This is a genomic window from Rhizobium sp. Root1334 (genome assembly GCF_001426665.1).
Classification (GTDB): domain Bacteria; phylum Pseudomonadota; class Alphaproteobacteria; order Rhizobiales; family Rhizobiaceae; genus Pararhizobium.
Window position 1 is genome coordinate 456,746 of sequence record NZ_LMEY01000029.1, and the last position, 57,153, is coordinate 513,898.

General features: G+C 60.2%; 53 protein-coding genes (2 of these 53 only partly in view). 28 read left to right on the forward strand and 25 right to left on the reverse strand.

What is annotated here, in order from left to right; all coding sequences use genetic code 11:
- On the reverse strand, window positions 1-336 hold the 5' end (the start) of the coding sequence (locus tag ASD36_RS26980; protein WP_244481941.1) for a mannitol dehydrogenase family protein. It extends 759 nt beyond the left edge of the window; 336 of the gene's 1,095 nt are visible here — the first part of the coding sequence; its start codon is at window positions 334-336; its stop codon lies beyond the left edge, outside the window.
- Between the two features lie 14 nt (window positions 337-350).
- The gene (locus tag ASD36_RS26985; RefSeq protein ID WP_060502495.1) at window positions 351-1,229 is read right to left on the reverse strand and encodes a GntR family transcriptional regulator; all 879 of its coding nucleotides are present in this window, start codon (window positions 1,227-1,229) and stop codon (window positions 351-353) included.
- 266 nt (window positions 1,230-1,495) lie between these two features.
- On the opposite strand from ASD36_RS26985, the gene ASD36_RS26990 reads away from it, so the two are divergent.
- The 10 genes from ASD36_RS26990 (at window position 1,496) to ASD36_RS27035 (ending at window position 12,520) form a co-directional block, all read left to right on the forward strand.
- Window positions 1,496-3,001, forward strand: coding sequence for an altronate dehydratase family protein (locus ASD36_RS26990; protein WP_060502494.1), 1,506 nt, complete (start codon window positions 1,496-1,498; stop codon window positions 2,999-3,001).
- Between the two features lie 30 nt (window positions 3,002-3,031).
- Window positions 3,032-4,051, forward strand: a complete 1,020-nt coding sequence (locus tag ASD36_RS26995) for an aldo/keto reductase (protein WP_060502493.1) — start codon at window positions 3,032-3,034, stop codon at window positions 4,049-4,051.
- Window positions 4,052-4,080: 29 nt separating this feature from the next.
- Window positions 4,081-4,527 (forward strand): RbsD/FucU domain-containing protein, encoded by a 447-nt coding sequence (locus tag ASD36_RS27000; RefSeq protein WP_060502492.1) that lies wholly within the window; start codon window positions 4,081-4,083, stop codon window positions 4,525-4,527.
- Between the two features lie 238 nt (window positions 4,528-4,765).
- Window positions 4,766-5,755, forward strand: a complete 990-nt coding sequence (locus ASD36_RS27005) for an ABC transporter substrate-binding protein (RefSeq protein WP_060502491.1) — start codon at window positions 4,766-4,768, stop codon at window positions 5,753-5,755.
- Between the two features lie 121 nt (window positions 5,756-5,876).
- Complete coding sequence (locus tag ASD36_RS27010) at window positions 5,877-7,430, forward strand: sugar ABC transporter ATP-binding protein (protein ID WP_060502490.1); 1,554 nt, start codon at window positions 5,877-5,879, stop codon at window positions 7,428-7,430.
- Window positions 7,431-7,472: 42 nt separating this feature from the next.
- A complete protein-coding gene (locus ASD36_RS27015) occupies window positions 7,473-8,447 on the forward strand; it encodes an ABC transporter permease (RefSeq protein WP_060502489.1) in 975 nt (324 codons plus the stop codon).
- Window positions 8,448-8,535: 88 nt separating this feature from the next.
- The gene (locus tag ASD36_RS27020; RefSeq protein ID WP_060502488.1) at window positions 8,536-9,555 is read left to right on the forward strand and encodes a zinc-binding alcohol dehydrogenase family protein; all 1,020 of its coding nucleotides are present in this window, start codon (window positions 8,536-8,538) and stop codon (window positions 9,553-9,555) included.
- A 239-nt stretch (window positions 9,556-9,794) separates the two neighbouring features.
- Complete coding sequence (phaZ, locus tag ASD36_RS27025) at window positions 9,795-11,069, forward strand: polyhydroxyalkanoate depolymerase (RefSeq protein ID WP_060502487.1); 1,275 nt, start codon at window positions 9,795-9,797, stop codon at window positions 11,067-11,069.
- A gap of 143 nt (window positions 11,070-11,212) precedes the next feature.
- Window positions 11,213-11,641, forward strand: coding sequence for a DUF2852 domain-containing protein (locus tag ASD36_RS27030; RefSeq protein WP_060502486.1), 429 nt, complete (start codon window positions 11,213-11,215; stop codon window positions 11,639-11,641).
- A gap of 120 nt (window positions 11,642-11,761) precedes the next feature.
- Window positions 11,762-12,520 carry a M48 family metallopeptidase gene (locus ASD36_RS27035; RefSeq protein ID WP_060502831.1) on the forward strand — a complete coding sequence of 253 codons (759 nt, stop codon included), beginning with the start codon at window positions 11,762-11,764 and terminating at the stop codon, window positions 12,518-12,520.
- A gap of 12 nt (window positions 12,521-12,532) precedes the next feature.
- On the opposite strand, the gene ASD36_RS27040 is transcribed toward ASD36_RS27035, so the two are convergent.
- Window positions 12,533-12,733: a YqaE/Pmp3 family membrane protein gene (locus tag ASD36_RS27040; protein ID WP_060502830.1), complete on the reverse strand. Its 201-nt coding sequence runs from the start codon at window positions 12,731-12,733 to the stop codon at window positions 12,533-12,535.
- Between the two features lie 132 nt (window positions 12,734-12,865).
- On the opposite strand from ASD36_RS27040, the gene ASD36_RS27045 reads away from it, so the two are divergent.
- The 6 genes from ASD36_RS27045 to ASD36_RS27070 all read left to right on the forward strand — a co-directional run bounded on the left by ASD36_RS27045 (window position 12,866) and on the right by ASD36_RS27070 (window position 18,716).
- Window positions 12,866-13,546 (forward strand): phosphoribosylanthranilate isomerase, encoded by a 681-nt coding sequence (locus tag ASD36_RS27045; RefSeq protein ID WP_060502829.1) that lies wholly within the window; start codon window positions 12,866-12,868, stop codon window positions 13,544-13,546.
- Entirely contained in the window at window positions 13,543-14,763 is a 1,221-nt protein-coding gene (gene trpB, locus ASD36_RS27050) for a tryptophan synthase subunit beta (protein ID WP_060502485.1), read from the forward strand. Before ASD36_RS27045 ends, trpB begins: the two co-directional genes overlap by 4 nt.
- 4 nt (window positions 14,764-14,767) lie before the next feature.
- Window positions 14,768-15,607 carry a tryptophan synthase subunit alpha gene (gene trpA, locus ASD36_RS27055; RefSeq protein ID WP_060502484.1) on the forward strand — a complete coding sequence of 280 codons (840 nt, stop codon included), beginning with the start codon at window positions 14,768-14,770 and terminating at the stop codon, window positions 15,605-15,607.
- 50 nt (window positions 15,608-15,657) lie between these two features.
- Window positions 15,658-16,572 carry an acetyl-CoA carboxylase, carboxyltransferase subunit beta gene (gene accD / locus ASD36_RS27060; RefSeq protein ID WP_060502483.1) on the forward strand — a complete coding sequence of 305 codons (915 nt, stop codon included), beginning with the start codon at window positions 15,658-15,660 and terminating at the stop codon, window positions 16,570-16,572.
- 127 nt (window positions 16,573-16,699) lie between these two features.
- Window positions 16,700-18,043: a folylpolyglutamate synthase/dihydrofolate synthase family protein gene (locus ASD36_RS27065; RefSeq protein WP_060502482.1), complete on the forward strand. Its 1,344-nt coding sequence runs from the start codon at window positions 16,700-16,702 to the stop codon at window positions 18,041-18,043.
- Between the two features lie 43 nt (window positions 18,044-18,086).
- Window positions 18,087-18,716, forward strand: a complete 630-nt coding sequence (locus tag ASD36_RS27070; RefSeq protein WP_060502481.1) for a GNAT family N-acetyltransferase — start codon at window positions 18,087-18,089, stop codon at window positions 18,714-18,716.
- Between the two features lie 58 nt (window positions 18,717-18,774).
- Here ASD36_RS27070 and trxA read toward each other — a convergent pair whose 3' ends face one another.
- The 12 genes from trxA to ASD36_RS27130 all read right to left on the reverse strand — a co-directional run bounded on the left by trxA (window position 18,775) and on the right by ASD36_RS27130 (window position 36,671).
- Window positions 18,775-19,098 carry a thioredoxin gene (gene trxA, locus ASD36_RS27075; protein WP_037097525.1) on the reverse strand — a complete coding sequence of 108 codons (324 nt, stop codon included), beginning with the start codon at window positions 19,096-19,098 and terminating at the stop codon, window positions 18,775-18,777.
- Window positions 19,099-19,188: 90 nt separating this feature from the next.
- On the reverse strand, window positions 19,189-22,749 hold the full coding sequence (gene addA / locus ASD36_RS27080) for a double-strand break repair helicase AddA (RefSeq protein WP_060502828.1): 3,561 nt from the start codon (window positions 22,747-22,749) through the stop codon (window positions 19,189-19,191).
- Window positions 22,739-25,930 carry a double-strand break repair protein AddB gene (gene addB, locus ASD36_RS27085; RefSeq protein ID WP_060502480.1) on the reverse strand — a complete coding sequence of 1,064 codons (3,192 nt, stop codon included), beginning with the start codon at window positions 25,928-25,930 and terminating at the stop codon, window positions 22,739-22,741. The genes addA and addB overlap by 11 nt, the downstream gene beginning before the upstream one ends.
- Window positions 25,931-25,934: 4 nt before the next feature.
- Complete coding sequence (locus ASD36_RS27090) at window positions 25,935-26,669, reverse strand: nucleotidyltransferase family protein (RefSeq protein ID WP_060502827.1); 735 nt, start codon at window positions 26,667-26,669, stop codon at window positions 25,935-25,937.
- 41 nt (window positions 26,670-26,710) lie between these two features.
- Entirely contained in the window at window positions 26,711-28,198 is a 1,488-nt protein-coding gene (gene tsaE, locus ASD36_RS27095; RefSeq protein WP_060502479.1) for a tRNA (adenosine(37)-N6)-threonylcarbamoyltransferase complex ATPase subunit type 1 TsaE, read from the reverse strand.
- Window positions 28,198-30,678 (reverse strand): PAS domain-containing sensor histidine kinase, encoded by a 2,481-nt coding sequence (locus ASD36_RS27100; RefSeq protein WP_060502478.1) that lies wholly within the window; start codon window positions 30,676-30,678, stop codon window positions 28,198-28,200. Before ASD36_RS27100 ends, tsaE begins: the two co-directional genes overlap by 1 nt.
- Window positions 30,679-31,081: 403 nt before the next feature.
- Window positions 31,082-32,482, reverse strand: a complete 1,401-nt coding sequence (ahcY, locus tag ASD36_RS27105; protein WP_060502477.1) for an adenosylhomocysteinase — start codon at window positions 32,480-32,482, stop codon at window positions 31,082-31,084.
- A gap of 182 nt (window positions 32,483-32,664) precedes the next feature.
- A complete protein-coding gene (locus ASD36_RS27110; RefSeq protein WP_037096716.1) occupies window positions 32,665-32,937 on the reverse strand; it encodes an HPr family phosphocarrier protein in 273 nt (90 codons plus the stop codon).
- A gap of 13 nt (window positions 32,938-32,950) precedes the next feature.
- Window positions 32,951-33,352, reverse strand: a complete 402-nt coding sequence (locus ASD36_RS27115; RefSeq protein WP_037096714.1) for a PTS sugar transporter subunit IIA — start codon at window positions 33,350-33,352, stop codon at window positions 32,951-32,953.
- 146 nt (window positions 33,353-33,498) lie between these two features.
- Window positions 33,499-33,966, reverse strand: coding sequence for a serine kinase (locus ASD36_RS27120; protein WP_060502476.1), 468 nt, complete (start codon window positions 33,964-33,966; stop codon window positions 33,499-33,501).
- The gene (locus ASD36_RS27125) at window positions 33,963-35,717 is read right to left on the reverse strand and encodes a sensor histidine kinase (RefSeq protein WP_244481962.1); all 1,755 of its coding nucleotides are present in this window, start codon (window positions 35,715-35,717) and stop codon (window positions 33,963-33,965) included. The genes ASD36_RS27120 and ASD36_RS27125 overlap by 4 nt, the downstream gene beginning before the upstream one ends.
- A gap of 219 nt (window positions 35,718-35,936) precedes the next feature.
- The gene (locus tag ASD36_RS27130) at window positions 35,937-36,671 is read right to left on the reverse strand and encodes a response regulator transcription factor (protein WP_037097523.1); all 735 of its coding nucleotides are present in this window, start codon (window positions 36,669-36,671) and stop codon (window positions 35,937-35,939) included.
- Window positions 36,672-37,011: 340 nt separating this feature from the next.
- Between ASD36_RS27130 and ASD36_RS27135 the strand changes: the two genes are divergently transcribed.
- The 5 genes from ASD36_RS27135 to ASD36_RS27155 all read left to right on the forward strand — a co-directional run bounded on the left by ASD36_RS27135 (window position 37,012) and on the right by ASD36_RS27155 (window position 40,815).
- Window positions 37,012-38,622, forward strand: coding sequence for a phosphoenolpyruvate carboxykinase (locus ASD36_RS27135; protein WP_060502474.1), 1,611 nt, complete (start codon window positions 37,012-37,014; stop codon window positions 38,620-38,622).
- Window positions 38,623-38,762: 140 nt separating this feature from the next.
- Window positions 38,763-39,197 carry an alternative ribosome rescue aminoacyl-tRNA hydrolase ArfB gene (arfB, locus tag ASD36_RS27140; RefSeq protein WP_060502473.1) on the forward strand — a complete coding sequence of 145 codons (435 nt, stop codon included), beginning with the start codon at window positions 38,763-38,765 and terminating at the stop codon, window positions 39,195-39,197.
- Between the two features lie 85 nt (window positions 39,198-39,282).
- Window positions 39,283-39,750 carry a peptidoglycan-binding protein LysM gene (lysM, locus tag ASD36_RS27145; RefSeq protein WP_060502472.1) on the forward strand — a complete coding sequence of 156 codons (468 nt, stop codon included), beginning with the start codon at window positions 39,283-39,285 and terminating at the stop codon, window positions 39,748-39,750.
- A 5-nt stretch (window positions 39,751-39,755) separates the two neighbouring features.
- Window positions 39,756-40,196 carry a hypothetical protein gene (locus ASD36_RS27150; protein WP_060502471.1) on the forward strand — a complete coding sequence of 147 codons (441 nt, stop codon included), beginning with the start codon at window positions 39,756-39,758 and terminating at the stop codon, window positions 40,194-40,196.
- 7 nt (window positions 40,197-40,203) lie between these two features.
- On the forward strand, window positions 40,204-40,815 hold the full coding sequence (locus ASD36_RS27155) for an alpha-ketoglutarate-dependent dioxygenase AlkB (RefSeq protein ID WP_060502470.1): 612 nt from the start codon (window positions 40,204-40,206) through the stop codon (window positions 40,813-40,815).
- A 3-nt stretch (window positions 40,816-40,818) separates the two neighbouring features.
- Here the strand turns inward: ASD36_RS27155 and coaA are convergent, their stop codons facing one another.
- From coaA to hisB, 7 genes are read right to left on the reverse strand one after another with little or no spacing between them, the layout of a single operon-like run.
- The gene (gene coaA / locus ASD36_RS27160) at window positions 40,819-41,814 is read right to left on the reverse strand and encodes a type I pantothenate kinase (protein ID WP_060502469.1); all 996 of its coding nucleotides are present in this window, start codon (window positions 41,812-41,814) and stop codon (window positions 40,819-40,821) included.
- 5 nt (window positions 41,815-41,819) lie between these two features.
- Entirely contained in the window at window positions 41,820-42,134 is a 315-nt protein-coding gene (locus tag ASD36_RS27165) for a phosphoribosyl-ATP diphosphatase (protein WP_037096695.1), read from the reverse strand.
- An 18-nt stretch (window positions 42,135-42,152) separates the two neighbouring features.
- Window positions 42,153-42,929 carry an imidazole glycerol phosphate synthase subunit HisF gene (hisF, locus tag ASD36_RS27170; RefSeq protein ID WP_060502468.1) on the reverse strand — a complete coding sequence of 259 codons (777 nt, stop codon included), beginning with the start codon at window positions 42,927-42,929 and terminating at the stop codon, window positions 42,153-42,155.
- Complete coding sequence (hisA, locus tag ASD36_RS27175) at window positions 42,926-43,669, reverse strand: 1-(5-phosphoribosyl)-5-[(5-phosphoribosylamino)methylideneamino]imidazole-4-carboxamide isomerase (RefSeq protein ID WP_060502467.1); 744 nt, start codon at window positions 43,667-43,669, stop codon at window positions 42,926-42,928. The genes hisF and hisA overlap by 4 nt, the downstream gene beginning before the upstream one ends.
- A 1-nt stretch (window position 43,670) precedes the next feature.
- The gene (hisH, locus tag ASD36_RS27180; RefSeq protein WP_060502466.1) at window positions 43,671-44,321 is read right to left on the reverse strand and encodes an imidazole glycerol phosphate synthase subunit HisH; all 651 of its coding nucleotides are present in this window, start codon (window positions 44,319-44,321) and stop codon (window positions 43,671-43,673) included.
- On the reverse strand, window positions 44,321-44,794 hold the full coding sequence (locus ASD36_RS27185) for a DUF2628 domain-containing protein (protein ID WP_060502465.1): 474 nt from the start codon (window positions 44,792-44,794) through the stop codon (window positions 44,321-44,323). Before ASD36_RS27185 ends, hisH begins: the two co-directional genes overlap by 1 nt.
- A 27-nt stretch (window positions 44,795-44,821) precedes the next feature.
- Window positions 44,822-45,430 carry an imidazoleglycerol-phosphate dehydratase HisB gene (hisB, locus tag ASD36_RS27190; protein WP_060502464.1) on the reverse strand — a complete coding sequence of 203 codons (609 nt, stop codon included), beginning with the start codon at window positions 45,428-45,430 and terminating at the stop codon, window positions 44,822-44,824.
- Between the two features lie 222 nt (window positions 45,431-45,652).
- On the opposite strand from hisB, the gene hslV reads away from it, so the two are divergent.
- The 4 genes from hslV to ASD36_RS27210 all read left to right on the forward strand — a co-directional run bounded on the left by hslV (window position 45,653) and on the right by ASD36_RS27210 (window position 50,137).
- A complete protein-coding gene (hslV, locus tag ASD36_RS27195; RefSeq protein ID WP_060502826.1) occupies window positions 45,653-46,177 on the forward strand; it encodes an ATP-dependent protease subunit HslV in 525 nt (174 codons plus the stop codon).
- Window positions 46,178-46,222: 45 nt separating this feature from the next.
- On the forward strand, window positions 46,223-47,530 hold the full coding sequence (hslU, locus tag ASD36_RS27200; RefSeq protein ID WP_037096682.1) for an ATP-dependent protease ATPase subunit HslU: 1,308 nt from the start codon (window positions 46,223-46,225) through the stop codon (window positions 47,528-47,530).
- Between the two features lie 196 nt (window positions 47,531-47,726).
- A complete protein-coding gene (locus ASD36_RS27205) occupies window positions 47,727-48,659 on the forward strand; it encodes a DUF1402 family protein (RefSeq protein ID WP_112834683.1) in 933 nt (310 codons plus the stop codon).
- 83 nt (window positions 48,660-48,742) lie between these two features.
- On the forward strand, window positions 48,743-50,137 hold the full coding sequence (locus ASD36_RS27210) for a cytochrome P450 (RefSeq protein ID WP_060502462.1): 1,395 nt from the start codon (window positions 48,743-48,745) through the stop codon (window positions 50,135-50,137).
- Here the strand turns inward: ASD36_RS27210 and ASD36_RS27215 are convergent.
- Window positions 50,100-50,717 (reverse strand): hypothetical protein, encoded by a 618-nt coding sequence (locus ASD36_RS27215; protein ID WP_060502461.1) that lies wholly within the window; start codon window positions 50,715-50,717, stop codon window positions 50,100-50,102. The two genes, ASD36_RS27210 and ASD36_RS27215, sit on opposite strands and share 38 nt — an antisense overlap.
- A 141-nt stretch (window positions 50,718-50,858) precedes the next feature.
- On the opposite strand from ASD36_RS27215, the gene ASD36_RS27220 reads away from it, so the two are divergent.
- Window positions 50,859-52,859 carry a hydantoinase/oxoprolinase family protein gene (locus ASD36_RS27220; RefSeq protein WP_060502825.1) on the forward strand — a complete coding sequence of 667 codons (2,001 nt, stop codon included), beginning with the start codon at window positions 50,859-50,861 and terminating at the stop codon, window positions 52,857-52,859.
- Between the two features lie 109 nt (window positions 52,860-52,968).
- The gene (locus ASD36_RS27225) at window positions 52,969-55,137 is read left to right on the forward strand and encodes a malate synthase G (RefSeq protein ID WP_060502824.1); all 2,169 of its coding nucleotides are present in this window, start codon (window positions 52,969-52,971) and stop codon (window positions 55,135-55,137) included.
- A gap of 202 nt (window positions 55,138-55,339) precedes the next feature.
- Here ASD36_RS27225 and ASD36_RS27230 read toward each other — a convergent pair whose 3' ends face one another.
- Window positions 55,340-56,002, reverse strand: a complete 663-nt coding sequence (locus ASD36_RS27230; protein ID WP_060502460.1) for a L,D-transpeptidase — start codon at window positions 56,000-56,002, stop codon at window positions 55,340-55,342.
- Window positions 56,003-56,183: 181 nt separating this feature from the next.
- On the opposite strand from ASD36_RS27230, the gene ASD36_RS27235 reads away from it, so the two are divergent.
- Complete coding sequence (locus ASD36_RS27235; RefSeq protein WP_060502459.1) at window positions 56,184-56,717, forward strand: MmcB family DNA repair protein; 534 nt, start codon at window positions 56,184-56,186, stop codon at window positions 56,715-56,717.
- Between the two features lie 9 nt (window positions 56,718-56,726).
- On the opposite strand, the gene ASD36_RS27240 is transcribed toward ASD36_RS27235, so the two are convergent.
- On the reverse strand, window positions 56,727-57,153 hold the 3' portion of the coding sequence (locus ASD36_RS27240) for an ActR/PrrA/RegA family redox response regulator transcription factor (protein WP_060502458.1). It continues 158 nt past the right edge of the window; the window shows 427 of its 585 coding nt (coding positions 159-585); the start codon falls outside the window, past its right edge — the gene reads right to left on this strand; the stop codon is at window positions 56,727-56,729.

The window sequence follows — 57,153 nt, forward strand, 5'->3', positions numbered from 1 at the left end:
GTCACCGGTGTTTGAGATCAGCACTTCAGCTTCCGTGGCGACGATGCGCTTGATCGCCTCCCAATCGGATGCCGTGGACAGCGCCCGGGCAACACTTGCCACCTGCTGGATACGATCGATTTCGGTACCCTCGACGATCCCTCGAACGATAACGGGAAAACCGCCCGGGGCCGCCAGCGCCTTCAGCCGTCCGGCGCGTTCCGCCGAGCCTGTGGTCTGGACGACAGTGATCTTGCCGAGTGCCTCACCCTTTTCCAGCGCCTCGCTGACAAAAAGGTCGGCATGGGCTTGCAGGAAGCGGCTGGTTCCAAACTGGACGATGGGTGTGATCATCATATTGGTGAATCCGGCTATTGAATGGATTGGAGCAGGGTTTCCCGTGCCGATTTCAGATGGCGGCGGCAAGCTGTCTCGATGCGTGCCGGATCACGGGACCGTAGCGCGGCGATATAGTCGAGATGTTCTTCGAGCGCCCGGGCATTGCGCTCACGCGCATTCGTCTTGTTCCACTGATAGTGATAGTGAAAGACGATGGTGATGATGTCGTAGAAATCGACGATGAAGCGGTTGCTGGACGATGTGTGCACCAGGAGATGGAAACGCTCATCGAGTTCCGAGAATTCCTTGTAGCGATTGTCGATGTCGGCAAGGATTTCGTGATGCAGGGTCTCGATCCGGTTGAGGTCCGCCCAGGCCGGATGATCGGGGGCAAGAGCAGCAAAGCTGGCGGCCGAGCGCAACTCGAACATTTCACGGACTTCCGTCAGTTCCAGCGCAAATTCACGGGTAAACCCCTTGAGGATCCAGTGGCTGTTCGGGCGTTTCTCGATCAGGCCGAAGCGGCTGAAACGGATCAGGAATTCGCGTACGCTGGTCGTGCCGGTACCGATATCGCGGGCCAGTTCCAGCTCGTTGATCTGCATGCCGGGCTCGGCGCCGCCGGCCAGAATCCGGCGCATGAAACTGCGCTCGATGATATCGGACAGCGAATCGGTTTCTTCCGCCGGATAATAATCCTCCGGCTTCGGCTGGCGCAGAACCACCTTTGCCCGCTTGTCCCAGGCCAGCAACTGCAGCTCTTCCATGCGCGTCAGGATGGCGCGGATGGTGGTGCGGCTGACGCCGAGCGTCGTTCCAAGCTCGGGCTCGGACGGCAGGCTGGAGGTTTCCGCCAGCAGCTTGAGGCAGCGGTTGAAGGCGTCCTTGAAGACGGTATTCTGTTTCGCCATGGCTGTATCGACCAGATAGGAGTTTCTGTCAGCCCAACTGGGGGCAGGTTTTCAGGCTGCTCTATCCGGTCCGTTTGATCCTGTCTTCGATTTTGCTCTTGCGGTTCACGTGTTTCGTCCCTGATTTTGTTTTGGTGCAGTGGTTGCGGATTGGTACCGCGCCGCGGCCCCATAATACCCATTGACGGCAAACTGTCTATTGTGGATAAAAGACAAAATGAATGACAGGCTCATTCGGATAAAAACCGTCCAGGGAGATACCAAGGGTGACCGCACCTTCCTTCATCGTTTTGTCGCCGGAAGACAATATCGCCGTCGCGTCGCTGGCCATCGAGGCAGGTGGTGAACTGCCGGGCGGCGTCCGCGCAAACGGCAAGATCGATCCCGGCCACAAGGTGGCGATCCATCCCGTCCATATCGGTGAACCGGTGGTGAAATACGGCCAGGCGATCGGCCGTGCGACCATCGAGATCGCCGCGGGCGACCATGTCCATTCGCACAATCTCGCCTTCGATCAGGACCGGTTGTCGATCGGCGCGCCGGTGCCGCCGGAAGCCGCCAGCATCGCGGACAAGGCCCGGACGTTCATGGGCTATCGCCGGGCCGACGGCCGTGCGGCGACCCGCAATTTCATCGGCATCATCGCCAGCGTCAACTGTTCCACCACCGTCTGCCGTGCCATCGCGGAGGAGGCCAACAAGGTCATCCTGCCGCGTTATGACGGCATCGACGGTTTCGTCCCGATCGTCCATGATCAGGGCTGTGGCATGAGTTCGACTGGCGATGGCATGAAGAACCTGCACCGCACCCTTGCCGGCTATACGCGCCATGTAAATTTTGGCGGCGTGCTGATGGTCGGTCTCGGCTGCGAGGTCAACCAGTTGACGCTGTACGGTCAGTCGGGTGCCGGTGCCGGCAAACGGCATTTCAATATTCAGGATGCCGGTGGTTCGCGCCGCGCCGTCGCCCGCGCCCTTGGCGTGCTCGAAGAAATCGCCCAGGAGGTCGGGACGGCGAAGCGCACCGCGATCCCGGTCAGCGAAATCATCGTCGGACTGCAATGCGGCGGCTCGGATGGGCTTTCCGGCATCACGGCGAACCCGGCTTTGGGTGCGGCAGTCGATATTCTCGCCGGTGCCGGCGGTACGGCTATCCTGTCGGAAACCTCGGAAATCTATGGTGCCGAGCATTTGTTGCGCAGCCGCGCTGTCAATGATGGTGTCGCGGAAAAGCTCGACGGGTTGATTACCTGGTGGGAAGAGTATGTCGCCATGCACGGCGCATCGCTCGATAATAATCCTTCGCCGGGCAACAAGCGCGGTGGCTTGACGACCATCCTTGAAAAATCGCTGGGGGCCGTCGCCAAGGGCGGCCGGTCGCCGCTGACGGCGGTCTATCATTATGCCGAACGCGTGACGGAACATGGCCTCGTCTTCATGGATACACCCGGCTACGATCCCGTCTCGGCGACGGGGCAGGTGGCGGGCGGCGCCAATGTCATCACGTTCACAACCGGCCGTGGCAGCTGTTTCGGTTCGCGGCCCTGTCCGTCGATCAAGCTGACCAGCAACACGGCGCTCTATCGCGCCATGGAAGAGGACATGGACATCGATTGCGGCACCATCGCTACCGGCGATGCAACGATTGCCGGGATGGGCCGTGAAATCTTCGACCTGATCATCGACACGGCGTCCGGCAAGAAAACCAAGAGCGAGCTGTTTGGTTACGGCGACAATGAATTCGTGCCCTGGCATCTGGGCGCGACACTCTGACGGGGAACTGTCGGAGCGGAGGAGAAGATCATGCAACTCAGAAAAATCGGCCGGACGGATCTGTCCGTCACCGAATACAGCTTTGGCACGGCGCCGCTCGGCGGCATGTACCGGGCCTGCCCGCGTGAAACGGCGATGGAAACGCTGGAGGCTGCCTGGTCTGCCGGGCTGCGGTTCATCGACACCGCGCCCTGGTACGGCTTCGGTCTTGCCGAACGCCGCGTCGGTGATTTCCTGCGCGACAAGCCGAAGGGCAGTTATGTTCTGTCGACAAAGGTCGGCCGACTGCAGCGGCCTGTACCCGACGACAAAGTTCCAAGCTACGGTTTTGTCGATCCGCTGCCGTTCGATACCGATTACGACTATTCCTATGACGGCATTATGCGGTCGGTGGACTTCAGCTATGCCCGTCTCGGCCTCAACCGCATCGATATCCTGTTCGTCCACGACATCGGCGTCTACACGCATGGCGCCGAGCGTAACGCGGTCTATCTTCGCCAGCTGCTGGATGGTGGTTTGAAGGCGCTGGAACAGCTGAAATCAAGCGGCGCCATCACCGCCTATGGGCTGGGTGTCAACGAGGTGCCGGTCTGCCTCGATGTGATGCGCGAGGCGGATATCGACTGCATTCTTCTGGCCGGGCGCTATACGCTTCTCGATCGCACCGCCACCGCCGAACTGTTGCCGCTGTGTGAGAAAAAGAAAACATCGCTGGTGGTTGGCGGCGTATTCAATTCGGGTATTCTGGCCACCGGTCCGGTCGAGGGATCGCATTTCGACTACATGCCGGCGACGCCGGACGTGCTCGACAAGGTGAGGGCGATGGAAACGATTGCGCGATCACAGGGACTGCCATTGGCGGCACCCGCCATCCAGTTTCCGTTGCAGAGCCCAGCGGTCGCCTCTGTCCTGCTCGGTACGGCCAAACCGTCGAGCCTGATGCGCAATATGGAACTGACGGAGCAGCGTCTGCAGCCGGGTGATTTCACGGCCTATGACGCACATACGCTGGTCGCCCCGGAACTCGGCACGGATGCCGTCCGGGTTTAGCCGGCTTTCAAGAGACAAAGGAAAACCGAATGCTCAAGGGAATACATCCATTGCTCGGCCCGGAATTGCTGCATGCGATCCGCACGATGGGGCATGGGGACGAAATCGTCATTGCCGATGCCAATTTCCCGGCCAGCAGCATGGGTCCAAAGGTCGTGCGCGCCGATGGTGTCGATGCGCTGGGTATTACCGAGGCCATTCTGGCGCATATGCCGCTCGACACATTCGTGGATGAATCCGCCTGGCGCATGGAAGTTGTCGGTGACCCGCAGGCGGTGCCGGAGGTCTGCGTCGAATTCCAGAATCTGGTCACCAAACTCGCCGGTGATTTCAAGGTCGTACCGATCGAGCGCTTTGCCTTCTACGAGCGCTCGCGCAAGGCAGCCTATATCGTCGCGACGACCGAATTCCGGCTGTATGGCAATATCATCCTGAAGAAGGGCGTTGTGCATCCGCAGGAACTCTACCGCGTCTGACGCGGCATACAACCCGGCCCATGGAGGTGGGCCGGTTCATCTTCGTGATGAAAAACAAAGACTTGGCGTTGGGAGGAAAACAATGTTCAAGGGAAGTTTCGAACGCTTGCAATTTCGAAAATGCTGAGATAGCTTGCCAAAGCGAAATGTTTTTTATGGATAAAAGATCGAACTGTTAGCGTCTTGCAGCCCGGTCTGAGGAGAACTGAACAAGACGTTGTTGGAGGAGAACAACACCATGACCCTTATGAAGAATATCCTGTCCCGTCGCGCTTTTACCAGCCTGGCCGGCGCTGCAGTCTTTGCAACCATGATGCCGGTGGCGTCGTTCGCGCAGGACGTCACGATCCCGATCATCGTCAAGGATACGACATCGTTCTACTGGCAGATCGTTCTGGCGGGCGCCCGCGCGGCCGGCAAGGATCTCGGCGTCAACGTGCCAGAACTCGGCGCTCAGTCGGAATCGGATATCAACGGCCAGATCACCATTCTGGAAAATGCCGTTGCCGGCGCACCTGCTGCCGTCGTCATCTCGCCGACCGAATTCAAGGCGCTCGGCAAGCCGATCGATGAGGCGGCCAAGGCCGTGCCGATCATCGGCATCGATTCCGGCGCCGATTCAAAAGCGTTCACGTCCTTCCTGACTACCGACAACACACAAGGTGGCCGCATCGCCGCTGACGGTCTTGCTGCCGCCATCAAGGAAGCAACCGGTAAGGAAGAAGGCGAAATCGCCATCATCACCAGCCTGCCGGGCGTCGGTTCGCTCGATCAGCGCCACGAAGGCTTCGTCGAAGTCATCGCAGCCAAGTATCCGGGCCTCAAGGTCGTGGCTGACAAATATGCTGACGGTCAGGCAACCACCGGCCTCAACATGATGACTGACTTGATCACCGCTAACCCGAACCTCGTTGGCGTCTTCGCGTCGAACCTGATCATGGCACAGGGTGTTGGCCAGGCGATTGCTGAAAACAAGCTCGGCGACAAGATCAAGGTCATTGGCTTCGATAGCGACGAAAAGACGGTCGGCTTCCTCAAGGAAGGCGTTCTGGCTGGCCTCGTCGTCCAGGATCCGTACCGGATGGGCTATGACGGCATCAAAACCGCGCTTGCCGCTTCGAAGAAGGAAAAGGTCGAGGCCAATGTCGATACCGGTGCAAATCTGGTGACCAAGGCCAACATGGCCGATCCGAAGATCGACGCTCTTCTGAACCCGAAGGTCAACTGATCGAAACAACGCGGTAGGCCGTTCAAAGCGGCCTGCCGACTGTCGCATAACACCATCCGGACCTGTTTCAGCAAGGCCTGACCGTGTTGAAGCAGATATCGGATTGGGGAGGAGAGCCGCCATGACAGGACTTTATGATGTCAGCCACCGGCACGACGATGGCGCGACAACAATTGCCAAGCATCCTGTCCCCAAGGGGCAGCCCATCCTGGAATTGCGCGGCCTGCAGAAGAAATACGGTGCTGTCGAGGCCCTGAAACCGGCCAATATCACCTTCCTTTCGGGCGAAATCCACGCCATCGTCGGAGAGAATGGCGCGGGCAAATCGACCCTGATCAAGCTTCTGACCGGTGTTATCCGGCGAACGTCCGGCGAGGTCTTCTGGTGCGGCGATGCGGTGCAGCTCGCCACGCCGAACGAGGCGATTTCCCGCGGTATCAATGCCGTGCATCAGGAAGTCGTGCTTTGCCGCCACCTGTCCGTCGCGGCCAATATGTTTCTCGGCGACGAGATCAATAAGAACGGCCTGATGCGTAAGCGCGCCATGACCGATGCGGCCCAGGCCGTGCTCAACGATCTCGGCTTCAATCTGCCGGCTGCCGCCCTTCTGAGCGACCTGACGATCGGCCAGCAGCAGCTGGTGGCGACGGCGCGCGCGGCGATGCGTGGTACCCAGTTCTTGATTTTCGATGAGCCGACCGCTTACCTGACCCGCCAGGAATCGGCACAGCTCTTCCGCCTCATTCGCCGGCTACAGGCTGAAGGCGTGACGATCGTCTATATCAGCCATCGCATGGAAGAGGTTTTCGAGCTGGCCGACCGGGTTTCGGTGCTGCGCGACGGCACCCATATCGGCACGCGCAAGATTGCCGAAACCAATGATGCCGAACTGATCTCGATGATGATCAACCGCACCATCGAGCAGATCTATCACAAGGAAACGCTGCCGATCGGCGCGACGATTGTCGAGACGCGCGGCTTGTCAGGTCCAGGTTTCACGGATGTCTCGCTATCGGTGCGAGCAGGGGAAATCGTCGGGCTTTATGGCCTGATCGGTGCCGGGCGCAGCGAATTTGCGCTCGGGCTCTATGGCCGCCAGCCGCTGAGTGCCGGGGAAGTCCATTGGCAGGGCAACAAGGTCAGGATCCGCAACGAGCGTGATGCGATGGACCTCGGTATTGCGCTCGCGCCCGAAAGCCGCCGCGATCAAGGGCTCTGCCTCAATCTGCCGATCGGCCTTAACATCAACCTGCCGGTGTTCGACCGGCTGTCACGGGGTCTCACCATCAATCGCGGGCGTGAGATCGAGAACGCCGACCGGCAGATCAAGGATCTGAAAATCAAGACGCCGACACGGCGTGTACTGGCTTCAGCCATGTCCGGCGGCAACCAGCAGAAGATCGTCATCGGCAAATGGCTGAGCCATGGCGCCAAGCTGTTCATCTTCGACGAGCCGACGGTTGGCGTCGATGTCGGCACCAAGGCGGAAATCTATCGGCTGTTTGCACGGCTTCTGGAACAGGGGGCCGGTATCATCCTGATCTCCTCCTATCTACCGGAAGTCTATGAGCTTTCGGATCGGCTGCATGTGTTTCGCCAGGGAAGGCTCGTCGCCAGCCACACCTATCGTAGCGCCTCGCACGAGGAAGTGCTGACCCAGGCCATCGGCGTTTAAAATTCAGAAAAGACCGGACAAGAAAATGCGTGGAGGGAAATCATGAGCGTAGAGACAACAACGGAAACCGCACCGGTGCCGAAGAAGGGCATGAACATCCTGTTCGGCCTGACCCTGCTCGGGCTCTTGCTGTTTCTCTGGCTGCTTCTCGGTCTCTCGACCACGAGTTTCTGGACCTCCAACAATATCAGCAACCTGCTGCGCCAGGGGTCTATGACGGCGATCCTTGCCGTCGGGCAGACATTCGTCATCATCACGGCCGGTATCGATCTGTCGGTCGGTGCCGTCGTCGGTTTCTCCAGCGTCACCGTTGCCTGGCTGTTGCAGCAAGGCGTGCCGCTCTGGCCGGCCATGGGCATTACGCTCCTGGTTGGCGTGGCGATCGGCGCCTTTCACGCCTTCGGCATCGTCCGCATGGGCCTTCCCGCCTTCATCATCACGCTGGCGACGCTGACTTCGCTCCGCGGCATCGGCCTTCTGGTGACCAATGGCTCGACAATCTCGATCAGCAACGAGGCCTTCACCAACTTTTCCCGCGCCGATTTCCTCGGCATTCCCAGCCTGTTCTGGATGGTCATCGCCGTGGCGATACCGGCCTACATCTTCCTGCACTTGAGCCGCTGGGGCCGTTATCTCTTCGCCGTCGGCTCCAACAGCGAAGCCGCGCGTCTCTCCGGCGTCAATGTCAACCGGACGATCTATCTCGCCTATATCCTGTCTTCCACCTGCGCCGCCTTCGTCGGCCTGCTGCTCGCCTCGCGTATCGGCATCGGTAACGCCACCCAGGCTGAAGGCTGGGAACTGCAGGCGATTGCTTCCTCGGTCATCGGCGGTACCAGCCTGTTCGGCGCGGTCGGCTCGGTGCATGGGCCTCTGCTCGGCGCCTTCATTCTGGCGACCATCAATAACGGCGCCAATCTGCTCAACGTCAATGCGTTCGTGCAGCGCATCATCACCGGCGTGCTGATCATCGTCATTGTCTATTTCGATCAGTTGCGCCGCCGCGGTTCGCGCTGACCAATCCGGCACCCGGCCGGTTCTATCCCGGTCGGGTGCTGCTGCCATCCACCCATCTGTGAATAGAGACTGCAAGGAACTGCCTGCCATGAAAGCGGCTATCTGCCCGGAACCCGGGCGCCTGGATATCATCGACAGACCAGCGCCGGGCGCGCCGCCAAAAGGCTGGGCGCGGCTGGCGGTCAGCCATGTCGGCATCTGCGGCACCGACTATCATATTTTCGAGGGCAAACATCCCTATCTCGAATATCCCCGGATCATGGGGCATGAAATCTCGGCAACGGTGATCGAATCCGGCGAAGGAGTTTCGCTGACACCGGGCACGGCCGTCATCGTCAATCCGTATCTTTCGTGCGGGACCTGCGTCGCCTGCCGCAAGGACAAGCCGAACTGCTGCACCGCAATCAAGGTTCTGGGCGTGCATACGGATGGCGCGCTCTGCGAGGAAATCCTCGTCCCCGAAACCAATCTTTATCCGGCTGGCGATCTTTCGCTGGAAGCGGCGGCAACTGTTGAGTTCCTGGCCATCGGTGCCCATGCGGTTCGACGCTCGCTGGTGCCTGCCGGGTCACGGGCTCTGGTCATCGGCGCTGGGCCGATTGGCCTCGGCACTGCGCTGTTCTCCCGCATCGCCGGCCATCAGGTCACGTTGCTCGATGCCAGCGCCGAGCGTTTGCAGATGGCCGAAGAACGGTTGGGTTTTGCGGAAGGAATATTGGCCGGGGATGGCGCTTTGGACGCCGTATTGTCGGTCACAGGTGGCGACGGTTTCGATGTTGTCTTCGACGCCACCGGCTTTGGCGGTTCGATGGAGAAATCCTTCTCGTTCGTTGCCCACGGTGGCTGTCTGGTTTTCGTCAGCGTCGTGAAGGACGACATCCGCTTCTCCGATCCCGAATTTCACAAGCGAGAAATGATGCTGGTCGGCAGCCGCAATGCCACCCGGCAGGATTTCGAGCATGTGGCGGCATCCATCCGTGCCGGGCATGTTCCGGTCTCCTCGCTGATCACACATCGGACAACTCTGGACGCCGTCGTCACCGACCTGCCACGCTGGGCGCATGAAAAGGCCGGACTGATCAAAGCTGTGGTCAAGGTTTCCTCTTAGCCAAATGGTTGAGCGATGCGGTCTCTCGCGTCGATAGTCTCGGGCAAGCACCTTTACTTACTATCAAGTCCTCTGTGGCAGGCTGAACCTTGTCACAGAAGCGTTGCGGCATATTTATTGCGTCGCACAAGAAAAGTGCTAGTGTCGGCCTCGCTTGCGGACACGAACAAGAAGAATTGCAAGGTTGCGTCCGGTTGGGAGCGGCGTTGTCGTTTACGGTAACAAGGAGAACGCTTCCAATGTTCTACCAGCTTTACGAATTGAACCATGCAATGATGGCCCCCTGGCGCGCTGCGGCCGACGCCATGCGGCTGGCCTATGCCAATCCGCTCAATCCTATTTCACATACCTATATGGGCAGGGCGGCCGCTGCCGGTCTCGAAGTCTTCGAACGCACAACGCGCCGCTACGGCAAGCCGGAGTTCGGCCTGCCCGAAACCGTTGTCGATGGAGTCCCGGTTGCGGTGCGGGAACGGATCATCTGGCGCGAGCCGTTCTGTAATCTTATCCATTTCCAGCGCGCGTTACCGAAGGGCCGGGCATCCGATCCCAAGGTTCTGATCGTCGCGCCGATGTCCGGCCACTACGCCACGCTGCTGCGCGGTACCGTCGAAGCGCTGTTGCCGCAGTCGGATATCTACATCACCGACTGGATCGATGCCCGCACGGTGCCGTTGACCGAAGGGACGTTCGATCTCGACGATTACATCGACTACGTCATCCAGATGCTGCATTTCCTTGGGCCTGACACCCATGTTATCGCCGTCTGTCAGCCGGCGGTGCCGGTGCTGGCGGCAGTTGCTTTGATGGAAGCCAATGACGATCCGCTGTCGCCGTCTTCGATGACGCTGATGGGTGGGCCGATCGATACGCGCATCAACCCGACAGCAGTCAATCAGCTCGCCAAGGACAAGCCACTCAAGTGGTTCCGCGATAATGTGGTGATGCCGGTGCCGTTTCCGCAGGCGGGTTTCATGCGTCCGGTCTATCCGGGCTTCCTGCAGTTGTCCGGCTTCATGTCGATGAACCTCGACCGCCACCTGACAGCCACCAAGGATTTCTTCGAACATCTCGTCAAGAACGACGGCGACGCTGCCGAAAAGCACCGCGATTTCTATGATGAATATATGGCGGTGATGGATCTGACGGCGGAATTCTACCTGCAGACCGTCGAAACCGTCTTCATGCGCCATGCGCTGCCGAAGGGCGAGATGATGCATCGGGGCCAGCGGGTGGATACGACGGCGATCCGGAAAGTGGCCCTTTTGACGGTCGAAGGCGAGAACGACGATATTTCCGGCGTTGGCCAGACGCAGGCGGCGCAGACGATCTGTACCAATATCCCCGACAGTATGCGCCTGCACTACATGCAGCCGGATGTTGGCCATTATGGTGTTTTCAACGGTTCGCGTTTCCGCCGCGAAATCGCACCGCGCATCGCCGCGTTCCAACGCGAACATGCCCGCAGCGCCAAGCCGGTACGCCGGGTCATCAAGGGCGGCAAAACCGCCTGAGCGCATAGCATATCGATTTCATGGATGGATATCAGAGGCTTGCCGGATTTTGCGGACAATTGTCTTGTACACCGCTGGGCCTCTTCCCATCTCGTAATAAGCGGGCCCAAGGAGAGGCCCACTTTTAGCGAGGACTTCTGAACATGAACCAATCTGCATTGATCCGTCCTGACTGGACGCCAGCGACCATTGCCATGATGGTGCTCGGTTTCGTGATTTTCTGGCCGCTTGGGCTTGCCATGCTTGCCTATATCCTGTTCGGCGAACGGCTGAAGGGCTTCAAGAGGGATGCCAACAACAGCGTCGATGGCTTCTGCTCGTCCTTCAAGCGCAAAAGCCAGCGTTATGGCCGTCCGAACTTCGGCACCGGCAATGTCGCCTTCGACGACTGGCGCGATGCCGAGCTCGCCCGCCTTGACGAGGAACGCCGCAAGCTCGACGAAATGCGCGAACAGTTCGACGACTACGCCCGCGAACTTCGCCGCGCCAAGGATCAGGAAGAGTTCGACCGCTTCATGCGCGATCGCAATTCCGGCGGTTCAGGCTCGGTCCCGGGCTTCCCGGCCAATTGATCGGGTCATCCGCAAAACAAACAAAACCGGCATCCGCAAAGGTGCCGGTTTTTCTTTTCTATGCGGTCTTGCTTGTTCAGGATCATGCGTCCTTCAAACGAATCGGTTATCAAGACACTCATGTTCTCCCTGCTTCGAAAGCCGCGTCAGCCCAAATCCCCGCCGCCACCGGTGACGCGGACGATTGACGTTGCCGGCAAGGTGATGCCGTTGACCATTCGCCAGAATGCGCGGGCAACACGGATGACCTTGCGTATCGAACCGGGTGGCCGCGCCTTGAAGATGACCATTCCGGCCGGATTGCCTGAGCGCGAGATCAACGCTTTTCTCGATCGCCATCAGGGATGGCTGATGACCAAGCTTGCCCGGTTTTCCGGCGAGAGTGTTCTGGAAGAGGGGGGCACTATTCTGTTGCGCGGCGTTGCCCACCGGATCGAGCGGACTGGCAAGCTGCGCGGATTGACGGAAGCCGTAACCATTGATGACGAACCGGTTTTGCTCGTCAGCGGTGCCGAGGAGCACCTACGCCGCCGGATTGCGGATTTCCTGAAGAAGGAAGCCCGCAAGGATCTGGAGCGTCTGGTGTCGGTTTATGCCCGGATGGTCGGCCGCAAGGTGAAATCGCTGAGCTTCAAGGATACCCGTAGCCGCTGGGGCTCCTGCGCCGCCGATGGTGCCCTGAGCTTTTCCTGGCGCATCGTCATGGCGCCGCCGAAAGTGATCGACTATCTCGCCGCCCATGAAGTCTCGCATCTGCGCGAGATGAACCATGGGCCGGACTTCTGGGATTTGTGTGAAGAGCTTTGCCCGGCGATGGACGATGCCAAGCGCTGGCTGAAGCGCAATGGCACGATGCTGCATGCAATCGACTTCGATTGAGCCCGTGTGGCCTTAGCGCCGGTACTGGCTGCCCAGCGCTTCCCTGATCTTCTCGTCGGTCTTGTACTGGCTGAGCGCATAGACCGACCAGATCGCGGCTGGAATCCAGCCGATCAGCGTAATCTGCAGAATCAGGCAGACAATGCCGGCAATCGGCCGGCCGATGGTGAAAAACTGAAGCCAGGGCAGGATGAGGGCAAGCAGAAGGCGCATGATGGTCTCCGTGATCGTCAAACGCGATATGGGTCCACCATCCTGCATATGCAATGGTGGAAGCCCGTTCACGCCGCCTTTTGCCGTGTTTTGCGCTCGACTCCGACGGAATTTCATGTCAGTTCGCTGTGCATGAAAACGGAAGTCAAAATTTGCGGACTGAAGACTGAAGAGGCCGTGGATCGGGCCGTGGCGCTCGGTGCGGGCTACACGGGTTTCATCTTCTTTCCGAAGAGCCCGCGTAATATCGAGCCTGATGATGCCGGCCGGCTAGCTGAGCGCATTCGAGGCAAGGCGAAGATCGTCGCGGTCACCGTCGATGCGGATAATGACGATCTAGACGAAATCGTCTCGGCGCTGTCGCCGGACATTCTCCAGCTTCACGGCAACGAAAGCCCCGAGCGTGTCCTGAACGTCAAGGCGGTCTACGGATTGCCGGTCATCAAGGCGCTGTCCATTCGCGACGCTGATGATCTGAAGCGGATCGAACCCTATATAGGGATTGCCGATCGCTTTCTGTTCGACGCCAAGCCGCCGAAAGGCTCCGATCTGCCGGGTGGCAACGGTGTGTCTTTCGACTGGAAGCTTCTCGATACGCTTGACGCAAGCGTCGATTACATGCTTTCCGGTGGCTTGAACGCGGAGAATATCGGTGAAGCCCTGGCTTTGACCGGCGCTAAGGCCATTGATACGTCCTCCGGTGTCGAAAGCGCGCCGGGTGTCAAGGATCTGGGCCGCATGGAAGAATTTTTCGATGCCATCGCCCGCGCGGAAGCGGATATGGCCGGAGCATCGGCAGGGAGAAGCAAGTGAACGAGACGCCAAACCTGAATTCGTTCAAGACCGGACCCGACGAGGATGGCCGCTTCGGCATTTTCGGCGGCCGTTTCGTTGCCGAAACCCTGATGCCCTTGATCCTCGACCTGCAGGACGAGTGGAACAAGGCGAAAACCGATCCGGAATTTCAGGCTGAGCTGAAACATCTCGGCGCCCATTATATCGGCCGCCCCAGTCCACTTTATTTCGCTGAGCGCCTGACGGCCGAGCTTGGCGGCGCCAAGATCTACTTCAAGCGCGAAGAGCTCAACCATACCGGTTCGCACAAGATCAACAATTGCATCGGCCAGATCCTGCTCGCCAAGCGCATGGGCAAGACCCGCATCATTGCCGAAACCGGTGCAGGCCAGCATGGCGTGGCCTCCGCCACTGTTGCTGCTCGCTTCGGTCTTCCTTGCGTCGTCTATATGGGCGCCACCGATGTCGAGCGTCAGGCGCCGAACGTCTTCCGCATGAAGCTGCTCGGCGCTGAGGTCAAGCCGGTGACGGCTGGTTCCGGCACGTTGAAGGACGCGATGAACGAGGCGCTGCGCGACTGGGTCACCAATGTCGACGACACCTATTATCTGATCGGCACGGCAGCTGGCCCGCATCCCTATCCGGAAATGGTGCGCGATTTCCAGGCCGTGATCGGCACGGAGGCCCGCGCGCAGATGCTGGAAGCCGAAGGCCGCCTGCCGGATCTGGTTGTCGCGGCTGTCGGTGGCGGATCGAATGCGATCGGCATCTTCCATCCGTTCCTGGACGATGAATCTGTCAAGATCGTTGGCGTCGAGGCTGGTGGCAAGGGGCTGGAAGGCGACGAGCATTGCGCATCGATCACGGCCGGATCGCCGGGCGTGCTGCATGGCAATCGCACCTATCTGCTGCAGGACAGCGACGGGCAGATCAAGGAAGGCCATTCGATTTCGGCCGGCCTCGATTATCCCGGCATCGGCCCGGAACATTCCTGGCTCGCCGATATCGGCCGCGTCGAATATGTGCCGATCATGGACCACGAGGCATTGGAAGCCTTCCAGACGCTGACGCGCCTCGAAGGCATCATTCCAGCGTTGGAGCCGAGCCACGCGATCGCCGAAGTGATCAAGCGCGCGCCCAAAATGCGCAAGGACGAGATCATCCTGATGAACCTCTCCGGCCGCGGCGACAAGGATATCTTCACCGTCGGAAAACTGCTTGGAATGGGGCTGTAACAGCATGACCGCACGCATGGACAAACGATTTGCCGATCTGGCAGCCGAAGGCCGGCCGGCGCTGGTCACCTATTTCATGGCAGGCGATCCGGATTTCGAGACGTCGCTGGCGATCATGAAGGCGCTGCCGTCGGCCGGTTCCGATATTATCGAGCTCGGCATGCCCTTTTCTGATCCGATGGCCGACGGCCCGGCAATCCAGCTGGCCGGTCAGCGCGCCCTGAAGGGCGGCCAGACGCTGGTCAAGACGCTGGAAATCGCCCGCCGTTTCCGCGCCGACGACCAGGACACGCCGATCGTTCTGATGGGGTACTACAACCCGATCTATATCCACGGCGTCGACCGTTTTCTCGACGATGCGCTGGAAGCGGGTATCGACGGCCTGATCGTCGTCGACCTGCCGCCGGAAATGGATGACGAGCTGTGCATCCCGGCGTTGAAGAAGGATATCAACTTCATTCGCCTGGCAACACCGACCACCGACGACAAGCGGTTGCCGAAGGTTCTCGAAAATACCTCCGGTTTCGTCTATTATGTCTCGATGAACGGTATCACCGGCTCGGCTCTGCCGGATCCCGCCCTCATCGGCGGTGCCGTGCAGCGGATCAAGGGGCACACGAAACTTCCGGTCTGTGTCGGCTTTGGCGTCAAGACGGCTGAACATGCCCGCGCCATTGGCGCGTCGGCGGATGGTGTTGTTGTTGGCACCGCCATCGTCAACCAGGTGGCGTCCAGCCTGACCGAGGACGGACACTCAACAGGGGCAACGGTGCCAGGCGTGGAAACGCTGGTTCGTGGCCTCGCAGCCGGCGTTCGTTCCGCGAAACTTGTCGCGGCCGAATAAATGCCCATATTCTGGGCCACGACCGGTTTTGACTATTCAGGAGTTTGGATTTGAACTGGATCACAAATTACGTTCGACCGAAGATCAACTCGATGCTCGGCCGCCGGGAAGTTCCGGAAAATCTCTGGATCAAATGCCCGGAAACCGGCGAGATGGTGTTTCACCGCGATCTCGAGGAAAACAAGTGGGTCATCCCCGCCTCTGGCTTCCATATGAAGATGCCGGCCAAGGCGCGGTTGAAGGACCTGTTCGATGATGGCGTCTACGAGGCCCTGCCGCAGCCGAAGGTGGCGCAGGACCCGCTGAAGTTCCGCGATTCGAAGAAATATGTCGATCGCCTGCGTGACAGCCGGATCAAGACTGATCTGGAAGACACGATCGTCGCCGGTGTTGGCCGCTGCCGCGGCGTCAAGCTGGTTGGCGTCGTGCACGAATTCAACTTCATGGGCGGCTCGCTCGGCATGGCTGCCGGGGAAGCGATCGTCAAGGCATTCGAAAAGGCCATCGCTGAAAAGTGCCCGCTGGTGATCTTCCCGGCTTCGGGCGGCGCCCGCATGCAGGAAGGCATCCTTTCGCTGATGCAGCTGCCGCGCACGACCGTTGCGGTGCAGATGCTCAAGGAAGCAGGCCTCCCCTATATCGTCGTGCTGACAAACCCGACCACGGGTGGCGTCACGGCATCCTATGCCATGCTGGGCGATCTGCATCTGGCCGAGCCGGGTGCTGAAATCTGCTTTGCCGGCAAGCGCGTCATCGAGCAGACCATTCGCGAAAAGCTGCCGGAAGGTTTCCAGACCTCGGAATACCTGATGGAACACGGCATGATCGACATGGTGGTCAAGCGTCACGATATTCCAGACACGCTGGCTCGCGTGCTGAAAATCCTGACGAAGAAGCCGGTGGATGCTGCAAAGCTCAACGGCAGTGCAGCGCTTGCCGCCATTCCAATGGCAGCCAGCGCCTGAGTTGCCACGCGTAGGGCGGTCGGGATTGACCGGTCGCCCGCAAGCTATTTAAATCATTTGAGATTGGCGCGTCTTGAGCGCGCTTGAATGCGCGCCCGGCGCTCCAGCGGCAGTTGGAGGAGCGGTGATGACGGCGGTACAGGTCTCTGAAGCGGGGCAGGAAATCGACAAGCTGCTGGCGCTTCATCCGAAGGGCTTCGATCTTTCGCTTGACCGGATCACCCGGCTTCTCGATGTGCTTGGCAATCCGCAGGACAGGCTACCGCCGGTCATTCATGTTGCCGGCACCAATGGCAAGGGGTCGGTCACGGCCTTTTCCCGCGCCATCCTTGAGGCCGCCGGCCTCAGCGTCCACGTCCATACATCGCCGCATCTGGTCAATTGGCACGAGCGTTATCGTCTCGGCAAAAAAGGCGAACGCGGCGCGCTGGTCAGCGATGCCGTCTTGGCCGATGCCGTTCGCCGTGTCGGCGAAGCCAATGCCGGGCAAAAAATCACCGTTTTCGAAATTCTCACAGCCGTCACCTTCGTATTGTTTGCGGAGCATCCGGCCGACGTCGTCATCATCGAAGTTGGCCTCGGCGGACGTTTCGATGCGACCAATGTCATCAAGGCGCCGGCCGTTTCCGTGATCATGCCGATCTCGCTCGATCATCAGGCCTACCTCGGCGATCGCGTCGAATTGATTGCTGCCGAAAAGGCCGGGATCATGAAGCGCGGCTGCCCGGTGGTGATCGGTCATCAGGAAGAAGACACCGCGCGGGATGTTCTGATCTCGATTGCCGAACGGCTGAAATGCCCCCTCTCGGTCTATGGGCAGGACTTTATGGCCCATGAGGAATTCGGACGTCTGGTCTATCAGGATGAATTCGGTCTGGCCGACCTGCCGGTACCGCGTCTGCCCGGGCGCCATCAATACGCCAATGCGGCTGCCGCCATCCGGGCAGTGAAAGCTGCCGGGTTCGATATCTCCGATACTGTCATCGATAAAGGTTTGACCACTGTTGAATGGCCTGGCCGCCTGCAGCGCTTGACAGAAGGCAATCTGGCGCGTCTGGCGCCGGAAGGGTCGGAAATCTGGGTTGATGGCGGGCACAATCCCGGCGCCGGTCAGGTTATCGCCGAAACCATGGCCAATCTGGAAGAGCGAGACCCGAGGCCGCTGTTCATGATTATCGGCATGATCAATACAAAGGATCCGGCCGGGTATTTCCAGGCCTTCAAGGGGCTCGCCGAACAGGTGTTTACCGTGCCGATTCGCGGTTCCGATGCGGGCATTGACCCGGTGGCGCTCGCCGATGATGCAGCATCGGCCGGATTTGAAGCCGGAGCTATGTCTTCGGTTGCCGAGGCGCTGGCCGCGATCACGGCAATGTTCGATGACGATCCGGTCGCGCCGCGTATCCTGATCGGTGGCTCGCTCTATCTGGTTGGCGATGTTCTGGCCGACAATGGTACACCGCCGAAATAAAGCGGCGGCGCCACCATTCTGAATTTTTGAACAGAGAAGATGAATGCGCGACAAGAATCCTGAACTGCCAGAGGGCTATTCGCCTGTGCCGGCCGGCAAGGTTGCCAATGTGGTGACATTTCTGGAGATGCGTCAGCGTCCGGCGGAAATGGCTGATTTGCCGGAACTGCCACTGACGCTGATGCGCCTCGGCCCTGAGAATCTGGATATCTACCGGCGGCTGTTTCGCGAGGTCGGCGAGGATTGGCTATGGGGCTCGATGCTTGATGTCAGCGATGAGGACGTGCGCGGCATTCTCGCCAATCCGTCAATGGAGACCTATTCGTTACGCGACGGTGGCCGTGATGTCGGCCTGCTCGAACTCGATTTCCGCGTGTCCGGCGAATGCGAAGTGGTCTATTTCGGCGTGATCAAAGATGCGATCGGCAAGGGTACGGGACGCCTTCTGATGAACCAGGCGATTACCAAGGCCTGGGCGCATCCAATAAATCGGTTCTGGCTGCACACCTGCACGTTCGATCATCCGGCCGCCGTCGGCTTCTATCAGCGCTCCGGCTTCAAGCCTTACAAGCTGATGGTCGAGGTCCACGATGATCCGCGTCTGACAGGCCTGCTGCCGAAAACCGCCGCACCACACGTTCCATTGCTGGAACCTGCAACCGGCGCTGAATGATCTGATAAACGAAAAAAGCCCGGTTTCCCGGGCTTTTTGATTCCACTTGGAATTTCACTTACGCAGCAGCGTTGGAAATCCACGAGGTCAGGGCTGTCTTCGGTGCGGCGCCAACCTTGATGTCGGCAACTTCGCCGGCCTTGAACATGGCAAGTGTCGGGATCGAGCGAACGCCATACTGGGCGGCGATTTCCGGGTTCTCGTCGATGTTGACCTTGGCAACCTTGACCTTACCGGCCAATTCAACAGAAATTTCTTCCAGGCTCGGAGCGATCATCTTGCACGGGCCGCACCATTCGGCCCAGAAATCAACGATGACAGGCTCGACGGAGTTCAGGACTTCGTCCTGAAAATTGGAAGTATCGACTTTTACGGTAGCCATAGGCTGCTCCTTGGTTTCGAAATCGGCGTTCTTCGAACGGTTACCCATCATGTGATGGTTGAGCGTCAGCTTTTCAATCCCATTCCTATCTCACTTTGTCGCGAGGTCCACAAGACTCCTGTCCAGCATCGCCTCCGGCAGCGCGAGAACGGTGGGACCTCCGGTATAAATCAGAGCACATTGAATGTTGTGATCAGGATAGAGCGGCTGCAGCAGCGCGCGATAAATGGCCAGCTGGGCGCGGTAAACGAAAGGGATGGCTTCAGCGGAGGCGGGAATCTCGCGATTGGTCTTGAAATCAGCAATGATGATGGTGTTTGCCGATACTGCCAGCCGGTCGATCCGGCCCGACACCGCAAAGTCCCTGGCGCCGAGTTTGAGTGTGCCCATGACAGACACCTCCGCCCGGCTGCCTTCGGAAAACAGTTCGGCGAGTTCCGGGTGATCGATCACCCTCAACACCGATTCGGTCAATGCTTGCCGTTGCGGGGCGGACCAGCGCGGCACCGAGCGAAGCAGGTAACGTTCCGCTGCTGCCCGCCGTTCTTCCGGTGCGATCGACGGCAGCACCTGCAGGAACCGGTGCAGGATCGCTCCGCGCAGTAGTGACGTATCGGCGCCGGGCTTTTGCGAGAACAGGGCTGAGCCGACGACAGCTCCGCTATCCTCCTCATCGATCACCGCACCTGCGCCGGAAGGACTGAGGGGCCGGGGCAGATGCTTTTGCGGCGGCAACGGCTGCAACAGCGCCGGCGGCAGGCCGACGCGTTGAACCTCAACGGTTTCCCCGTCCTGTTCCTGCATTTGCAGGTCCCGGCCGGACGCGGAAACCTGCCAGCGATAACCGGTCCACTCCTGATCGCTGGCGGCAAATGTCATTGGTGCACTGCGGCCGCGCTCATCGGCGGAAAGGCTGGCGGTAACCATGGCATGCCAGCTTTCGGGATTGGCGCGTTTGCCCTGATAGCCACAGACGATCAGCCGGTCGGCGGCGCGCGTCATGCCGACATAGAGCAGCCGGCGGTATTCTTCCTCGGCCGCTGTTTTCAGCCGGTCGGTGTCCGCATCCACCAGCGCATTCGATGTGGCGCCCGGCGGGCGCCAGACCGGCAGCGGCATGGCGTGATCGCCCTGCTTGATCATCCTGAGGCCAGAGACATGCTGTGAATTAAAGGCCTTGCCGCCGCCATCGACCAGAAAGACGACCGGCGCTTCCAGGCCTTTGGCGGCGTGGACCGTCATGATGCGGACTTCGTTGCGCTCCTTGTCCTGCTCGCGCTTGACCGTCGGCGCTTCCATTTCCAGGCCGGAAATGAACGCCTGCAGGCCGGGAAGGCCGTTCTTTTCGTGGTCGAGGGCAAAGGTCAGGAACTCGTCGAGGATATCGCTGACCTCACTGCCCAGCCGTCCAAGGTAGGCGGCGCGTCCACCGTCCTGACCCAGAATCTGGGCGTAAAAATCATGAACGGGCAGGGTGCGCGATAGAGCCCTGTAGCGCTGCAGCTTCTGCAGGGCGGGATGATAACCGCTCGCCTCGTCGGCGCCGGAATCCAGAAGGCTTTTCCAGACACTGACGGATGGCAACCTTCCCACGGCCAACGCGGCGATATCGTCTTCGCCAAGGTTGAACAGCGGGCTTTTCAACAGGGCAGCCAGCGACAGGTCATCCTGTGGCAGAAGAACGAAACGGCCGAGCGCCATCAGGTCCTGCACCGCGATGTGGTTGGTCAGCACCAACCGGTCGGCACCGGCAACGGGAATGTTCTGCCGGGTCTTCAGAGCACGGGTCAGCGCATTGACGAACGCGTCGCGCTTGCGCACGAGAACGATGACATCGCCCGGTTGCATCGGCCGTTTGACGCCTTTCTCGATCACCGTTTCCCGGCCGATCCAGTCGGCAAGCACAGCGGCAATGCGCTGCGCCAGAATATTGGCCGGTGCATCTTCGGGCGTTGCGTCGAAGGCTGCTGTCCAGTCGTCTTCCTGAATGCTGTCGGCCGGCGCGATTGCTTCCCAGACCTCAACGAGACCGGGATGGCCGATGCGGTTGGACGCGTGCACCACGGCATCATTGCGGGCGCTGAGGCCACGGGCATGGACCGGATTTTCAAACACGGTATCGACGGCTGAGAGCACATCTTCGGTCGAGCGGAAGGAGAGCTGCAGCCGGATCGGGCTGAAGATCTTGCCGCCATCGCGAACCCGCCGCTCGGTCTCGATGCTCTCATTGGAAAACCGTTCGGGCCGGGCGCCCTGGAACGAGTAGATCGACTGCTTCTCGTCGCCGACGGCAAACATCGTCCGGTTGCCGCCGCGCGCCGTTTCGCCGGAGAAGAAGTCCTCGGCGAGCGACTGGATGATCGTCCATTGTACAGGGCTGGTATCCTGCGCCTCATCGACGAGGATATGATCGATGCCTTGGTCGAGCTTGTAGTGGATCCAGCGGCTGACATCACCGCGTGACAGAAGCGTCGCCGTGCGGTTGATCAGGTCATCGAAATCCAGCTGGCTGCGGCTTTTCTTGATGTCCTCATAGTCGTTGTTCAGCCGGTCGGCGAGCACCAGCGCGGCCTTGGTTGCGTCGAACATCGCAATCAGGTTGAGCCTGTCTATGGCAGCGATGACATGATCGCGGGCAGCATTGACAATGCCCTCCAGATCCGGCGCCTTGTCGCGTATTCCCTTGGACAGGAACGTCGAATCGGCCCTCGGTTTTCCGGACTTGGTGAAGAACAGGTCCTTCAGCGCGTTATAGCGTTGCAGCGGCTCGACGAGCTTGGCGGCTGCGCGCAGGCCATCGGCAAAATCCGTAACCTTGGTGCCACCGCTTGAGAGTGCAATGCCGATGTAACGCTCTAGCGCCGCGCCGTTCAGTCCCTTCAACGGCCAGAAGCCGGCTATTGCTGTTTGCGTTGTTTCATCGGGTTCGAGCCCCAGAGCCAGGCGAAGCGCCGGATCGATGCCGCCCTTGCTGGCGGCATCATCGAGAAACAGTTGGATCGGCGTGCGTTGCGCAACGATCGCCGACAGCAGTTTTTCCAGCCCGGTGTCATCGGCAAGATCGAGCACCGTGGCAAAGGCCTCGGTCAACTCGTGGTCGTCCTCGCTTGCGGTAGCCGTCAGCAGCGCCCGCCGTGCATCGGCCAACAATGTCGCAGAAGCGCGGTCGTCCAGAACGGAAAAATGACCGGCGACATTCGCTTCCAGCGGAAATTGATGCAGCAGGGCTTCGCAGAAAGCGTGGATCGTCTGGATTTTCAGGCCGCCGGGTGTTTCGAGCGCCCGCGCAAACAGGCGGCGGGCTTCCTGGCGTTTCAGAAGATCGGGCCGCTCGCCCTCGATCGCTGCGATCCTGTCGTCCAGGGCGTCATCATCCAGTGTCACCCATTCGGCCAGCCGTTCGAATACCCGGTTCGACATTTCCGACGCCGCCGCCTTGGTATAGGTCAGGCAGAGGATCGCCGAAGGCCGGCAGCCGGAGAGCAGAAGCCGGATAACCCGCTGCGTCAGCACATGCGTCTTGCCCGAGCCGGCATTGGCCGACACCCAGGCGGAGCGGGCGGGGTCGGAAGCGAGCGCCTGTTTGGCTGAGGTCCAGTCGAGCCAGGCCTGCGGCGTCGGCTCGAGCGGGCCGAAATCGTCATCCGTCATTGCTGTCATCCTCGCCTTCCGCCGTTGCCCATTCGGCAACGCGGGCCAGATGGTCGTATTCGCCGCCGTAATCGCGCTCCTTCTGGACGATCAGGCGGGAGGCGAAGCCATATTTGCCGCTCATCAGGGCAGCCAGAAGCCCGGTCAGCTCCTTCAGCGAATCCTCGGCCAATTGCTCGGCCGACTTGTTCTCGACATTGGCGCGCTCCTTGGCATGCTCGTTGTTGACCTCCTGAACGGCAAATCGTTCGCCGGGTTTCAGGCGGACGTAAAGCAGTGATTGCGGATGCTTTGCCCCGGTCTTCTGGAAGGCACCGGCCTTGAGCGCTGCGGCTTCCAGCGCCAGCTGTGGATCCAGCAAGGCGCGAGCCTCGTTGGTCGAGGGATTTGATCCAGTCTTGTAATCGATGATGACAGCGCTGCCATCGCCGAGAATATCGATGCGGTCAGCAATGCCGGTCAGCTTGATGCCGGACACGCCAAGCTCCATCGATGCGTAGAGTTCGGTAAAACTGTTCCGGATATCGGCCTGGCGGCTGATTTCCCAGTCGATAAAGGCCTTGCCGACGGCGGCAAAGCGCGGCCGCCAGACGATGTCGATATGAGCGGGCAGGGCCTGCTCGTTAAAAGCCGCGTCAAGAATCCGGCTCATTTCCTCTTGCGCTTGTGGCGATGCGGCATCCAGCTTCGCACGCACGAACCGCTCGACGATCTTGTGATACAGCGTGCCGCGTTCGGCGGCACCCGGATCGCGGTTGAATGGATCAATCGGCTGCAGGTGCAGGATGCGCCGCGCATAGACGGCATAGGGGTCGCGCCGTAGCCGGCTCACTTCGCTGAAGGAATAGCTGCGCGGCTGGTGCTCTGGCGATGGTTTCGGTTCCGGCCGTTTGGCCAGCGGCTGGGTCACACCCTGATCGAGCATTCCGGCCCATTGCTGATAATCCCGCCCGTTGTCCCGAAGCGTTGCCGCAAACGGCTTGCCGCCGACCGCCAGAAGCCGCTGCAGCCAGCGGGAGGCGACGGTCGGGGTGGCACCCTTGCGCATGGCGCGGGTCAGAATGAGCTTGCGCGTGCCGCAAGCCATCTGGAAATCGTGGGCCAGCTGGCCAATCCGCCGTTCCGGCGGTTCAAGCCCCATTGATGTTTTCATGGTGCGTGACAGGAAGGGATCGTTTGCCGTCTGGCCGGGCCAGGTGCCTTCGTTCATGCCGCCGAGAACGACCAGATCGACGCTTTGAAGGCGGGATTCGAGTGCGCCGAAAATGAACACACGCGGATGACGCATCGAGCGCGGCTTGATCGATTCGCTTGCCGACAAGGCCTCGACAATATCGCCCCATTGCGGCCCGTCTGCCATCAGCTGGCCTTCTGTCTCGATGACGGAGCGCAACTGTGTTGCCAGTGCTTCGCCGGCTTCACCTGACCACAGCCCGGCGAGACTGCCCTGTTCATCGACGGCAACGGCTTCGAGAGCAACCCCGGTTTTTTCGGCCCATTGCGACAGCGGCAAGGCTGCCGTCAGCCCCCTGCCGCTTCTGTGATGGCGCACTAGGGTCCCCGCCAACGGCTCGGCTGCCGCGGCAATGCGCCGGGCAAGATCGCGGGCCTGTTCGATGGCCGCGTCATCGATCTGGCCGCGCCATTCCGGCAGGTGTTTCTTGCCGATTTCGTGCTGCAGCGTCTGATCGAGAAGGGTTTCCAGCTCCGAAATATCGGCGCTGCCAGTGCCGCCGCGCAGCGCCATCAGCTCCAGCGTCGTGGCGGCAGCGTTCATCGCCTCGGCCGAGAGGCCGAAACGGGCGAGCGGATGTTTGAGGAGTGCCACAATCGATACCGGGTCGCCCGGCCGCAACGCTGCTTCAAGCAGCAGACGGGTCAGGCTGCCTGGTCCGGTGGACGAGAGCGGCGTGCCGGCGGAATCGTCGGCCTCGATCCCGAAGCGCATCAGCTCAGTGGCCACGCGACGGGCCAGATCGCGGTCTGGCGTGATCAGCGCCGCCTGGCTGTCATCGTTGCCATGCAGCGCAAGCCGCAAGGCTATTGCGATAGCCGTTGCCTCCTCACGCTCATTGGTCGTTTCGATCAGCGCCGCATCGGAGAACGCAGCGGTTAGCTGAATGGGATCGATATCACCGCGTAGAGCCGTCCAGCCGCTGGTCGCCTGCACCGGCAAAAGGGCATGGGAGATCAGCTCAGCCCGGTAATCGAGATCAGGCTCCGAGTTGCCAAGAACCGAAACGTCCTGACGCGAAACCTCCATGAGCTTCAGCAGGCGGAAGAATCCGTATTGCGGATGGCTGCGGCTGGCCGAATCCGGCCTGCCGGTCAGCGTCCCGGTTTCTGGCGCGATCATCATCCACTCGGCGTCGCTCATCGTCTGGTCGAGGCCGGGAAGGACGATGGTGCCATTGGGAAGTTTCTGGACCGCCGCGATCAGCTTGGCGGTTGCCGGGATCGAGCCGGTGGAGCCGGCAATAATAATCGGACCGGTGACCTTGCCGTTCGCGATCCGCAAGGCTTCGGCCTCAAGGATGGCGTTGCGGTGGCGGGCGGGAGAGGACTGTTTCAGTTCCTCCAGCCGTGCTGGCCAATAGGTGCTGGCAATTTTCAGGAATGCCAGCGTCAGCTGCCACCAGAGTGCATGGTCAGCGTCATCGAGCTTGTCGAGCGCGTTCCAATCCAGCTCTTCCGTCTCCATCGCGTCGATGATTTCGGAGAGATTGCGGGCCAGCCAGATGGCATCGGCAGGGCTTGCCGGAGCGATCAGCGGACTTTCCGCGTGCACGTCGAGCACGGCCTTCGGCAGCTGGTTTCGCCAGGCAAGAATGAGACAGCCGAGCTCGATAAGCCGCGCAATGTTGGGCAAGGGTGGTGCGAGATCGAGGATCGCCGGGATTTCGGCATCGAAGAAGCCACTGTCATCATCGGTTTCGCCGAGCGCCCGGATCATTGGCAGGATCGCCGAGCGCCCACCAAGGCAATCCACCAGTTCAGAGCGCAGCACGCGGGCCGAGCGCCGGGTCGGCACGAAAATGGTGACGCCAGCAAGCGACAGCGGGTCGGCCGTGTCGTAGCGGAAACCCGGAACCAGTTCGCCGGAACACAGCTTCTCGACAACGGTCTTCAGGAAGGGAAGGCCGGGCGGAATGGTGAAGACGTTGGAGACCGCGTCCGTCACGTCATCAGGCTCCTGTTACAAGCTGGCGGATCGCATCTTCGGCCTGGCCGATCGCCTCGGGCGTGCCGACGGTTAGCCAGTGACCATCGAGAACGATGCCGGAAAGCCGGTTCCGGGCGATTGCCCGGTCGAAATAGATATTGAGGTTGAAGGCGTCATCCGGAGCGTCAGCGAAAAGGCCACTGTGCAGCGCGATGGCGCCGGCATAGACGACGGGATTGTCCATACCGTCTTTGTAACGCGACAGTCGCCCTTCTTGATCGAGCGAGAAATCCAGCTTGCCATTGTGTCCGGTCGTATCTTCGTTGCGCACGCAAAGCAGCGCCATGTCCATCGTTTCGGGATCGAAGAAGGATGCGAGCCGTTCGAGATTGGAGGGCGCATCCGACTTTTCTCCGACCCAGAACAGGTCGGCATTCATCACCAGAACCGGCCCCTCCGGCAGAAGCTTCAATCCCTTGGCCAACCCACCACCGGAGTTCATCAGCGCCGCCCGCTCGTCGGAAATCACGATGTTTGGCCGGCTTCGCTCAGCCAGATGCGCTTCCATCCGGTCGGCAAAATGATGGACGTTGACCGCCGCCGTCGTCACGCCTGCAGCCTCCAGAAGATCGAGCACATAGTCGATCATCGGCATGCCTGCGATCGGAACCAACGGTTTCGGCATGGTGTCGGTAATGGGGCGCAGACGGGTTCCAAGCCCCGCGGCAAGCACCATGGCGTTTTCGATGATGGACATGGGCACACGCATTCCGCTGAAGCTTCAGCCGTTGATTCGGCTTAAAGGATTCCAGCCTTTATGCACCAATCGCGCAAGGGTGCGAGCGCTTCGTGTTGCAGCGCCACTTCGAGATAGGAAAATGTCCGCGGCATGTGCTTCATGTAGAGAGGCTTGCCGTCACGCTGCATCAGCCGCACCCAGATGCCCACGAGCTTGCAATTACGCTGCGCTGACATCAGATGCCAGTCGCGCCGGAATGTCGCTTCATCGAAGGAGCCAAGAGCGTGGCGTTCGGAGCAATAGAGCGACAGCATCGCATCGCGCAGCTCTGGCTCGATCGTGACGCGGGCATCCTGCGAGATCGAGGCGACGTCATAGGCGGTCGGGCCGATCATCGAATCCTGGAAATCGATGATGCCGATCCGCTCAAAACCTGCGTGATCACCGCGCCAGATGATGTTCGGCGAATGGAAGTCCCGCAGCAGCAGTTTCTGTTCTGACGAACCCAACAGATCGATCAGTTGGTCCCAGACCGCGAAATAACCATGACGCTCGGCATCGGAAGCTTTTTCGCCGCGCTTCCAGGGCAGGTACCAGTCGAGCAGCAGACTGGTTTCGATCTTCATCGCCGTGCGGTCGAAATCGGGGATGTGGTGGGTGACGGCGCCGAGGGAAATATCCCGTGTCACGGGCTGCGCATGCAGATGCGCCAGCACGCGGGCGCTTTCCAGATAACGCTCGGCAATCGGTTGTCCCTCTGCGTCGAGAATACCCTCACTGCCGAGGTCTTCGATCAGCAGGATGCCGGCATCGAGATCGGCCTCATAGATATCCGGTGCGCAAAAGCCCTTAGTCCGAATATCGTGGGCGACGGCGACGAAGGGGATGACATCTTCGGCGATATGGGCGAGCTGCTGATAATATTTGCCGTCCTGAAGGATGGGGCCGGGCTTGTGACGGGCCGAGTCCATCAGGATGCGGGCGGGTTCGCCGGGCATGAGAATGCGTTCATAGGCACGTGCGGAAGCGTCGCCGCTCAGATGCCGGCGCTTGGCATCGCCAAGACCCTGCTGTTTGAGAAAAGCGCGGATGGCAAGGCTGCGTTCAATCCGCGCAAGGGCGGAAGCTTCGCCGGTGATCGTGACGGTGCGTCCGTCACCAAGATGAGAAAACGTGGCGGTCAGCCGTGACTTCGGCAGCGCTGCCAGGGCATTTTCCGGCCATTCCACCAGGCAGATACCCTCGGACAGGGCCTCGTCGAAACCTAGCTCGTCGAGTTCCGAAACGTCGGCCAGCCGGTAGAGATCGAAATGCGAAACCGGAATACGAAGGTCGTAGCTTTGGACCAGCGTGAAGGTCGGACTTGGAACCTCCAGCATCTCGTCGTCGGCCATGGCGCGCAGGAAGGCGCGTGCCAGTGTCGATTTGCCCGCACCAAGATCGCCCGACAGGGCGAGACAGTCGCCGGCCTTCAAGGCCAGCGCAAGGTCTTCGCCGAGCTCGATGGTCGCCGCCTCGTCCTTGAGGGTGAGCTCGATCACCTGCATTATTCCGCCGCGGCGATCTGTGGCAGTTCGCCGGATGGGATGCGGCAGGTCACTTCCGTTCCTTCGCCTTCGCGGCTTCGGATTGATACAGTTCCGTGATGCAGGCTGACGAAACTTTCGACGATTGACAGTCCAAGGCCGGCGCCACCATGCTGGCCATGGCTTTCGAACCGCTTGAATACGGTGTCGAGCACATCCTGCGGAATGCCGGCGCCGCTGTCGGTGACGCTGAACACAAAATCGCTGCCCTCGCGGCGGCACTTCAGGCTGACGGTGCTGCCGTCAGGGGCAAAATTGGCGGCGTTGGTCAAAAGCTTGATGAGGATCTGCTTCAGACGTTGATGATCGGCGACGAACAGACCCAGCATATCCGGCGTATCGATCTGCAGGGTGACGGCGCTTTCCTGCAGCCTGTCGGCCATCTGCAGCGACACTTCATCGAGGAAGTCGGTCAGGTTGATTTCCGAGAGGTCAAGCTCGACGATGCCCGCATCGACGGTTGCCAGATCGAGAATATCATTGACGATCGTCAGAAGCAGTGAGGACGAGGTGGAAATGTGATCGACATATTCCGCCTGCCGTTCCGTCAGCGATCCGAAGGTGGGCGTTTTCAGGAGGTCGGCAAAGCCGATGATATTGGTCAGCGGTGAGCGCAGTTCATAGGATACGTGCTGGACAAAATCGTTTTTCAGATGGTCCGCCATCCGCAGCGCATCGTTCTTTTCGGTCAGTGCGCGCTCGACCCTTGCGCTGTCGGTGATGTTGACGAAGGTCAGCATCGTCTGGGCGTTGGGTAGCGGGATGACGGCGAAATCGAGGATCAGGCCGGTGCGCAATTCGAGAATACCCTGGCAGGACGGGCGTTCGTCGTCGAAGCTGGTGATAAGATGCGAAAACTGCTTCCAGCCATCCGGCTGGTCGTAGGACGGCGCACAGGCCTGCTCGATGGAGCGGATATGCGTCCCTGGCTTTGCCTCGAGCTCGGTGACGCCCCAAAGTGCGCGGAAGGCCGGATTGGATAGCTTGATGCGGCCGTCGGGGCCGAACACGGCGACGCCTTCGGACAGATGGTCGATGGTCTCGCCCTGGACCTGGACCAGCGTGTTGTAGCGGGTTTCCAGATCGACTTTCTCGGTCAGGTTCTCAAACACCCAGGTTGCGCCGCCTTGCGGGCGGGCGGTGGCGAACACACGCAGGGTCTGGCCGTTGGGCAGATGCCAGAGGTCGGATTGCGTCTCGATCGCCTGATAGACAGCGAGCGCCCCATCCTTCCATTGCTTCCAGTTCAACTGTTCGGGCAGTTTGCCGGCGGCGCGCAGCCGGTCGAGGATTTCGCCATTGCCGGGCTTGCGCTCAAGGAAGCCCATGTCGAGGTCCCACAGGCGCTGGAAAGCCTGGTTGTAGAACTGCAACTGCTGACTGCCATCGAAGATCGCGACGGGCGTTGCAAGATGATCGAGCGTTTCGGCGTGGCTCTTCAGGGTGCGGTTGAGCTCCTCGCGAACGGCCTCGACATCGGAGACGTTGATCGCCATGCCGGCAGAACCGCTGGTGCTCTTGGCGTCAACCACGTCGAAGAACGTCCGGTTTCCACGCACGACGGTGGAGACCTTGTCGCGATAGGGCGAATCATAAGTGCTGATGACGCGGATTTTCTCACGGGCTACAGTTGCCAGAAGCTCACGGCTCTCCTTGACTGCAGCGGACGGATCGGCGGCTTCAACGGCTTCGGCATAGGCGTCGTTCACCCACAGAAGGGCGCCGTCCGGCCCACGCTGCCAGACAGGCAGATCGATCGCATCGAGCAGCGTGTGCAGGTTAGAAAGCGAGCCGTGCAGGCGGTCGCGTTCCATTTTCACTTCCGCAAGCTCGGCTCGCAGATTGTTCAGCGCCACGAACCGGACGAAGGCACGGCCGCCGGAAACGCGGCCCTGGGTTTCTATGATTTCGCTCCGGCTGGTTTCGACGATGAGGTCGAAGCTCTCGGCATTGGAGCGCAGCAGTTCGATGGCTCTTTCCAGCTCGGATGCCGATTGCGATTTCATCCAGCGGCCGAAAGCGAGGAAGTCACGGTCATCCTGGGGTGCGCCGGTTTCGGCCGGTAGCTGGCCGAGAAATTCGGGTTTGTTCGACTGGCCTTCCCAGACGACAATGCGCCGGTTCTTGTCGGCGATCAGCGCCTGGAATCGCGAAATCCGATGGTTGGCATCGGCCAGCGCCGTGTTCAGTTCCCGGTTGTCGATTTCCATATTGCCGCGCTGGCGGATCAGCCAGATAGCGGAGAGCATTGCCGCAGAAACGATGCCGATCAGCACGGAAAAGGTGACGACTTCGGACGAACCGAAGAGGTTGGCTGTTGCGACGCCCTCAGCCGCCGCAAAAGCAGGGCAAGCAAAAGCGACGAGCGTCGAGCTTGCCATGAACCGGCGCAACAGGGACGGAATCCGGCTGCCGACGCGTTTCAAAGGACCTGTTTCCATGGCGTGCTTCCCCGTTTGCACCACATATGACCAATGTGCCGGAAAACCCGAATCACGTGATCATCTGTGTATTCAATACCTTGAAGCGTGCCCCGGCCTTTCGGCCAGGTAACGTTCAAAGCTCATTCGCCTGGGTGCAAATCGCCACGCAGTACCAAATCGAAATCCCGCCAGGGCAGGCCTCGTTCAAATCCGATTGCAGTCCGGCATGTCTTCGTCTGTTTGCCGCCTCAACGACAAGACATCCCATTCGCGACGCGTCTGTTCCGCATCTTCGTCACGAATCATTGTGCCAAAAACATACGCCTTCGGGGAATCCTCGGGAAGGGCAGGGCAAAAAAAGAGGCCACGATCTTTTGTCAAGATCGCGGCCTCTATATGTTGTGGATTATCCGGGTAAGGACTAGTAGCGGTAGTGTTCAGCCTTGAACGGGCCTTGCGGCTTAACACCGATATAGCCGGCCTGTTCTTCCGAAAGCTCGGTCAGCTTGGCGCCGAGCTTGGCGAGGTGAAGGCGTGCGACCTTCTCGTCGAGGTGCTTCGGCAGGATATGAACGCCCTTTTCGTACTGATCACCCTTGGTGAACAGTTCGATCTGGGCCAGCGTCTGGTTGGTGAACGAAGCCGACATGACGAAGGACGGGTGGCCGGTGGCATTACCGAGGTTGAGCAGGCGGCCTTCCGACAGAAGGATCATGCGGTTGCCCTTGGGGAACTCGATGAGGTCAACCTGCGGCTTGATGTTGGTCCATTTCAGGTTGCGCAGTGCGGAAACCTGGATTTCGTTGTCGAAATGGCCAATGTTTCCAACGATCGCCATGTCCTTCATCTCGCGCATGTGGTCCATGCGGATGACGTCCTTGTTGCCGGTCGTCGTGATGAAGATATCGGCCGAAGACACAACGTCTTCCAACTGAACGACTTCAAAACCGTCCATGGCGGCCTGCAGGGCGCAGATCGGGTCAACTTCCGTGACCTTGACGCGGGCGCCAGCGCCAAGCAGCGAAGCAGCAGAGCCCTTGCCGACGTCGCCGTAACCGCAAACGACTGCAACCTTGCCGGCCATCATGACGTCGGTGCCGCGGCGGATGCCGTCGACCAGCGATTCCTTGCAGCCATACTTGTTGTCGAACTTCGACTTGGTAACCGAATCGTTAACGTTGATCGCGGGGAAGGGCAGCAGGCCCTTGGCATGCAGCTGGTAGAGACGGTTGACGCCCGTTGTGGTTTCTTCGGTCACGCCCTGGATGGCATCGCGCTGTTTGGTAAACCAGCCCGGCGAAGCGGCCAGGCGCTTCTTGATCTGGGCAACGAGGATTTCTTCTTCTTCCGACTCCGGCTTCGAGAGAACGTCCTCACCGGCTTCGGCGCGGGCACCGAGCAGGATGTACATGGTGGCGTCGCCGCCGTCATCGAGGATCATGTTGGAAACGCCGCCGTCGGCCCACTGGAAGATCTGGTCCGTGTAGGTCCAGTAGTCTTCCAGGCTTTCACCCTTGATGGCGAAGACCGGGACGCCAGATGCCGCGATCGCGGCGGCAGCATGGTCCTGCGTCGAGAAGATGTTGCAGGAGGCCCAGCGAACTTCCGCACCGAGCGCGACCAGCGTCTCGATCAGGACAGCCGTCTGGATGGTCATGTGCAGCGAACCGGTGATGCGGGCGCCCTTCAGCGGCTTGGACGCGCCGAATTCCTCGCGGCAGGCCATCAGGCCCGGCATTTCCGTTTCGGCAATGATGATTTCCTTGCGGCCGAAATCGGCAAGGCCGATATCCGCAACAACATAGTCGTTTTTCGTGCTCATGAGAGTCTCCGGGCTGGTGCCATGCACGAAGTCCTGACGTTTTGGCAGGGCCGGGCAGGGCGCACTATAATTCGGCACTTCCCGCAGTCTGCAGGAGGTTTGTTCCTCAATTATCAGGAAAAGTGAACAGGAGCAACAGGACATAAAGAAGTCTTTATGTCTTTATGTGTTTCCGCCCGAGCCTAGATTTCTTCGCCGAACTTGTCGGCAACCAGTGCGTCGAGAGCATCGAGAGCCTCCTGTGCCTGACGGCCGCTGGAGGTGACGGAAACCGAACAGCCGGTGCTGGCAGCCAGCATCATCAGGCCCATGATCGAAGTGCCGCCGACAGTCATACCGTCCTTCGAGACGTGGATTTCGGCATCGTAGCCTTCGACCGTCTGTACGAACTTGGCAGACGCGCGGGCATGCAGTCCGCGCTTATTGACGATCAGGAGGTCGCGGGAGAGGGTCATGACCGGAGTCCCGTTATTTTCCACTGAGGACACGGCTTGCGACATTGATGTATTTCCTGCCTGCTTCGGACGCTTCGACGAGTGCCTTGTCCATATCGCTCTCGCCTCGGACTCCGGCCAGTTTGATCAGCATGGGAAGGTTGACACCGGCAATCACTTCAACGGTGCCACTCTGCATGACCGAGATTGCCAGGTTGGACGGCGTGCCGCCAAACATGTCTGTAAGGATAATAACGCCATTGCCTTCATCGGCAGCAAGAACAGCGTGCAGGATATCCTGCCGGCGCTGATCCATGTCATCCTCGGGGCCGATGCAGACAGTCTCGATTGACTTTTGCGGACCAACGACATGCTCCAGCGCATGACGAAACTCTTCAGCCAGCTTGCCGTGTGTGACAAGCACAAGTCCGATCATGGTGTCTTCGCTCCAACTGCATCTGCAAATCTATAAGGAGGGTCAGATATCGCAATGCAGCAATTTCGTCCACCTTAGGGCGGCCATCTTGGCAAGGAAAAGCCGAATGGCAAGTTAAAAATCCGCAAATGCTGCTTTAAAAGGCATCAAAGTCCTTGAAAATTGGCATTTTGAGGTAAAATAAGCCGCAGAATTTCAAAGGAATTCAAGCCTTCGGCCATGGGAAGGCGGTACAAGGGTAAAAAATCACCGGACGGCAAAGAAAACCTCTCGTTTTCCGGGGGTAAACGCGGCTCAAACGGCGATTTGACCGGCAGAATGGCAAAATCGATTGCGGCGGCCGGTATCGTCTCGACGGCAAAGATCCCTGCACCGCGGACTTCGGCAAGGCCTGCAATCGCGGCGGGCCGGCGGGCGATAATGTGCCCGTCATGCACTGAGATCAGCACCTGATCATCCGAGACGAGCGCCGCAAACAGCCCGCAATTCCTTGCCGCCGACAGGCAAGAGAGCGCCAGCATTGACTTGCCTGCGCCGGACGGGCCAACAAACAAAAAACCCTGGGTTCCAAGCACCACGGCGGTCGCGTGAACATTGACCGCCGGGTGGGTCATGCGTGACTTTCGATCGGAAGCGAAAGAATGAAACGGGCGCCGGTAATCTTGCCGCTCGCATCCATCATGTTCTCGGCCTTCAGCGAGCCGCCATGGGCTTCGGCGATCTGGCGGGAGATGGAAAGACCAAGGCCCGAATTCTGGCCAAAATCCTCGCCGTCGGGACGGTCCGTGTAGAAGCGTTCGAAAATCCGGTCGATGTCTTCGGCCTGGATGCCCGGGCCGTTATCCTCGACATAGATGATGCAACGGCTGCGGGTCCGGGTCAGGCGCAGGACGATGCGTCCACCCTGGTCCGGAACGAATGACCGGGCATTCTCGATCAGGTTGGTGATGATCTGCCCAATGCGCAACTCGTAGCCGCCCACATCGAAGCGCGCCTTCGGATTGTCCTTGCGCTCGACGACGAAGCTTAGTTCGACGGCCTTCTTGCCGCTGCGGATCTGCCGGGAGATATCGACAAGGCCACCGAGCAGCTTTTCCAGATCAACGGCTTTTGCGTCGCTGCGGGCAAGCTCGGCATCGAGCCTCGAGGCATCGGAAATATCGCTGATCAGCCGGTCGAGGCGGCGCACGTCGTGCTGGATGACGTCCATCAGCCGCTTCTTGGAATCGTCGGTGCGGGCGAGCGGCAGCGTCTCGACGGCGCTGCGTAGCGAAGTCAGCGGGTTCTTCAGTTCGTGGCTGACATCGGCGGCAAAGTTCTCGATCGCGGCGATACGATCGTAGAGCGCCGTCGTCATTTCGCGCAGCGCAACCGACAGGTTGCCGATTTCGTCCTGGCGGGAGGAGAAATCCGGGATTTCCTCACGCTCCTTGGCGCCGCCGCGCCGCACGCGGATGGCAGCTGCCGACAGCCGGCGCAAGGGGTTGGCAATGGTGCTCGACAAGAGCAGCGACAGGATGACGTTGACGAGGGCGGCGACGCCGAAGACGCGAATGATCGCCAGCCGCTCGGCGTGAACGATCTTGTCGATATCACCGGCCTGCGTTGACAAAAGCAATACACCGAGAACCGCACGGAAGCGCTGAACAGGCACGGCAACAGAGACGATCAACTCGCCCTTTTCGGTGACGCGCACAACAGCGCCACGAACACCGGTCAACGCATTCATGACTTCGGGATAGATCGCGCCGTTCCCGCCCGGAGGTTCCTTGTAAAGCGGCAGATTACCCGGTTGCAGCACGCGGTTGAACCAGGAGTTGAACCGTTCGGACCATGTCGCGGCTTCCGGCTCGATCGGTGGCAGGTCGAAACGCAGCACCTGGCCACCGGTATAGAGATGGCGGGAATCCAGCAGCAGGTCGGCGTCGGCATCGAACAGACGGGCGCGGGTGCGGGTCGGCGAGATCAGCCGCCGCAGCACCGGTGCCACACGTTCCTGATTGATCGGGAATTCGAGATCCTCGTCGCTGGGCAGCGGCGTGATGCTTTGGCCGGCCTGCAGTTCCAGGAGTTTTTCAGGATCGATGGTGATCGAGTTGGTATCGACGGAAGCAGACGCCGCAATGGCGCCGGCGATGATTTCTCCTTGTGTCAAAAGACTTTCGACGCGTGCATCGATCAGCCCCTCGCGGAACTGGTTCAGGTACATGATGCCGCCGACAAGCACGACCAGTGCGACGAGATTGAAGAACAGGATGCGGCGCGTCAGGCTGGAAAAGACGGCGTTGCCGAAGATGCGGCGAATCAGCGTGAAGGGATGCGCCCACTTGCGGCCCGCTGCCGCCCGTGTTTCGCTGTCATCCATATCGATGTTTCGCAAGACTTCGACCAAGCCTTCAACTCCCGCTTTCGCGGCCCCTGTATGTCAATGGCAGGTTACTGCCGTCCGCCCGGGGGCGGAATGGAGATTACGCTCTTGTATCTCACGTTGGCGCGGAGCCGTATCATACAGCTCCGTCCTTGGCCACGCCAGACATGCACATCAGGGTAGATGCCCGGCGTGGTCAGGAGACAAGGCTGGGCTTCAGGCGGATTCGCGGAAGCGGTAACCGACGCCGTAGAGCGTTTCGATCATGTCGAAGTCGTTGTCGACCATCTTGAACTTCTTGCGCAGCCGCTTGATGTGGCTGTCGATGGTGCGGTCATCGACATAGACCTGCTCATCATAGGCAGCGTCCATCAAGGAATCACGGCTTTTCACCACGCCGGGGCGCTGCGCCAGCGAATGCAGGATCAGGAACTCGGTGACCGTCAGGGTCACGGGTTCGTTCTTCCAGGTGCATGTGTGGCGCTCCTGGTCCATCGACAGCTGGCCGCGCTCCAGCGAGCGGGCCTGGATATCGGCTGCACTCTTGGCCGCGCCGCTGCCAGTGCTCGCGGCGGCCGCTGCTTCCCGGTTGGCCGAGCGGCGCAGGATCGCCTTGACGCGTTCAACCAGCAGTCGCTGCGAGAATGGCTTGGTGATGAAATCGTCGGCGCCCATCTTCAGGCCGAACAACTCATCGATCTCCTCATCCTTGGAGGTCAGGAAGATCACCGGAATATCGGATTTCTGGCGCAGGCGGCGCAGAAGCTCCATGCCGTCCATGCGCGGCATCTTGATATCGAAGATGGCGAGCTGCGGCGGCCGGGCAAGCAGACCGTCGAGCGCCGAGGCACCGTCGGTATAGGTTTCGACCTTGTAGCCTTCCGCCTCCAGTGCAATCGACACCGAGGTCAGGATATTCCGGTCGTCATCGACAAGTGCAATCGTCTGCATCGTATAGGGCTCCACCATTTCGCTGCGCCTCCGAGGCCAGCCCGGTTGTCCGGGCTCTGCTGCGGCAAGACGCGTTTCATGAGTATAAAGGTGGAACAAATTGTGGCGAAGTAAAATGCAAAAGCAACGAGCCGGATGCCGAGAGGGTGTTTCCGGCAAAAAAAGGATGTCTGAAAACGCGCGATTCAACCGATTAAAAAAGCGATATTTTCTTTTAAATCGATTAATATACTGAAATCATTATATTTTTTACGACAGCAATCTTGTCTTTTTGCCTCCGTCCTTTTATGGTCGCTAACATTCAACGTTCTGTCGGCAAACCACGGAGGAAAGCTGGACCATGCAGGAGCTCGGCATTCGCAACCCATCCCTTGGGCTGGAATCAATCGGTTTCAACAACCTGGACACGGTTCGGTACAACTTTGGCACCGCTGAACTCTACGAGGAAATCCTGCGCCGCAGCGAAGCGCAGCTGACCGCAGACGGGGCCGTGCGCGCCCTGACGGGCCAGCACACCGGCCGCTCGCCAAAGGACAAGTTCGTCGTTCGCGACGAAAATACCGCGGACGAAATCTGGTGGGACAACAACAATGCAATGTCGCCGGAGCATTTCGCCATCCTGCACCAGGACATGCTTGATCATGCCGAGGGCAAGTCGCTCTATGTGCAGGATCTGATCGGCGGTGCCGACGCGGAAAATGCCCTGCAGACCCGCGTCATCACCGAATTTGCATGGCACTCCCTGTTCATCCGCAACCTGCTGATCCGGCCGGAAACGGCGTCGCTCGCCAACTTCGCGCCGAAGCTGACGATCATCGACCTGCCGGATTTCAAGGGTAATCCTGCCCGTCATGGTTGCCGCACCGAAACCGTGATTGCCTGCAACTTCACCAAGGGCATCATTCTGATCGGCGGCACGTCCTATGCCGGTGAGATGAAGAAGTCTGTCTTCACTATGCTCAACTACCTGTTGCCGGCCAAGCGCGTCATGCCGATGCACTGCTCGGCCAATGTCGGTCCGGACGGCGACGCAGCCGTATTCTTTGGTCTTTCGGGTACGGGCAAGACGACGCTGTCGGCCGATCCGAAGCGCACGCTGATCGGTGATGACGAGCATGGCTGGGGCGAAGATGGCATCTTCAATTTCGAAGGTGGCTGCTACGCCAAGACCATTCGTCTGTCGGCAGAAGCCGAACCGGAAATCTTCGAGACCACCCGCCGTTTCGGCACAGTGCTTGAAAACGTCATTCTCGATGAAAACCGCAAGCCGGACTTCAACGATGGTTCGCTGACCGAAAACACCCGCTGCGCCTATCCGCTCGATTTCATCCCGAATGCCAGCAAGTCGGGAACAGCCGGGCATCCGGGCACGATCATCATGCTGACGGCCGATGCTTTCGGCGTCATGCCGCCGATCGCCCGTTTGACGCCAGACCAGGCCATGTATCACTTCCTGTCCGGCTACACCGCAAAGGTTGCTGGTACGGAAAAGGGCGTGACTGAGCCGGAAGCCACCTTCTCCACTTGCTTCGGTGCGCCGTTCATGCCGCGTCATCCGTCGGAATACGGCAATCTGCTCAAGGCTTTGATCGCCGAACATGGTGTCAATTGCTGGCTGGTCAACACCGGCTGGACTGGTGGCGCCCATGGCACGGGACATCGCATGCCGATCAAGGCAACGCGGGCGCTGCTCGCTGCAGCGCTTGATGGTTCGCTGGCCTCGGCCGAATTCCGCACCGACAGCAACTTCGGCTTTGCCGTGCCGGTTGCGGTACCGGGCGTCGATACCAGCATCCTTGATCCGCGTTCCACCTGGAGTGACGGCGTTGCCTATGACGCGCAGGCCCGCAAGCTGATTGATATGTTCGTTGCCAACTTCGCCAAGTTCGAAAACCATGTCGACGGCAGCGTCCGCGACGCGGCTCCCGGCGTGAAGCTCGCAGCGGAATAAAACAACCCTCACAGAGGGTTGCAGATGATGATTCACGTGAAACCCGGCACGAAAGTGCCGGGTTTTTGCGTTGCCGGTGGGTTCGCGCGTTTTCAACGCCTGTTTCCTGTGAGATAGAGCGATGGAAGGATGAAAACCACATGGCCAGCGATCCGCTTTACATCAACGACCGCATTGTGATCGCCGGCTGGGAGCTGACGGAGCAATTCGTGCTGGCCGGGGGGCCTGGTGGGCAGAACGTCAACAAGGTCTCGACCGCAGTTCAGCTGTTCTACGGCATCGCCGCTTCGCCGGCCTTGCCGGAGCGGGTGCGCGACAACGCCATCAAACTGGCGGGCCGCAAGGTTTCCAAGGATGGCGTGCTGATGATCGAGGCCAGCCGCTTCCGCAGCCAGGAGCGCAATCGCGAGGATGCGCGCGAACGGTTGAAGGAGCTGATTTTCAAGGCCGCCGAGCCGCCACCGCCGCCGCGCCGGAAAACCAAACCGACCAAGGGCTCGATCGAGCGGCGGCTGAAGGAAAAGACCGGGCGGAGCGAAGTCAAGAAGATGCGCGGCCGCCCGCAGAACGATTGATCGCGGCAATTTTCATCCGGGCCTTGTTTTTTTCCCATCACTGCACTCTGTTAGGGTTGAAGAAACCCGCAAAAGGAGATGCGCCATGGGTCTGTTCAGCTTTATCAAGAATGCCGGCAAGAAGCTCGGCATCGGCGGCGATGACGACGCACCGGATGTCGAAGCGGTGAAGAAGGAGCTGGCCTCCCACGATCTCGGCACCGATAAGGTCGATGTTGCGGTCGAAGGCGACAAGATCGTGCTGACCGGCGTGGTGAAGGACCAGTCCGCCTTTGAAAAGGCCGTTGTTGCCGTTGGCAATACGCTTGGCATCTCGAAGGTGGAAGCCGCCGAGCTCAAGGTCGCCGATGGTGCTGCGGCGCCCGTCGCGGCCAAGGAGCCGGTCTTCTACACTGTAAAGAAGGGCGACAACCTCTGGAAGATCGCCGAATCGCAGTACGGCAAGGGCAAGGGGGTGAAGAATACCGTCATCTTCGAAGCCAACAAGCCGATGCTGACCCATCCGGACAAGATCTATCCCGGCCAGGTCCTGCGTATTCCGGCGCTGGATTAAGCTTCATGAAAAGGCTCAGCGCGGTTCTGCTGGTTTTCCTGGCTGCTGCGGCAGCGATATTCAGCGGACCTGCGCTGGCTTTGACGTTCCGCGAGCCCGCCAAGGGATCGGCGGAGCGGGCTGCCATTATGGATACCCTGCGCCCGGCGGTGGAGGCCGAGATGCGCGGCCCGGTCGAATTCGTGGTCACCACCATCCGGGTGACGCCGAACTGGGCCTTTGTGCAGGTCGAGCCACAACGCCCCGGCGGCGGCGTGATCGATCCCGAGGAAACCGGTTTTGCCGGCGATACCGACATGATGGACGGGCTGACGGTCTATGGGTTGATGGGCTTTCAAGCCGGCCGCTGGAACCTGATCGACCATATGGTCGGCCCGACCGACGTCGGTTACGCCGACTGGCAGCAGCGTTACGGCGTTCCCGCTGCCTTGCTCGGGCTGGAATAGGTTTCCGATGAAGGCGCTGCCCCAAGGTGTCCGGCACATTCCGGATTTTCTCGACCGGGAAAAACAGGAAGCTCTGGTCGAGAGCATCCGGACCGTCGTGGCGGAAGCCCCGCTGTTCGTTCCGGCCATGCCCCGCACCGGCAAGCCGATGTCCGTGCGCATGACCAATTGCGGCTCGCTCGGCTGGGTGACGGACAAGGAACGCGGCTATCGCTATCAGCCGCACCATCCGGTCACCGGCAAACCATGGCCGGCAATGCCCGATGTGCTACTCGATATTTGGCGCGCGGTTTCCGGTACCTCAAAGGAGCCGGAGGCCTGCCTCGTCAATTTCTATGCCGATGATGCCCGCATGGGCCTGCATCAGGATCGTGACGAAAAGGATCTGGAAACGCCGGTCGTGTCGATTTCGCTGGGAGACAGCTGCCTGTTCCGCGTCGGCGGCACCGAGCGCAGCGGCGGAACGCTGTCGTTCAAGCTGTCGAGCGGCGATGTCGTCGTGTTGGGCGGCGAGGGGCGTCTCGCCTTTCACGGCGTCGACAAGATCTACCCCAACACGTCGACATTGCTGAAAAACGGCGGCCGCATCAACCTGACGCTCCGCCGCGTCACGCTGTAAGCGTCAGAGTTTGCGCAACGCCACTGTCTCGGTCAGGTGATTGGGGCCTTTTTGAAGAATAAGATCAGCACGCGGCCGGGTCGGCAGGATGTTCTGGCGCAGGTTCTTCAGGTTGATGTTCTGCCAAAGCCCCTCGGCGATCGTCAGGGCTTCCTCTTCGCTCACCTGCGCATAACGCTTGAAGAACGAATCCGGATTGCGGAAAGCGGTCTGGCGCAGCCGCATGAAGCGGTTGACGTACCAGGTGTGGATCAGACTCTCTTCCGCATCGATATAGATCGAGAAATCGAAGAAATCCGACACCATCGGCACGATCTTGCCGTCAGCGGGCAGATTGCGTGACTGCAGGACATTGATGCCCTCAAAAATCAGGATGTCGGGACGGTCCACCACCTGGAACTGGTCTGGCAGAACGTCATAGCTGAGATGGGAATAGCTTGGCGCCTGGACATTCGGCTGCCCGGCCTTGATCGCCGACAGGAAACGCAGCAGCGCGCCGATATCGTAGCTTTCCGGAAAGCCCTTGCGGTCCATCATGTTTTCCCGCAGCAGCGTCGCGTTGGGATAGAGAAAACCGTCCGTCGTCACCAGATCGACCTTCGGGCTCGATGGCCAGCGCGACAGAAGCTCGGCCAGAATACGCGCCGTCGTCGATTTGCCGACGGCAACGGAGCCGGCGATGCCGATCACAAACGGCGTCTTGGCATCGTTCGACATGCTGAGGAAAGCCTGGCGCTGGGCAAACAGCTTTTGCGAGGATTCCACGTGAGTCGACAGAAGACGGGATAGCGACAGGTAGATGCGCCGGACTTCGCTGAGATCGATCGGGTCGTTCAGCGAGCGCAGCCGCTGGACTTCATCGGCCGACAGGGTCAGCGGCGTGTCTGCCCGGAAATGCGACCATTCCTCAGCCGAAAAGAACCGGTAGGGCGAATAGTCCTTGTTGTCGAAATGATCCGGAATATCGGCCGGCGCGATGTCTTTTGCGGCGATGGTCATGACGTCTACCGGCTTGCCTTTTCCTGGAGGCCCGACTGGCTGGTGCGCCGTTCGAGTTCATCCATCACATCCTGCAACGGAATATCAGCAATTTTCAATACGACCATCAGATGATAGACCAGATCGGCACTTTCGGCGATCAGGTTGGTCCGGTCATTGGAAATCGCCGCGATCACGGTTTCGACGGCCTCCTCGCCAAGCTTCTTGGCGGCCTTCGCCTGCCCATGGGCAACGAGTTTGGCGGTCCAGGATTCGTCGGGTGACGCTTTTGCCCGCGTGGCGACGATCGCTTCAAGGTCGGAAAGGCTGAAATTGCTCATCTGTCTTTGTCCTGAAGCTCAATCGAGCCGCATGGCAATGCCATGCTCTGCCATATAGCGCTTGGTTTCGCCGATGCTATAGGTGCCGAAATGGAAGATCGACGCCGCCAGCACCGCGGTCGCATGGCCGTCGCGAATGCCTTCGACCATATGATCGAGCGTGCCGACGCCGCCGGACGCGATGACCGGCACGGACACACGGTCAGCAATGGTCCGGGTTAGCGCGATATCGTAACCGGCCTTGGAGCCGTCGCGGTCCATCGAGGTCAAAAGCAGTTCACCGGCGCCAAGCTTGACCATCTTTTCCGCAAACGTCACCGCGTCGATGCCGGTCGCATTGCGGCCACCATGGGTGAAGATCTCCCAGCGGTCTTCCTCGCCAGGCTTCGAGACTTTCTTGGAATCGATCGAGACGACGATGCATTGGTTGCCGAACTTGTCGGCTGCTTCAGCGACGAAATCCGGATTGCTGACAGCAGCGGAGTTGATCGACACTTTGTCGGCTCCGGCCAGCAGAAGCTTGCGGATATCGGCGACGCTGCGCACCCCTCCACCAACGGTCAGTGGCATGAAGCAATGATCGGCGGTGCGGGCCACAACATCGAAGATCGTGTCGCGATTATCGGAGGAGGCGGTAATGTCGAGGAAACAGAGTTCGTCAGCACCGGCAGCGTCATAGGCCTTGGCCGATTCGACGGGGTCACCGGCATCGATCAGGTCAAGGAAGCTGACACCCTTGACGACACGGCCGTCCTTGACGTCGAGGCAGGGGATGACACGGGCTTTAAGGGTCATGCCGCTTTTCCTTTCGCACTCTGGATGAGTGCCAGCGCTTCGGCCGGATCGATGCGTCCATCATAGAGCGCCCGGCCGGAGATCGCGCCTTCGAGCTTTGCCGCATCCGGCTGAACCATGCGGCGGATATCGTCCATTGAGGCAAGGCCGCCCGAGGCGATGACGGGGATGGAAACGGCATCGGCCAGTTCCAGCGTCGACTCCCAGTTGATGCCTGTCAGGATGCCGTCACGGTCGATATCGGTGTAGATAATGGCTGAAACACCGGCCCCTTCGAATTTCTGCGCCAGTTCGATGACACCGAGTTCGGAGGCTTCTGCCCAACCCTCGACCGCCACCTTGCCGCCCTTGGCATCGATACCGACGGCGACCTTGCCGGGGAATTTTTTACAGGCCTCGATCACCAGCGCCGGATCGCGCACGGCAACGGTGCCGAGAATGACACGCGCGAGGCCACGCGACAGCCAGTTCTCGATATGGTCGAGCGTGCGAATGCCGCCACCGAGTTGCACCGGGTTCTTCGTGGATTTCAGGATGGCATCGACGGCAGCACCGTTGACGGTCTCACCGGCAAAGGCGCCGTTCAGATCGACCACGTGGAGCCATTCGAACCCCTGGTCCTCGAAGGCCTTGGCCTGGGCGCCGGGGTCGGGATTGTAGACGGTCGCCTGTTCCATGTCGCCGAGCTTGAGGCGCACGCACTGGCCGTCTTTAAGGTCGATAGCGGGAAAAAGGATCATGTCAGGGCTTCCAGCGCAGAAAATTCGAAATGAGGGCGAGGCCGAGCGTCTGGCTCTTTTCCGGATGGAACTGGGCGCCTGCCGTGTTGTCCCGGGCAACAAACGCCGTCACCGTGCCGCCATAGGCCGTGGTGGCGATCAGGTCGTCCGGGTTTTCGACGGCCAGATGGTAGGAATGGACGAAATAGGCGTGCAATCCGTCCTCGCCGGTGGTGATGCCGTCAAACAGCGCATGCGGCTTCCTGAGTGTCAGCGTATTCCAGCCGATCTGCGGGATTTTCAGTGATGGGTCGGAGGGAACGATTTCGACGACGTCGCCCTTGATCCATCCAAGCCCCTGCGTAGTGGTCTTTTCCAGGCCGCGCGCCGACATCAGCTGCATGCCGACGCAGATGCCGAGAAACGGACGGGCGGATTGCTCGACGGCGTGCGCCAGTGCTTCGCGCATGCCGTCGACAGCATCAAGGCCGCGGCGGCAGTCGGCATAGGCGCCAACGCCGGGCAGAACGATCCGGTCGGCGCTGGCAACCCGGTCCGCCTTGTCGGTCAGCTCGATCGTGGCGTCGATGCCCGCTTCACGTGCAGCCCGTTCGAACGCTTTGGTGGCCGAGCGCAGATTGCCGGATCCATAATCGATGATCGCAACGCGCATCAGCGTTCTCCATAATTCTCAAAAAGGCCGACAGCAGCGCGATTGCCGCCGGTGGCTACCGTCGTAGCGGCCGGCAAGACCGGCGGCTGCCAGGTATCGGCGGCATCGGCGGTTTCCGCCGTTGTGTGGTCGTAGATCATTTCGGCGGTCGGCAGGTCATCGGCGGTGATGACCGATTGCAATGTCCAGCCCGCAGCCTCCAGGCGGCGGGCAATAAAGGCCGGACCTTCAAGCGCGACCAGCAGGCGCAAGGCCAACTCAATCAGGAAACCGGCCAGGCTCGGCTCCGGGGTCGCAAAGGCAACCAGCCCCTGCAGGATGGCGACAGCAATACCTGCCACCCATTGGCGCTGGAACAGAAGCCAGATTGCCGGGAAGATGAAGGCAATCCAGGAAAACTTGTCGGCGATGAACCGGGCGTCCACGTCGGTTCGCGGTGCGCCGGGAGATGTCAGAACCAGATAGGAGGCCATATCAGCCAACTTTCAAACTGGGCCGGATCAGACCAGCGTACCCTTGGTCGAGGGAACGCGGCCTGCCTGGCGCGGATCGATCTCTGTTGCCGTGCGAAGCACGCGGGCAACGGCCTTGAAGCAGGTTTCGGAGATATGATGGTTGTTGGCGCCATAGATGTTCTGCACATGCAGCGTGATGCCGCCGTGCTGGGCCAGCGCCTGGAAGAATTCGCGCACCAGTTCGGTATCGAACGTGCCGATCTTCGGCGCCGAGAAATCGACGTTCCAGACGAGGAACGGCCGGCCGGAGACGTCGACGGCCGCACGGGTCATCGTTTCGTCCATGGCAAGATCGAGCGAAGCGTAGCGGGTGATGCCGCGGCGGTCGCCAAGCGCCTTGGAAAGGGCCTGGCCGATGGCGATGCCGGTGTCTTCCACGGTGTGGTGGTCGTCGACATGGCGGTCGCCCTCGGCAACGATATCCATGTCGATCAGCGAATGACGGGAAAGCTGCTCCAGCATATGGTCGAAAAAGCCGACGCCGGTGGAAATCTGCGACGTTCCGGTGCCATCGATATTGACGGACACGGTCACCGAGGTTTCGTTGGTCTTGCGCGAAACGCTGCCGGTGCGGCTCACTTGCTTGTCGGCCATCAGGTTCTCCCGAATGTAATAGAGCCGCTCCTTATCAGGCGGTGGGCGAAATATCCAGAACTGCCGCCATGATTCTCGCAAGCGCGAAATGGTGCCGGATCGAGGCGGAGCATGGGAGCGCGGCGTGGGCTATTTGCAATCGGCAAAAGCGCTCTTACATAGGTTTCAACAGGGCCGATGTACGGCTCTTCGAAAAGCCCGCAAGCCGGGCAGGGTGGTTTCATGACAACGATTATTACCGTCCGCAAGGGCGGACAAGTGGTGATGGCCGGTGATGGCCAGGTGAGCCTCGGCCAGACCGTGATGAAGGGCAATGCCCGCAAGGTTCGCCGCCTCGGCAAGGGCGATGTTATCGCCGGGTTTGCCGGTGCAACGGCCGATGCCTTCACGCTGCTGGAGCGGCTCGAATCCAAGCTCGAGCAGTATCCGGACCAGTTGATGCGCGCCGCCGTCGAGCTTGCCAAGGACTGGCGCACCAACAAGTATCTGCGCAATCTCGAAGCGATGATGCTGGTGGCCGACAAGAACATTACCCTCGCCATCACCGGTAACGGCGATGTGCTTGAGCCGGAACACGGCACGATCGCCATCGGCTCGGGCGGCAACTACGCCTTCGCGGCGGCCCGCGCGCTGATGGATACCGATAAGAGCGCCGAGGAAATCGCCCGCAGGGCGATGGAGATCGCCAGCGATATCTGCGTCTACACCAACGGCAATATCATCGTCGAAAAGCTCGATGCCGCGTAATCGCGACGCAGTTCCGCGTAACCGGCGTATTTTTGAAAGAAGACCATGACCACATTTTCCCCCCGCGAAATCGTGTCGGAGCTCGACCGGTTTATTATCGGCCAGCACGATGCCAAGCGCGCCGTCGCCATCGCCTTGCGCAACCGCTGGCGCCGCCAGCAGCTTTCTGATGAGCTGCGCGACGAAGTCATGCCGAAGAATATCCTGATGATCGGCCCGACCGGCGTCGGCAAGACGGAGATTTCCCGCCGTCTGGCCAAGCTCGCCGGCGCGCCCTTCATCAAGGTCGAGGCAACGAAATTCACCGAAGTCGGCTATGTCGGCCGCGATGTCGAGCAGATCATTCGTGACCTCGTCGAAGTCGGCATCGGCCTGGTGCGCGAAAAGAAGCGCGCTGACGTCAAGGCCAAGGCGCATCTGAACGCGGAAGAACGCGTGCTTGATGCCTTGGTCGGCGCGACCTCCTCGCCCGCCACCCGCGACAGCTTCCGCAAGAAGCTCAGGGCTAATGAGCTGGACGACAAGGAAATCGACATCGAGATCGCTGATACGGCAACGCCGGGCGGCGGCTTCGAAATCCCCGGCATGCCCGGTGCCAATATCGGCGTTCTCAACCTGTCGGAAATGTTCGGCAAGGCGATGGGACAGCGCACCAAGAAGGTTCGTACAACCGTCAAGGAAAGCTATGGCATCCTGATCAACGACGAATCCGACAAGCTGCTCGACAATGAGGAGATCCAGCGCGAAGCGGTACGTTCGGCGGAGAATGACGGCATCGTCTTCCTCGACGAGATCGACAAGATCGCTGCCCGCGATGGCGGCATGGGCGCCGGTGTTTCACGTGAAGGCGTGCAGCGCGATTTGCTGCCGCTGGTCGAAGGCACGACGGTCGCGACCAAGTATGGCCCGGTGAAGACCGACCATATCCTGTTCATCGCGTCCGGTGCCTTCCATGTTGCCAAGCCGTCGGATCTTCTGCCGGAACTGCAGGGCCGCCTGCCGATCCGCGTCGAGCTGAAGGCGCTGACCAAGGAAGATTTCCGCCGCATCCTGACGGAAACCGAGGTCAGCCTGATCCGCCAGTACAAGGCGCTTCTGGAAACCGAAGGCGTCGATCTGGACTTCACCGAAGACGCGCTGGATGCGCTGGCCGATGTTGCGGTCAAGCTCAACACCAGCGTCGAAAATATCGGTGCGCGCCGCCTGCAGACGGTGATGGAGCGGGTTCTCGACGAAATCTCCTACGCAGCACCGGACAAGTCCGGCGAAGCGCTGAAGATCGATGCCGATTATGTGCAGAAGCATGTTGGCGATCTCGCCGCCAATACGGACCTGTCGCGTTACATTCTGTAAATTTGCAACGGACGTTTGTTAACGATTGGGGCACTTGCTATAATGGCTGGTGCCCTTGTTGTTTGTGATATCCATACGCGATAAGGCTTTCGCCGGTGCCGGGCACAATTCCGGCACGATTTTGCCGCAGCGTCCCGGTGCATCCGGAACGTCAAGATTGCTTCACAGGAAACAGAGCGTGCGCCCCATCCTTCACATGCTTCTCGTCGCGGCAATGATTGCCGTTACCGGCCCCGCCATGGCGGACGGCATTCGTGTGGTGCCTGAGGGCAACCGGTATCAGGAGCAGCCGAATGTCCCGGGCGCATCCGTGCGCCGGACCAAGGCCGGTAAGACCTCGTTTGATGCGAAATACGACAAGGTGCGCAATCTGCTGGCCAATGACGGCAAGCTGATGGGCAAGATCAAATCGACGGCGCGCGCCTATGGTATCGACCCGATCCACATGATCGGCGCCATCGTCGGCGAGCATACCTATAATGTCGACGCTTATGACCGGCTGCAGTCCTATTACGTCAAGGCCGCAGCCTATGCCGGCGACAGTTTCCGCTTTGGTTATGAAGGCGAAACGGTAGCGCAGTTCGTGGCGCGTCCGGAATTTTCAAAATGCGAAGCCAAGAAAAGCTCCTATGCGTTGTGGACCTGCCGCGAAAGCGTCTGGGACAGCCAGTTCCGCGGCAATACGGTCGGCGGCACGTCCTATCCGAACAATCGCTTCAGCGCAGTGTTCTTCCAGCCGTTCTTCGCTGGCCAGACCTTCGGCCTTGGCCAGATCAATCCGCTGACCGCCCTGATGCTGACCGACATGGTGTCGCGCGTGTCCGGCTATGACCGTCTCGACGAAAACGATGCGGCGGGCGTCTACAAGGCCATCATGGATCCGGACCAGTCGCTTGCCTATATGGCTGCCTCGATCCGTCATTCGATCGACGCCTATAAGTCGATTGCCGGTATGGATATTTCCGACAATCCCGGCATCACCTCGACTCTCTACAATGTCGGCAATCCCGACCAGCGCGCCGCTGCACTTGCGGCGAAGAACAAGGGCGGCGCGGTGCAGTGGCCGGAGGAAAATTATTACGGCTGGCTGGTCAACGACAAGCTTGCTGAGCTGAAGGGCCTGCTCTAGTTTTCCTGAAATAGCCACACCTTCGTGCGAGGGTTGCGGCTGGAGCTGCCAGCCGGTGGCGGCGTCCGGAAAGCTGTCGCCCCATGGACATGAGACCCGAACCGTTCGAACCACCTGCGCCAATCCCGCGCACGGTGCCGCCGTCGCGTTTGCAGATCATCCGCACGGTCATGCGCAATCCGCTGGAACTGTGGGGCGAGCCTTCCTACACGCTGCCATGGATCAATACGAAATTCGTTACCCAGCGCACCCTGATCGTCAACGATCCCAATCTGATTCGCTATATCCTCGTCGAGAATGCCTCGAATTATGAGATGTCCAAGGTTCGCCGCCTCATCCTGCGGCCGATCCTGCGCGACGGGCTGCTCACGGCCGAAGGGGAGGTCTGGAAGCGGTCGCGCAAGGCCATGGCGCCGGTGTTCACGCCACGCCACGCACGCGGCTTTGCCAAGCAGATGCTGTCGAAGACCGAGGAATATGCCGCCAAATATGACGAGGCGGCATCGGCCGGGGAAACCGTCAATATCGCCACCGATATGACAGAGCTGACCTATCAGATCCTGTCGGAAACCCTGTTTTCCGGGCAGATTGCCGCCGAGACCGAGGGTTTTGCCGATAGCGTCGAGCGGTTGCTGCACCGCATGGGCCGTGTCGATCCGATGGATATTCTGCTCGCGCCGTCCTGGGTGCCGCGGCTGACCCGCATCGGCGGCGCTAAGGTGATGGCGGAGTTCCAGGGCATCGTGGCGGAAACCATGGATCAGCGGCGGCACTTGATGCGCACGGACCCGCGAGCAGCGCCACAGGATTTCCTGACGCTGCTGCTGCAACTGGAGCGGCCACAGGGCCTTTCGACTGACGAGATCGCCGACAATATCCTGACCTTTATTGGTGCCGGCCATGAAACCACGGCGCGGGCACTCGCCTGGACACTTTACTGCGTCGCCAATTCCCCGCATGTGCGCGAAAACATGGAAGCCGAGATCGACACCGTGCTGTCGAGCGGCGCCGAGCCGGTCGACTGGCTCGACCTGATGCCGCATGTCCGTGCTTCCTTCGAAGAGGCGATGCGGCTCTATCCGCCGGCGCCCTCGATCAATCGCGCCGCCATCGAGGCCGATTCCTGGACGTCGCCCGATGGCGAGCGGGTGGATATTCCCAAGGGCATCGCGGTTCTGGTCATGCCGTGGACCCTGCATCGCCACGCACTCTATTGGGAAAAGCCACGTGCCTTCATGCCGGAGCGCTTCCTGCCGGAAAATCGCGACAAGCTGCACCGGTTCCAGTACCTGCCGTTCGGAGCCGGGCCGCGCATCTGTATCGGCGCGACGTTTGCCCTGCAGGAAGCGGTGATCGCGCTCGGCGTGTTGATGAAGCGCTTCCGGTTCGATGTGACGCCGCAGACAAAGCCCTGGCCGGTTCAGCGGCTGACCACCCAGCCTAGGGGCGGGCTGCCGATGAGGGTGTCGGCGCGCTGAAGGTTTTTCCAGGCGTCTCCGATTGCACGGCGCGGATCGGCGAATCGGAAGCCACCGGCTCCTGCATCTGCTTCTTTGGCCGCTTGATCGTCTTGATCGCCGCACAGGTTGCGTCACCAACGCCCTCGCAGGGCTTGTAGACGACGATTTCGCTGCCGGCGCCATCGTCCCAGACGGCCTGGATCGCGAGCGTCTTTGCCTCTCCGGCCGGCAGCGAGATGTAGATATACTCGTTGGTACTGCTGTCGGGCAGGTTGAACGGAATCTGCGGATTGCATTTGCCAAGCGGAAAGCGCTTGTCGAGCGCGTCGGAATTGACCGAGTAGCGGATTTCAGACAGCCGGCAATGCATGGTCTGCAGCGCGGTGAAATAGATCAGCTGCTTGTCGTCGTAATTGCGGAACTGGATCCAGCCGGTGGTCTTATTGGCATCCAGCATCGCCTTGTAGATGGCGACATCCGGAAGCACCGGCTTGTATTCTTCGTCGTCGTTGGCCTCCTGCGCAAAGGTGGGCAGCGAGAGCGCAGGCGCGCCTGCAATCGCAAGAGCCAGAAAGAGCATGCGTGAGAAACCAGTCATGCCATTATCCTTGCTTTTGACAGTGTCGCGCAGCCTCGTTGCTATGTCGGCGAAGCGATGGCCTTTCGCTGATAGATGTCATATCACCTCGTGCATATCCTTTGAAGCCGGGTTTCCGGTCTTGCCCGAATGGACGCTCTCGTGACTGATCATCTTCTCCTCGGTATCGATACCGGCGGAACCTATACCGACGCGGTTCTTTTCAGTGAAACCGAAGGCGTCGTCGCCAAGGCAAAGGCACTGACAACGCGCCACGATCTTTCTGTTGGTATTGCCGGTGCAGTGGAGGCCGTGCTGGAACAGGCAAAGGCGCCTGCATCGGCGATCAGCCTTGTGTCTCTGTCCACGACGCTTGCGACCAACGCGCTGGTTGAGGGACAGGGCGGCCGCGCCGGTCTTGTCATGATAGGATTTGGTCCGGAAGACCTGAAGAGGGATGGCCTGCAGGAAGCGCTGGGCTCCGATCCTGTGATCTTTCTGCCCGGTGGCCATAATGTCCATGGCGGCGAAACATTGCTCGACATGACGCTGCTTGACGAAGCCCTGCCTGAGCTTGCAACACAGGTCGCGTCCTTCGCCGTGGCCGGTTATTTCGCCGTGCGGAATCCGGCTCATGAGCAGCGCGTGCGTGAGCGTATCCGCGAAATGTCGCATCTGCCGGTCACCTGCAGTCATGAGCTGTCCTCCAAACTTGGCGGCCCCCGCCGGGCGCTGACGACCCTTCTCAATGCCCGCCTGGTCTCGATGATCGACCGGCTGATTGGCGCCTGCGAAGGTTTCCTGAAAAGTCGCGGCATCGATGTACCGATGATGGTCGTGCGTGGCGACGGCGCGCTGATATCGGCGTCGGAGGCGCGGCTGCGGCCGATCGAAACCATTCTCTCAGGCCCCGCTGCAAGCCTTGTCGGTGCCCGGCATCTGACTGGCCTCGACAATGCCGTTGTTTCCGACATCGGCGGTACCACCACCGATGTCGCGGTGCTGGATCAGGGCCGTCCCCGTCTGGATGGCGAAGGCGCTGTCGTCGGCGGGTTTCGCACCATGGTTGAGGCGGTGGCGATGCGCACCTTTGGCCTCGGCGGCGATTCGGAAATCCGTATCAACGATCGCGGCCTGCAGGCGAAGATCGATCTCGGCCCGCGCCGCTTCCTGCCGCTCAGCCTTGCGGCTGTGGAGCATGAGGATGCGGTTATTTCCGTGCTCGAGCGCCAGTTGCGTACGGCCCACGTCGGGCGTCACGATGGCCGCCTGGCCGTGCGGACCGGGCTTCCCGATCATCTGGCTAGCGGCCTGCAGCCGCAAGAAACGGCTCTGTACGAACGGATCGGCGCGGTGCCCGTGGCGCTGGAGAGCCTTTTGACCAGCACCTTGCAGAAAGCAACGCTGGACAAGCTGGTGGCGCGTGGCCTCGTCCATATCTGCGGCTTCACCCCATCCGATGCCATGCATGTGCTGGGGCGGCAGAACCAGTGGAACGCCACGGCGGCCCGGCTGGGCGCGGAACTTGCAGCCCGCATCAAGGATGGATCCGGCAAGCCGATCGCTTCTTCTGCGGAAGTGCTGTCGGAAATGATCGTCGCCCGCCTGACCCGCCAGTCCGCCGAAGTCATTCTCTCCTCCTGCCTGGCGGAAGACGGAGCGGCCATCGATCCCACTGTGTCGCTAGCCGTCGACCGGGCGTTGAAGCGTGAGCCGGGCATTGTCGCATTTTCGCTGTCGCTCGATCGTCCGCTGGTCGGGCTTGGGGCGTCCGCCCCGGTCTATTATCCGGCAATCGCCGATATGCTCGGCGCTGAATCGTCGATCCCCCCGGAGGCCGGGGTCGCCAATGCCGTCGGCGCCGTCGTCGGCCAGGTGCGGGCTTCGGTTACGGTGTTTGTCACGGCGCCGGAAGAGGGTATCTTCATCGTCAATGGTGCCGGTCCGAGCAGCCGGTTCCTGGATCAGGAACAGTCTTTCGCGTTCGCCCGCGATCGGGCGCAAGCCGCAGCCTTGGCATCGGCCCGGTCAAACGGCGCAGACGAGCCGGCCTTGGTCATGCGGGAGGAAATCGACGCTCCGGAAACTGAGGGGAGCCGAAAGCTGATCGAGGCGCGGTTCACCGCGACTGCCAGCGGCCGCCCGCGTGTGGCCAATGATTGATTTGTTCTGATTTGGAAATAATTCTTCGCATTTTTGCTGGATTGACAGAGAATGAAACCGTGAGAGACTGCGGCCTCTCAAATTCAAGCGTTAATTCATGGAGTTGCCGATGGGCCGGATAGAAAAGAATGGGTTGGGAATCGATGCGGATTTGCACGAATTCCTCGTCAAGGAAGCGTTGCCCGGCACCGGAATCAATGTGGATCAGTTCTTCGCGGCCTTCTCGCAGATCGTCCATGATCTCGCGCCGAAAAACCGCGAGCTGCTGGCCAAGCGTGATGCGTTGCAGGAAAAGCTCGACAACTGGTACCGCCAGAACGGCGCGCCGGTCGATATGGCTGTTTACGAAGGTTTCCTGAAGGAGATCGGTTATCTCCTGCCGGAAGGTCCGGATTTCACGGTTTCCACCAGCAATGTCGATCCGGAGATCGCTACCATTGCCGGGCCGCAGCTCGTCGTTCCTGTCATGAATGCGCGCTATGCGCTGAACGCCGCCAACGCGCGCTGGGGTTCACTCTATGATGCGCTCTACGGCACCGACGCAATTGCCGAGGATGGCGGCGCGGAAAAGGGCAGGGGTTACAACCCGGTCCGCGGCCAGAAGGTCATCGCCTGGGCGCGCAGCTTTCTTGATGCCAGCGCACCGCTGTCGGCCGGCAGCTGGAGTGACGTCACGGCATTGACCGTCGATGGCGCAGTCCTGTCGATCTCGACCGCCTCAGGCGCGGTCAAACTCGCGGACGCCGCTCAATTTGCCGGCTATCGGGGTGAAAAGGCCTCGCCGTCACACGTTCTTCTGAAGAAGAACAACCTGCATATCGAGATTGTCATCGACGCCTCGACGCCAACCGGGAAGGACGATCTCGCCCACATTTCCGATGTCATCCTCGAATCGGCCATCACGGCGATCATGGATTGCGAGGATTCGATTGCTGCCGTCGATGCCGAAGACAAGATCGTCGTCTATCGCAACTGGCTGGGCCTGATGAAGGGTGATCTGCAGGAAGAGGTCACAAAGGGCGGCAAGACGTTTACGCGCAAGCTCAATGCGGATCTCGGCTTTACGGCGCCGCAGGGTGGCGAGATTTCGCTGAAGGGCCGCGCGCTGATGCTGGTGCGCAATGTCGGTCACCTGATGACCAATCCGGCCATCCTCGATCGCGATGGCAACGAGGTTCCGGAAGGCATCATGGATGCCATGATCACCGGCCTGATCGCGCTCTATGATATAGGACCAAACGGACGCCGGATGAACTCGCGCGAAGGCTCGATGTATGTCGTCAAGCCGAAGATGCACGGCCCGGAAGAGGTTGCCTTCGCCTCGGAAATCTTCGGCCGCGTCGAGCAGGCGCTCGGCATGGCTGCGAACACCATGAAAATGGGTATCATGGACGAGGAGCGCCGCACGACGGTCAACCTCAAGGAATGCATTCGCGCTGCCAGGGAGCGCGTCGTCTTTATCAATACCGGCTTCCTCGATCGCACCGGCGATGAGATGCACACCTCGATGGAAGCGGGTCCTATGATCCGCAAGGGTGACATGAAGCAGGCGGCCTGGATCGCGGCTTATGAAAACTGGAACGTTGATATCGGCCTGGAATGCGGCCTGTCCGGGCATGCGCAGATCGGTAAGGGCATGTGGGCGATGCCCGACCTGATGGCGGCGATGCTGGAGCAGAAGATCGCTCATCCGAAGGCTGGCGCCAATACCGCCTGGGTTCCGTCGCCAACGGCTGCGACGCTGCATGCGACGCACTATCACAAGGTCGATGTTTCAGCCGTTCAGGCAGACCTGAAGAGCAGGGCTCGGGCGAAACTGAGCGACATCCTTTCGGTTCCGGTCGCCTCGCGGCCGAACTGGACGGCAGACGAAATCCAGCGCGAACTCGACAACAACGCGCAAGGTATTCTCGGTTACGTCGTGCGCTGGGTTGATCAGGGCGTCGGTTGCTCCAAGGTGCCTGACATCAACAATGTCGGCCTGATGGAAGACCGCGCTACCCTGCGCATCTCCGCCCAGCACATGGCCAACTGGCTGCATCATGGCGTCGTTACCGAAGCGCAGATCGTCGAGACGATGAAGCGCATGGCTGCGGTCGTTGACTGCCAGAATGCCGGGGATGCAGCCTATACGCCGATGGCCGGCAACTTTGATGGTTCGATCGCATTCCAGGCGGCGCTCGAACTGGTCCTGAAGGGACGCGAGCAACCAAACGGCTACACCGAACCTGTCCTGCACCGCCGCCGTCTGGAGCTGAAGGCAAGCCAGGCTGCTTAGCAAGGCTTTCTGTTCCACGTGAAACCCGCCCAATTCCGACACTTAGCTCAAGGCCCTTCTTATCTCCCTCGAGGAATGAGGAGGGCCTCGAAGTATTGGTGTCTTTTCGCAGCGCCAGGATGTGCAGCTAAATCGCTGTGTCAAAAACAAAAATCCCCGGACAAGCCGGGGATTTGAAAACGCTACATGGTTTGAACGGCAATTACTGCTGGACGATGACGTGGGTGTTCTTGCCCGGACGTACGCGCGCGTAAAGGTCGATGATGTCCTGGTTGATCATGCGGATGCAGCCGGACGAAGCGGCGGTGCCGATCGAGGCCCATTCCGGCGAACCGTGGATGCGGAACAGCGTGTCCTTGCCTTCATCGTTGAACAGGTACATGGCGCGCGCGCCGAGCGGGTTGCGCAGGCCCGGGCCCATGCCGTTTTCGACATACTGGGCAACGTCCGGCTTGCGCACGGCCATTTCCTTCGGCGGATGCCATGTCGGCCATTCCTGCTTCCAGGCAACATAGGCGCGGCCTTCCCATGCAAAGCCGGCCTTGCCGACGCCGATGCCATAGCGAACGGCCTTGCCGCCGGGCAGCACGAAATAGAGGAAGCGGTTCGGCGTGTTGACGATGATCGTGCCGGGCTTTTCAGCCGTGGCATAGTCGACGATCTGGCGGTGAAAACGCTCGTTGACCTTGTTAATCGGGATAGCCGGGAGGGCGTAGCCATGATCTTCGACCGGGCCGTAGCCGTCCGAGAAAATCTGGTTTGTCGCTACTTTTTCGCCGATGGGAGCGATCGGCGCCGTGGAGCAACTGGCCAAGGCGAGTGTAGCCGCGAGGCTGCACAGCAGAACTGCATTGCGGAAGCGCATGGGTGTCTCTTGTAATGAAGTTAAGAATATCTGGGCTGATTCGACCATCAGCGATTATGGTTTATTTTCGATTGGTCTCATGATTGCAAGTGAATGCGGTGCAGCATGCCTGCAGGATGATTCAAAAACTCCACGGAGTGTTTTTTTGCAACAAAAGCGGCCTTGTGCCAGAGTCTAAAGCATGGCGATTCTCTCTATCCACAACGATAGTCCTTTGATTGACGGCCGTCAGTCGCAGCGCGCCATGATGGTGCGTCGCGGTGTCCAGCGTTACTTGCATGAAATGCGCCATGCGGTGCTGCCGGAACTGACGCTTGCCAGCGGCAGGCGTGCCGATCTGATCTCGATTTCCCCCAAGGGCGATATCTGGATCGTCGAGATCAAGACGTCGATCGAGGATTTCAAGGTCGACCGCAAATGGCCGGACTACCGGATGCATTCCGATCGGCTCTACTTCGCCACCCATAGCGGCGTGCCGCTCGATATCTTTCCGGAAGAATGCGGGCTGTTGCTGTCGGATGGCTATGATGCCGAGATGATCCGCGATGCGCCGGAACACAAGCTGCCTGCGCCAACCCGCAAGTCGGTGACCACGAATTTCGCCCGCGTCGCCGCCCAGCGGCTGATGCTGGCGGAATGGTCGGCAGACAGGGCAGGCGACACCAGTCCGAATATGCGCGACATCGTTTCGGGCTCGCTGGACGGCGAAAGCTGAGGCGCGCCGTTACTTCGGCGCGCGCTTGGCCAGGATTCGCTGCAGCGTACGGCGATGCATGTTGAGCCGGCGCGCGGTCTCCGACACATTGCGTTCGCACATTTCGTAGACGCGCTGAATATGCTCCCAGCGCACACGGTCGGCCGACATCGGGTTTTCCGGCGGTTCGGCGCGCTCGCCGGTCCTTTGCACCAGTGCTGCGAAGATATCGTCGGCATCGGCAGGCTTGGCGAGATAGTCGACGGCCCCAAGCTTCACCGCGTTGACGGCGGTCGCGATATTGCCATAGCCGGTCAGCATGATGATGCGTGTGTCGTCGCGCCGGGCGCGGATCGCTTCGATGACGTCGAGGCCGCTACCGTCGCCGAGCCGCAGATCGACGACCGCATATTTCGGCGGACGAGTCTTGGCCTTGGCGATGCCTTCGGCAACCGAT

Coding starts and splice junctions, on each gene's coding strand:
- phaZ (WP_060502487.1), top strand. CDS start 9,795: ATGTTCTACCAGCTTTACGAATTGAACCATGCAATGATGGCCCCCTGG.
- ASD36_RS27115 (WP_037096714.1), bottom strand. CDS start 33,352: ATGATCGGACTTGTGCTTGTCACACACGGCAAGCTGGCTGAAGAGTTT.
- hslU (WP_037096682.1), top strand. CDS start 46,223: ATGACCACATTTTCCCCCCGCGAAATCGTGTCGGAGCTCGACCGGTTT.
- coaA (WP_060502469.1), bottom strand. CDS start 41,814: ATGACCATCGCCGCAAAAGACATCGCGCCGGCCGATATTCCGGATCAT.
- ASD36_RS27035 (WP_060502831.1), top strand. CDS start 11,762: ATGTTCTCCCTGCTTCGAAAGCCGCGTCAGCCCAAATCCCCGCCGCCA.
- ASD36_RS27135 (WP_060502474.1), top strand. CDS start 37,012: ATGCAGGAGCTCGGCATTCGCAACCCATCCCTTGGGCTGGAATCAATC.
- ASD36_RS27185 (WP_060502465.1), bottom strand. CDS start 44,794: ATGGCCTCCTATCTGGTTCTGACATCTCCCGGCGCACCGCGAACCGAC.
- ASD36_RS27210 (WP_060502462.1), top strand. CDS start 48,743: ATGGACATGAGACCCGAACCGTTCGAACCACCTGCGCCAATCCCGCGC.
- ASD36_RS27230 (WP_060502460.1), bottom strand. CDS start 56,002: ATGCGCTTCCGCAATGCAGTTCTGCTGTGCAGCCTCGCGGCTACACTC.
- ASD36_RS27045 (WP_060502829.1), top strand. CDS start 12,866: ATGAAAACGGAAGTCAAAATTTGCGGACTGAAGACTGAAGAGGCCGTG.
- ASD36_RS27165 (WP_037096695.1), bottom strand. CDS start 42,134: ATGAGCAATTTCAGCCTTTCCGACCTTGAAGCGATCGTCGCCACGCGG.
- ASD36_RS27005 (WP_060502491.1), top strand. CDS start 4,766: ATGACCCTTATGAAGAATATCCTGTCCCGTCGCGCTTTTACCAGCCTG.
- ASD36_RS27215 (WP_060502461.1), bottom strand. CDS start 50,717: ATGACTGGTTTCTCACGCATGCTCTTTCTGGCTCTTGCGATTGCAGGC.
- ASD36_RS27090 (WP_060502827.1), bottom strand. CDS start 26,669: ATGTCCATCATCGAAAACGCCATGGTGCTTGCCGCGGGGCTTGGAACC.
- ASD36_RS27235 (WP_060502459.1), top strand. CDS start 56,184: ATGGCGATTCTCTCTATCCACAACGATAGTCCTTTGATTGACGGCCGT.
- ASD36_RS26995 (WP_060502493.1), top strand. CDS start 3,032: ATGCAACTCAGAAAAATCGGCCGGACGGATCTGTCCGTCACCGAATAC.
- ASD36_RS27070 (WP_060502481.1), top strand. CDS start 18,087: ATGCGCGACAAGAATCCTGAACTGCCAGAGGGCTATTCGCCTGTGCCG.
- hisA (WP_060502467.1), bottom strand. CDS start 43,669: ATGATCCTTTTTCCCGCTATCGACCTTAAAGACGGCCAGTGCGTGCGC.
- ASD36_RS27150 (WP_060502471.1), top strand. CDS start 39,756: ATGAAAAGGCTCAGCGCGGTTCTGCTGGTTTTCCTGGCTGCTGCGGCA.
- hslV (WP_060502826.1), top strand. CDS start 45,653: ATGACAACGATTATTACCGTCCGCAAGGGCGGACAAGTGGTGATGGCC.
- trxA (WP_037097525.1), bottom strand. CDS start 19,098: ATGGCTACCGTAAAAGTCGATACTTCCAATTTTCAGGACGAAGTCCTG.
- ASD36_RS27015 (WP_060502489.1), top strand. CDS start 7,473: ATGAGCGTAGAGACAACAACGGAAACCGCACCGGTGCCGAAGAAGGGC.
- ASD36_RS27155 (WP_060502470.1), top strand. CDS start 40,204: ATGAAGGCGCTGCCCCAAGGTGTCCGGCACATTCCGGATTTTCTCGAC.
- ASD36_RS27030 (WP_060502486.1), top strand. CDS start 11,213: ATGAACCAATCTGCATTGATCCGTCCTGACTGGACGCCAGCGACCATT.
- ASD36_RS27110 (WP_037096716.1), bottom strand. CDS start 32,937: ATGACCCTCTCCCGCGACCTCCTGATCGTCAATAAGCGCGGACTGCAT.
- ASD36_RS27225 (WP_060502824.1), top strand. CDS start 52,969: ATGGGCCGGATAGAAAAGAATGGGTTGGGAATCGATGCGGATTTGCAC.
- tsaE (WP_060502479.1), bottom strand. CDS start 28,198: ATGCAGGTGATCGAGCTCACCCTCAAGGACGAGGCGGCGACCATCGAG.
- hisH (WP_060502466.1), bottom strand. CDS start 44,321: ATGCGCGTTGCGATCATCGATTATGGATCCGGCAATCTGCGCTCGGCC.
- ASD36_RS27065 (WP_060502482.1), top strand. CDS start 16,700: ATGACGGCGGTACAGGTCTCTGAAGCGGGGCAGGAAATCGACAAGCTG.
- arfB (WP_060502473.1), top strand. CDS start 38,763: ATGGCCAGCGATCCGCTTTACATCAACGACCGCATTGTGATCGCCGGC.
- ASD36_RS27040 (WP_060502830.1), bottom strand. CDS start 12,733: ATGCGCCTTCTGCTTGCCCTCATCCTGCCCTGGCTTCAGTTTTTCACC.
- trpA (WP_060502484.1), top strand. CDS start 14,768: ATGACCGCACGCATGGACAAACGATTTGCCGATCTGGCAGCCGAAGGC.
- ASD36_RS27010 (WP_060502490.1), top strand. CDS start 5,877: ATGACAGGACTTTATGATGTCAGCCACCGGCACGACGATGGCGCGACA.
- hisB (WP_060502464.1), bottom strand. CDS start 45,430: ATGGCCGACAAGCAAGTGAGCCGCACCGGCAGCGTTTCGCGCAAGACC.
- ASD36_RS27125 (WP_244481962.1), bottom strand. CDS start 35,717: ATGGATGACAGCGAAACACGGGCGGCAGCGGGCCGCAAGTGGGCGCAT.
- ASD36_RS27100 (WP_060502478.1), bottom strand. CDS start 30,678: ATGGAAACAGGTCCTTTGAAACGCGTCGGCAGCCGGATTCCGTCCCTG.
- ASD36_RS27120 (WP_060502476.1), bottom strand. CDS start 33,966: ATGACCCACCCGGCGGTCAATGTTCACGCGACCGCCGTGGTGCTTGGA.
- ASD36_RS27000 (WP_060502492.1), top strand. CDS start 4,081: ATGCTCAAGGGAATACATCCATTGCTCGGCCCGGAATTGCTGCATGCG.
- addA (WP_060502828.1), bottom strand. CDS start 22,749: ATGACGGATGACGATTTCGGCCCGCTCGAGCCGACGCCGCAGGCCTGG.
- ASD36_RS27205 (WP_112834683.1), top strand. CDS start 47,727: ATGCTTCTCGTCGCGGCAATGATTGCCGTTACCGGCCCCGCCATGGCG.
- hisF (WP_060502468.1), bottom strand. CDS start 42,929: ATGACCCTTAAAGCCCGTGTCATCCCCTGCCTCGACGTCAAGGACGGC.
- ASD36_RS27130 (WP_037097523.1), bottom strand. CDS start 36,671: ATGCAGACGATTGCACTTGTCGATGACGACCGGAATATCCTGACCTCG.
- ahcY (WP_060502477.1), bottom strand. CDS start 32,482: ATGAGCACGAAAAACGACTATGTTGTTGCGGATATCGGCCTTGCCGAT.
- ASD36_RS26985 (WP_060502495.1), bottom strand. CDS start 1,229: ATGGCGAAACAGAATACCGTCTTCAAGGACGCCTTCAACCGCTGCCTC.
- lysM (WP_060502472.1), top strand. CDS start 39,283: ATGGGTCTGTTCAGCTTTATCAAGAATGCCGGCAAGAAGCTCGGCATC.
- ASD36_RS27020 (WP_060502488.1), top strand. CDS start 8,536: ATGAAAGCGGCTATCTGCCCGGAACCCGGGCGCCTGGATATCATCGAC.